Origin of the sequence: Streptomyces sp. NRRL S-31, from assembly GCF_000718775.1 — a bacterium.
Lineage (GTDB): Bacteria > Actinomycetota > Actinomycetes > Streptomycetales > Streptomycetaceae > Streptomyces.
The window spans coordinates 57,211-114,881 of record NZ_JOCB01000003.1; the positions used below are offsets into that span (position 1 = coordinate 57,211).

At 71.5% G+C, this 57,671-nt stretch carries 38 protein-coding genes and 7 pseudogenes (2 of these 45 only partly in view); 30 read left to right on the forward strand and 15 right to left on the reverse strand.

Features of this window, described 5'->3' with window-relative positions; all coding sequences use genetic code 11:
• The 4 genes from IF37_RS0102070 to IF37_RS0102085 all read left to right on the forward strand — a co-directional run.
• Positions 1-2,351, forward strand: the 3' portion of a protein-coding gene (locus IF37_RS0102070; protein ID WP_030735128.1) for a sensor histidine kinase KdpD. It extends 223 nt beyond the left edge of the window; only the last 2,351 of its 2,574 coding nucleotides appear in the window; its start codon lies beyond the left edge, outside the window; the stop codon is at positions 2,349-2,351.
• Entirely contained in the window at positions 2,348-3,037 is a 690-nt protein-coding gene (locus IF37_RS0102075; protein WP_030735130.1) for a response regulator, read from the forward strand. The genes IF37_RS0102070 and IF37_RS0102075 overlap by 4 nt, the downstream gene beginning before the upstream one ends.
• Positions 3,038-3,117: 80 nt before the next feature.
• Positions 3,118-3,516 carry an OB-fold nucleic acid binding domain-containing protein gene (locus IF37_RS0102080; protein WP_079165505.1) on the forward strand — a complete coding sequence of 133 codons (399 nt, stop codon included), beginning with the start codon at positions 3,118-3,120 and terminating at the stop codon, positions 3,514-3,516.
• A gap of 3 nt (positions 3,517-3,519) precedes the next feature.
• Positions 3,520-4,341 (forward strand): DUF3159 domain-containing protein, encoded by an 822-nt coding sequence (locus IF37_RS0102085; RefSeq protein ID WP_079165506.1) that lies wholly within the window; start codon positions 3,520-3,522, stop codon positions 4,339-4,341.
• 142 nt (positions 4,342-4,483) lie between these two features.
• Here IF37_RS0102085 and IF37_RS0102090 read toward each other — a convergent pair whose 3' ends face one another.
• Positions 4,484-5,155, reverse strand: a complete 672-nt coding sequence (locus IF37_RS0102090; RefSeq protein ID WP_030735135.1) for a TrkA family potassium uptake protein — start codon at positions 5,153-5,155, stop codon at positions 4,484-4,486.
• A complete protein-coding gene (locus IF37_RS0102095; protein WP_030735136.1) occupies positions 5,155-5,826 on the reverse strand; it encodes a TrkA family potassium uptake protein in 672 nt (223 codons plus the stop codon). Before IF37_RS0102095 ends, IF37_RS0102090 begins: the two co-directional genes overlap by 1 nt.
• 371 nt (positions 5,827-6,197) lie before the next feature.
• On the opposite strand from IF37_RS0102095, the gene IF37_RS0102105 reads away from it, so the two are divergent.
• From IF37_RS0102105 to IF37_RS0102125, 6 genes and pseudogenes are all read left to right on the forward strand, one after another.
• Positions 6,198-8,246 (forward strand): APC family permease, encoded by a 2,049-nt coding sequence (locus IF37_RS0102105; RefSeq protein WP_030735138.1) that lies wholly within the window; start codon positions 6,198-6,200, stop codon positions 8,244-8,246.
• 97 nt (positions 8,247-8,343) lie between these two features.
• Positions 8,344-9,672 carry a class I SAM-dependent RNA methyltransferase gene (locus IF37_RS0102110; protein ID WP_030735142.1) on the forward strand — a complete coding sequence of 443 codons (1,329 nt, stop codon included), beginning with the start codon at positions 8,344-8,346 and terminating at the stop codon, positions 9,670-9,672.
• A 331-nt stretch (positions 9,673-10,003) separates the two neighbouring features.
• Positions 10,004-10,348 carry a hypothetical protein gene (locus IF37_RS0102115; protein WP_253915606.1) on the forward strand — a complete coding sequence of 115 codons (345 nt, stop codon included), beginning with the start codon at positions 10,004-10,006 and terminating at the stop codon, positions 10,346-10,348.
• Between the two features lie 284 nt (positions 10,349-10,632).
• Positions 10,633-10,898, forward strand: a pseudogene (locus tag IF37_RS45445) (Tat pathway signal sequence domain protein); the annotation flags it as partial.
• A gap of 92 nt (positions 10,899-10,990) precedes the next feature.
• A pseudogene (locus tag IF37_RS0102120) lies at positions 10,991-11,637 on the forward strand (WD40/YVTN/BNR-like repeat-containing protein); the annotation flags it as partial.
• A 226-nt stretch (positions 11,638-11,863) separates the two neighbouring features.
• Complete coding sequence (locus tag IF37_RS0102125; RefSeq protein WP_030735145.1) at positions 11,864-12,970, forward strand: ricin-type beta-trefoil lectin domain protein; 1,107 nt, start codon at positions 11,864-11,866, stop codon at positions 12,968-12,970.
• Between the two features lie 418 nt (positions 12,971-13,388).
• On the opposite strand, the gene IF37_RS0102130 is transcribed toward IF37_RS0102125, so the two are convergent.
• The 5 genes from IF37_RS0102130 to IF37_RS43315 form a co-directional block, all read right to left on the reverse strand.
• Positions 13,389-15,035 carry a ricin-type beta-trefoil lectin domain protein gene (locus tag IF37_RS0102130; protein WP_030735146.1) on the reverse strand — a complete coding sequence of 549 codons (1,647 nt, stop codon included), beginning with the start codon at positions 15,033-15,035 and terminating at the stop codon, positions 13,389-13,391.
• A gap of 84 nt (positions 15,036-15,119) precedes the next feature.
• Positions 15,120-16,532 carry a non-reducing end alpha-L-arabinofuranosidase family hydrolase gene (locus IF37_RS0102135; RefSeq protein WP_030735149.1) on the reverse strand — a complete coding sequence of 471 codons (1,413 nt, stop codon included), beginning with the start codon at positions 16,530-16,532 and terminating at the stop codon, positions 15,120-15,122.
• A gap of 183 nt (positions 16,533-16,715) precedes the next feature.
• Positions 16,716-19,028, reverse strand: coding sequence for a beta-L-arabinofuranosidase domain-containing protein (locus IF37_RS0102140; protein WP_030735151.1), 2,313 nt, complete (start codon positions 19,026-19,028; stop codon positions 16,716-16,718).
• Between the two features lie 219 nt (positions 19,029-19,247).
• Positions 19,248-19,433, reverse strand: coding sequence for a hypothetical protein (locus tag IF37_RS41405; RefSeq protein WP_253915609.1), 186 nt, complete (start codon positions 19,431-19,433; stop codon positions 19,248-19,250).
• A gap of 611 nt (positions 19,434-20,044) precedes the next feature.
• Positions 20,045-20,841 (reverse strand): IS5 family transposase gene (locus tag IF37_RS43315; RefSeq protein ID WP_173456700.1). Its coding sequence is split into 2 segments (ribosomal slippage): positions 20,045-20,496 and positions 20,496-20,841, totalling 798 coding nucleotides; the frame shifts between segments, so codons are not numbered across the junction.
• 364 nt (positions 20,842-21,205) lie between these two features.
• On the opposite strand from IF37_RS43315, the pseudogene IF37_RS46535 reads away from it, so the two are divergent.
• Positions 21,206-23,156: pseudogene (locus tag IF37_RS46535) on the forward strand (UvrD-helicase domain-containing protein); the annotation flags it as partial.
• Between the two features lie 181 nt (positions 23,157-23,337).
• Here the strand turns inward: IF37_RS46535 and IF37_RS45450 are convergent.
• From IF37_RS45450 to IF37_RS38915, 3 genes and pseudogenes are all read right to left on the reverse strand, one after another.
• A pseudogene (locus IF37_RS45450) lies at positions 23,338-23,481 on the reverse strand (amidohydrolase); the annotation flags it as partial.
• A complete protein-coding gene (locus tag IF37_RS0102160; RefSeq protein WP_030735155.1) occupies positions 23,478-24,608 on the reverse strand; it encodes an FAD-dependent oxidoreductase in 1,131 nt (376 codons plus the stop codon). The gene IF37_RS0102160 and the pseudogene IF37_RS45450, both read right to left, overlap by 4 nt.
• Before the next feature lie 24 nt (positions 24,609-24,632).
• A pseudogene (locus tag IF37_RS38915) lies at positions 24,633-25,150 on the reverse strand (cyclase family protein); the annotation flags it as partial.
• Between the two features lie 9 nt (positions 25,151-25,159).
• Here IF37_RS38915 and IF37_RS0102170 point away from each other — a divergent pair.
• Positions 25,160-25,666 (forward strand): annotated as a pseudogene (locus IF37_RS0102170) (LysR substrate-binding domain-containing protein); the annotation flags it as partial.
• 35 nt (positions 25,667-25,701) lie between these two features.
• Here the strand turns inward: IF37_RS0102170 and IF37_RS44260 are convergent.
• Positions 25,702-26,385: a hypothetical protein gene (locus IF37_RS44260; protein WP_158727269.1), complete on the reverse strand. Its 684-nt coding sequence runs from the start codon at positions 26,383-26,385 to the stop codon at positions 25,702-25,704.
• 224 nt (positions 26,386-26,609) lie between these two features.
• Here IF37_RS44260 and IF37_RS0102180 point away from each other — a divergent pair.
• The 4 genes and pseudogenes from IF37_RS0102180 to IF37_RS0102195 all read left to right on the forward strand — a co-directional run.
• Positions 26,610-27,089, forward strand: a pseudogene (locus IF37_RS0102180) (hypothetical protein); the annotation flags it as partial.
• 167 nt (positions 27,090-27,256) lie between these two features.
• The gene (locus IF37_RS38920) at positions 27,257-27,808 is read left to right on the forward strand and encodes a hypothetical protein (protein ID WP_367647032.1); all 552 of its coding nucleotides are present in this window, start codon (positions 27,257-27,259) and stop codon (positions 27,806-27,808) included.
• 277 nt (positions 27,809-28,085) lie between these two features.
• Positions 28,086-32,762: a DUF6531 domain-containing protein gene (locus IF37_RS0102190; protein ID WP_052844924.1), complete on the forward strand. Its 4,677-nt coding sequence runs from the start codon at positions 28,086-28,088 to the stop codon at positions 32,760-32,762.
• Positions 32,759-33,349 carry a hypothetical protein gene (locus IF37_RS0102195; RefSeq protein ID WP_052844925.1) on the forward strand — a complete coding sequence of 197 codons (591 nt, stop codon included), beginning with the start codon at positions 32,759-32,761 and terminating at the stop codon, positions 33,347-33,349. Before IF37_RS0102190 ends, IF37_RS0102195 begins: the two co-directional genes overlap by 4 nt.
• An 85-nt stretch (positions 33,350-33,434) precedes the next feature.
• On the opposite strand, the gene dps is transcribed toward IF37_RS0102195, so the two are convergent.
• Together dps and IF37_RS45165 are read right to left on the reverse strand one after the other, a co-directional pair.
• Positions 33,435-33,998: a DNA starvation/stationary phase protection protein Dps gene (gene dps, locus IF37_RS0102200; protein ID WP_030735176.1), complete on the reverse strand. Its 564-nt coding sequence runs from the start codon at positions 33,996-33,998 to the stop codon at positions 33,435-33,437.
• A 94-nt stretch (positions 33,999-34,092) separates the two neighbouring features.
• A complete protein-coding gene (locus IF37_RS45165) occupies positions 34,093-34,458 on the reverse strand; it encodes an STAS domain-containing protein (RefSeq protein ID WP_030735179.1) in 366 nt (121 codons plus the stop codon).
• A gap of 632 nt (positions 34,459-35,090) precedes the next feature.
• Here IF37_RS45165 and IF37_RS0102210 point away from each other — a divergent pair.
• The 6 genes from IF37_RS0102210 to IF37_RS0102240 all read left to right on the forward strand — a co-directional run bounded on the left by IF37_RS0102210 (position 35,091) and on the right by IF37_RS0102240 (position 44,247).
• Positions 35,091-39,047 carry a SpoIIE family protein phosphatase gene (locus tag IF37_RS0102210; protein ID WP_253915622.1) on the forward strand — a complete coding sequence of 1,319 codons (3,957 nt, stop codon included), beginning with the start codon at positions 35,091-35,093 and terminating at the stop codon, positions 39,045-39,047.
• Positions 39,047-39,364, forward strand: coding sequence for an STAS domain-containing protein (locus tag IF37_RS0102215; protein ID WP_030735185.1), 318 nt, complete (start codon positions 39,047-39,049; stop codon positions 39,362-39,364). The genes IF37_RS0102210 and IF37_RS0102215 overlap by 1 nt, the downstream gene beginning before the upstream one ends.
• A gap of 103 nt (positions 39,365-39,467) precedes the next feature.
• Positions 39,468-39,860 carry an STAS domain-containing protein gene (locus IF37_RS0102225; RefSeq protein ID WP_052844926.1) on the forward strand — a complete coding sequence of 131 codons (393 nt, stop codon included), beginning with the start codon at positions 39,468-39,470 and terminating at the stop codon, positions 39,858-39,860.
• 131 nt (positions 39,861-39,991) lie between these two features.
• Entirely contained in the window at positions 39,992-40,867 is an 876-nt protein-coding gene (locus IF37_RS0102230; RefSeq protein ID WP_030735190.1) for an MEDS domain-containing protein, read from the forward strand.
• Entirely contained in the window at positions 40,864-41,820 is a 957-nt protein-coding gene (locus IF37_RS0102235) for a sensor histidine kinase (protein WP_030735193.1), read from the forward strand. The genes IF37_RS0102230 and IF37_RS0102235 overlap by 4 nt, the downstream gene beginning before the upstream one ends.
• 207 nt (positions 41,821-42,027) lie before the next feature.
• The gene (locus IF37_RS0102240; protein WP_030735196.1) at positions 42,028-44,247 is read left to right on the forward strand and encodes a SpoIIE family protein phosphatase; all 2,220 of its coding nucleotides are present in this window, start codon (positions 42,028-42,030) and stop codon (positions 44,245-44,247) included.
• 127 nt (positions 44,248-44,374) lie between these two features.
• Here the strand turns inward: IF37_RS0102240 and IF37_RS0102245 are convergent, their stop codons facing one another.
• Positions 44,375-45,568, reverse strand: coding sequence for a phosphatidylserine/phosphatidylglycerophosphate/cardiolipin synthase family protein (locus IF37_RS0102245; protein WP_052844946.1), 1,194 nt, complete (start codon positions 45,566-45,568; stop codon positions 44,375-44,377).
• A 220-nt stretch (positions 45,569-45,788) separates the two neighbouring features.
• Between IF37_RS0102245 and IF37_RS0102250 the strand changes: the two genes are divergently transcribed.
• The 3 genes from IF37_RS0102250 (at position 45,789) to IF37_RS0102260 (ending at position 50,114) form a co-directional block, all read left to right on the forward strand.
• Positions 45,789-47,372, forward strand: a complete 1,584-nt coding sequence (locus IF37_RS0102250) for an FMN-binding glutamate synthase family protein (protein WP_030735202.1) — start codon at positions 45,789-45,791, stop codon at positions 47,370-47,372.
• Between the two features lie 14 nt (positions 47,373-47,386).
• Entirely contained in the window at positions 47,387-49,150 is a 1,764-nt protein-coding gene (locus IF37_RS0102255; RefSeq protein WP_030735204.1) for a thiamine pyrophosphate-dependent enzyme, read from the forward strand.
• Between the two features lie 118 nt (positions 49,151-49,268).
• Complete coding sequence (locus tag IF37_RS0102260) at positions 49,269-50,114, forward strand: RNA polymerase sigma factor SigF (protein WP_037855419.1); 846 nt, start codon at positions 49,269-49,271, stop codon at positions 50,112-50,114.
• 277 nt (positions 50,115-50,391) lie between these two features.
• On the opposite strand, the gene IF37_RS0102265 is transcribed toward IF37_RS0102260, so the two are convergent.
• The gene (locus IF37_RS0102265; protein ID WP_030735210.1) at positions 50,392-51,081 is read right to left on the reverse strand and encodes a DUF4097 family beta strand repeat-containing protein; all 690 of its coding nucleotides are present in this window, start codon (positions 51,079-51,081) and stop codon (positions 50,392-50,394) included.
• Between the two features lie 220 nt (positions 51,082-51,301).
• Here IF37_RS0102265 and IF37_RS0102270 point away from each other — a divergent pair, with 220 nt between their 5' ends.
• The 5 genes from IF37_RS0102270 to asnB form a co-directional block, all read left to right on the forward strand.
• Positions 51,302-52,045, forward strand: a complete 744-nt coding sequence (locus tag IF37_RS0102270) for a helix-turn-helix domain-containing protein (RefSeq protein ID WP_030735213.1) — start codon at positions 51,302-51,304, stop codon at positions 52,043-52,045.
• A gap of 539 nt (positions 52,046-52,584) precedes the next feature.
• Entirely contained in the window at positions 52,585-53,598 is a 1,014-nt protein-coding gene (locus IF37_RS0102275; RefSeq protein WP_052844927.1) for a hypothetical protein, read from the forward strand.
• A 338-nt stretch (positions 53,599-53,936) separates the two neighbouring features.
• The gene (locus tag IF37_RS0102280) at positions 53,937-54,839 is read left to right on the forward strand and encodes a fumarylacetoacetate hydrolase family protein (RefSeq protein ID WP_052844928.1); all 903 of its coding nucleotides are present in this window, start codon (positions 53,937-53,939) and stop codon (positions 54,837-54,839) included.
• A gap of 1 nt (position 54,840) precedes the next feature.
• Positions 54,841-56,568 carry a non-ribosomal peptide synthetase gene (locus tag IF37_RS0102285; RefSeq protein ID WP_030735222.1) on the forward strand — a complete coding sequence of 576 codons (1,728 nt, stop codon included), beginning with the start codon at positions 54,841-54,843 and terminating at the stop codon, positions 56,566-56,568.
• Between the two features lie 4 nt (positions 56,569-56,572).
• Positions 56,573-57,671 carry the 5' portion of an asparagine synthase (glutamine-hydrolyzing) gene (asnB, locus tag IF37_RS0102290; RefSeq protein ID WP_030735225.1) on the forward strand. The gene runs 677 nt beyond the window's last position, so only the first 1,099 of its 1,776 coding nucleotides appear in the window; its start codon is at positions 56,573-56,575; its stop codon lies beyond the right edge, outside the window.

The window sequence follows — 57,671 nt, forward strand, 5'->3', positions numbered from 1 at the left end:
ACGTCGACGCCGTGCTGCGCCGGGCCCCCGCCGTCGCCCTCGTGGACGAGCTGGCCCACACCAACGTCCCGGGCTCCCGCAACGCCAAGCGCTGGCAGGACGTGGCCGAACTGCTCGCCGCCGGCATCGACGTCGTCTCCACCGTCAACATCCAGCACCTGGAGTCACTCGGTGACGTCGTGGAGTCGATCACCGGGGTGCGCCAGCGCGAGACCGTCCCGGACGAGGTGGTGCGCCGGGCCGACCAGATCGAGCTGGTCGACATGTCCCCGCAGGCCCTGCGCCGGCGGATGGCCCACGGCAACATCTACCAGCCGGACAAGGTCGACGCGGCCCTGTCCAACTACTTCCGGCCCGGCAACCTCACCGCCCTGCGCGAGCTGGCGCTGCTGTGGGTGGCCGACCGGGTCGACGAGTACCTGAACGAGTACCGCAGCGAACACCGGGTCTCGAAGATATGGGGCTCACGCGAGCGGATCGTGGTGGGCCTGACCGGCGGCCCCGAGGGCCGCACCCTCATCCGGCGGGCCGCCCGGCTAGCCGAGAAGGGCGCCGGCGGCGAGGTCATGGCCGTCTACATCGCCCGCAGCGACGGGCTGACCTCGGCCTCCCCCAAGGAGCTGGCCGTCCAGCGCACCCTGGTGGAGGACCTCGGCGGCACCTTCCACCACGTCGTCGGCGACGACATCCCGGCCGCCCTGCTGGACTTCGCGCGCGGGGTGAACGCCACCCAGATCGTCCTGGGCTCCTCGCGCCGCAAGGCCTGGCAGTACGTCTTCGGGCCCGGCGTCGGCGCCACGGTCGCCCGGGAGTCCGGCCCCGACCTGGACGTGCACATCGTCACCCACGAGGAGGTCGCCAAGGGCCGCGGACTGCCCGTGGCCCGCGGCGGCCGGCTCGGCCGGGCCAGGATCCTCTGGGGCTGGGCCGTCGGCCTGGCCGGCCCCGCGGTCCTCGCGCTGCTGCTGAACACCGTCGACCTCGGCCTCGCCAACGACATGCTGCTGTTCCTGGCCGTCACCGTCGCCGCCGCGCTGCTCGGCGGCCTGCCGCCCGCCCTCGCCTCGGCGGCCTTCGGCTCGCTGCTGCTGAACTACTTCTACACCCCGCCGCTGCACCGGCTGACCATCGCCGACCCCAAGAACATCGTCGCCATCGCCATCTTCTTCGGCGTCGGCATGTCCGTCGCCTCGGTGGTGGACCTCGCCGCCCGCCGCACCCACCAGGCGGCCCGGCTGCGCGCCGAGTCCGAGATCCTCTCCTTCCTCGCCGGGAACGTGCTGCGCGGCGAGACCAGCCTGGAGGAGCTGCTGGAACGGGTGCGCGAGACCTTCGCCATGGAGTCGGCCGCCCTGCTGGAGCGGGAGAGCGACGTGGCGCCCTGGACCTGCGCGGGCCGCGCCGGGTTCGGGCCGGCGCTGGAGCGCCCCGAGGACGCCGACGTCGACGTGCCCGCCGGCGACCACATGGCGCTCGCGCTCACCGGGCGCGTGCTGCCCGCCGCCGACCGCCGGGTGCTGGCCGCCTTCGCCGCCCAGGCCGCCGTCGTACTCGACCGCAGACGCCTCCAGGAGGAGGCCGACCGGGCCCGGACGCTAGCCGAGGGCAACCGCATCCGCACCGCCCTGCTGGCCGCCGTCAGCCACGACCTGCGCACCCCGCTGGCCGGCATCAAGGCCGCCGTGTCCTCCCTGCGCTCCGACGACGTCGCCTGGTCCGAGGAGGACCAGGCGGAGCTGCTGGAGGGCATCGAGGAGGGCGCCGACCGGCTCGACCACCTCGTGGGCAACCTGCTCGACATGTCCCGGCTCCAGACCGGTACGGTCACGCCGCTGATCCGCGAGATCGACGTCGACGAGGTCGTACCGATGGCCCTCGGCGGCGTACCCGAGGACAGCGTCGAGCTGGACGTGCCGGAGACGCTGCCGATGGTCGCCGTCGACCCCGGGCTGCTGGAGCGGTCGGTGGCCAACCTGGTGGAGAACGCCGTCAAGTACAGCCCGCGCGGACGTCGCGTCCTGGTCTCCGCGAGCGCCATCGCCGACCGGGTGGAGGTGCGCGTGGTCGACCGCGGCCCGGGCGTGCCGGACGAGGCCAAGGACCGCATCTTCGAGCCGTTCCAGCGGTACGGTGACGCTCCGCGCGGGGCCGGCGTCGGACTCGGCCTCGCGGTCGCCCGGGGCTTCGCCGAGGCGATGGGCGGCACCCTCGACGCGGAGGACACGCCGGGCGGCGGGCTCACCATGGTGCTGAGCCTGCGCGCGGCGCCGGCAGGTCCCGCACTCCCGGGCACGGACGCGGGCGTGGACGCGGGCACGGACATCGCAGAACCGGAAAGGCAGGTCCTATGACGACCCGGGTGCTGGTGGTCGACGACGAGCCGCAGATCGTGCGCGCCCTCGTGATCAACCTCAAGGCGCGCAAGTACGAGGTCGACGCGGCCGGCGACGGCAGCACCGCGCTCGAGCTGGCCGCCTCCCGCCACCCCGACGTGGTCGTCCTCGACCTGGGGCTGCCCGACATGGACGGCGTCGAGGTGATCAGGGGCCTGCGCGGCTGGACCCGCGTGCCGATCCTGGTGCTCTCCGCGCGCCACTCCTCCGACGAGAAGGTCCAGGCGCTGGACGCGGGCGCAGACGACTACGTCACCAAGCCGTTCGGCATGGACGAACTGCTGGCCCGGCTGCGGGCCGCGGTCCGCCGGGCCGAGCCGGTCGGGCCGGGCGAGGACGACCTGACGACCGTCGAGACGGCGGGCTTCACCGTCGACCTCGCCGCGAAGAAGGTCAACCGCGACGGCAAGGACGTCCGGCTCACCCCGACCGAGTGGCACCTGCTGGAGGTCCTGGTCCGCAACACCGGCCGCCTGGTCAGCCAGAAGCAGCTGCTCCAAGAGGTCTGGGGGCCGTCATACGGCACCGAGACCAACTATCTGCGGGTGTACATGGCGCAGCTGCGGCGGAAGCTGGAGTCGGACCCGTCGCGCCCGCGGCACTTCATCACCGAGCCGGGGATGGGCTACCGGTTCGAGAAGTGAGCGGTGCGGCCCGGCCGCGGTGCGGGTGCGAGGTGAGCGGCCTTACAGCGCTGACGGTGCTCCCCGGTACGCTTTCAGATATGACTGCTGTTCCTCGTTCCGAAAAGCCGGCGGGCCGGTTCCGGCGCATGCTCGACCGGCTCTCCTCGTCGCAGGAGGACCTGGAGTCCGAGGAGCTGCGCGAGGACGCCGAGACGGCGGGCTGCACCAGGATCGGCGACTGCCACGACCGGCAGATCGTCACGGTAACTGGTACCTTGCGCACGGTCACCCTGCGCCCGCGGGCCGGAGTCCCGGCCCTGGAGGCCGAGCTGTTCGACGGCTCCGCCGCGCTGGACGTGGTGTGGCTCGGCAGGCGTTCCATCGTGGGCATAGAACCGGGGCGCAAGCTGATCGCATCGGGCCGGATCTCGATGAGCCGGGGCCGCCGGGTGCTGTTCAACCCGAAATACGAACTGCGACCCCTCGGACGGGAGTAGCCGGTGACGTCCCTCGACAAGCCGACCGAAGACACCGAAGACACCGACCGGACCCATCCCGACGACGCCCGCGCGGTGACGGAGGCGGCGCTGTTCGAGGCCTTCGGCGGGGTCCGCGGCATGGTCGAGACGGTCGTGCCGGGCCTGCTCTTCGTCGCGATCTTCACGATCAACAAGGACCTGCATCTCTCCGCGATCGCCGCGCTGGTGGTGTCCCTGGTGCTGGTCGTGGTCCGGCTGGCGATGAAGGACACCGTCAAGCACGCCTTCAGCGGCGTCTTCGGCGTGGCCTTCGGCGTCGTCTTCGCGATGTTCACCGGCAACGCCAAGGACTTCTACCTCCCCGGCATGCTCTACACGCTGGGCCTGGCGCTGGCGTACATCGTCACGACCCTCGCCGGGGTGCCCCTGATCGGTCTCATCCTCGGCCCGGTCTTCAAGGAGAACCTCTCCTGGCGCACCCGCAACCCGGGCCGCAAGAAGGCGTACGCGAAGGCCAGCTGGGCCTGGGGGCTGATCCTGCTCGCCAAGTGCGCGATCCTCTTCCCGCTGTACTGGTGGGCCGACACCGCGCAGCTCGGCTGGGTCCTGGTCGCCCTGAAGATCCCGCCGTTCCTGCTCGCGGTCTGGCTGACCTGGGTCTTCCTGGCGAAGGCCCCGGCGCCGATCGACGTCTTCGCCGAGCTGGAGGCGGAGGAGAAGGCCGAGGAGGCGCGCAAGGCCGCGCAGGCCGGGGAGACCACCGGGGCCACCGGGACCGCCGGAGCCATCGGCACCGGTGACGACGGCGGCGCCCAGGGCGGCCGGCACCGCCGGGACGCGTAGCCGGCCAGACCGGTCACGCGGCGACGAGGCCACGGGACGACGAGCCCACGGGACGACGAGCCCACGGGACGACGAGGTCATGGAACGGTGAAGGGCGCCCTTGCCGGCAAGGGCGCCCTTCACCGTCGTACCGCCGGAAGCGTCAGACCTCTTCCCGGCGTACCGAGAGCAGCTCCTCCAGCTGTTCCTCCCGGGCCTGCGCGGCCACGAACAGCAGCTCGTCGCCGGGCTCCAGGGAGTCCTCCCTGGAGGGGGTCAGCACCCGGTTGCCGCGGATGATGGTGACCAGGGAGGTGTCCTGCGGCCACTCCACATCGCCGACCTGGGTGCCGGCCAGGGCCGATTCCTCGGGCAGGGTCAGCTCGACCAGGTTGGCGTCGCCGTGGCTGAAGCGGAGCAGGCGGACCAGGTCGCCGACGCTCACCGCCTCCTCGACCAGGGCGGACATCAGGCGCGGGGTGGAGACGGCCACGTCCACGCCCCAGGCCTCGTTGAACAGCCACTCGTTCTTGGGGTTGTTGACCCGGGCGACGACGCGCGGGACGCCGTACTCCGTCTTGGCCAGGAGGGAGACGACCAGGTTGACCTTGTCGTCGCCGGTCGCGGCGATCACGACGTTGCAGCGCTGGAGCGCCGCCTCGTCCAGGGAGGTGATCTCGCAGGCGTCGGCCAGCAGCCACTCCGCCTGGGGCACCCGCTCCACCGAGATGGCGGTCGGCGCCTTGTCGATCAGCAGTACCTCATGGCCGTTCTCCAGCAGCTCGCCCGCGATCGAGCGGCCCACCGCGCCGGCCCCGGCAATGGCGACCCTCATCAGTGACCGCCCTCCTCTTCCGGGCCCGCGGCGAACGCCGCCTCGACCTTCTCCACGTCGTCCGTCCGCATCATCACGTGCACGAGGTCGCCCTCCTGCAACACCGTCTGCGAGGTGGGCAGCACCGCCTCACCGAGCCGGGTCAGGAACGCCACCCGGACACCCGTCTCCTCCTGGAGCCGGCTGATCTTGTGGCCGACCCACTTGGGGGAGGCGTGCACCTCGGCGAGCTGCACCCCGCCGGTGGGGTCGCGCCACAGCGGCTCGGCGCCCGAGGGCAGCAGCCGCCGCAGCATCTGGTCGGCGGTCCAGCGGACCGTGGCCACGGTGGGGATGCCCAGGCGCTGGTAGACCTCGGCCCGGCGGGGGTCGTAGATGCGGGCGGCCACGTTCTCCACGCCGAACATCTCGCGGGCCACGCGCGCGGAGATGATGTTGGAGTTGTCACCGCTGGAGACGGCGGCGAAGGCGCCGGCCTCCTCGATCCCCGCCTCGCGCAGCGTGTCCTGGTCGAAGCCGACCCCGGTGACCCGGCGGCCGCCGAAGCCCGGGCCGAGCCGGCGGAAGGCGGTGGGGTCCTGGTCGATCACGGCGACCGTATGCCCCTGTTGCTCCAGGGTCTGGGCAAGAGCGGAACCCACTCTTCCGCAGCCCATGATGACGATGTGCACGACCGTCCTTCCGGTGTCCAAAAGTTACTGCTCAGCATCAGGGTCTCAGACCGACATCCAAAGCTACACACGGGCGCCGCGCGGGGCGCACCCCTGTGCCGGGGGCGGCGGCGGCCTCCGGCGAGTGATGCTGCGCACGCTGCACAGGGTCAGGATTCCGAGGCCGGCCAGGGTCAGGAACGCGCCGATCAGCACCGCGGTCGCGGGCATGGAACCTCCGGAGTGCGTCGACAGACGGGGTTTGCCATCTAGGCACGGAGGGCACACCAACCACGGATTCCGCAGTTCCGTGCGCCCCCGATTTCACTCGTGAGGCAGATCAAGCACGCCGGGTGGGCGGGTGCCTGTTCGAAGGCTTACGATCCTCTCTCGTGTCCAAACTGACCGACGTGCCCAAACGGATCCTGATCGGGCGCGCACTGCGCAGCGACCGGCTGGGCGAGACGCTCCTGCCGAAGCGCATCGCACTCCCCGTCTTCGCCTCCGACCCGCTGTCCTCCGTCGCGTACGCGCCGGGGGAGGTTCTGCTGGTCCTGTCCATCGCGGGCGTGTCGGCGTACCACTTCAGCCCCTGGATCGCCGTCGCGGTGGTCGTGCTGATGTTCACCGTGGTCGCCTCCTACCGGCAGAACGTGCACGCCTACCCGAGCGGCGGCGGCGACTACGAGGTCGCGACCACCAACCTCGGTCCCAAGGCCGGCCTCACCGTGGCCAGCGCGCTGCTCGTGGACTACGTCCTGACCGTCGCCGTCTCCATCGCCTCCGGCATCGAGAACCTGGGCTCCGCGGTCCCCTTCGTGGTCGAGCACAAGGTGTTCTGCGCGACCGCCGTGATCGTGCTGCTGACGCTGATGAACCTGCGCGGCGTGAAGGAGTCGGGCAAGCTCTTCGCGATCCCGACCTACGTCTTCGTCGGCGGCGTCTTCGTCATGATCGCCTGGGGCGCCTTCCGCGGTCTCGTCCTCGGCGACACCATGCGGGCCCCGACGGCCGACTACCACATCAAGGCCGAGCACCAGGGCCTCGCCGGCTTCGCCCTCGTCTTCCTGATGCTGCGCGCCTTCTCCTCCGGCTGTGCGGCCCTCACCGGCGTCGAGGCCATCTCCAACGGCGTCCCGGCCTTCCGCAAGCCCAAGTCGAAGAACGCGGCGACCACGCTCGCGATGATGGGCCTGCTCGCCGTCACCATGTTCTGCGGCATCATCGCCCTCGCCATGACGACGAAGGTCCGGATGGCCGAGCGCCCGGCCACCGACCTGCTGCACAACGGCGTCCCGCTCGGCTCCGGCTACGTCCAGAACCCGGTGATCTCCCAGGTCGCCGAGGCGGTCTTCGGCAAGGGCAGCCTCCTGTTCGTCGTCCTCGCCGCCGCCACCGCCCTGGTGCTGTTCCTGGCCGCGAACACGGCGTACAACGGCTTCCCGCTGCTCGGCTCCATCCTCGCCCAGGACCGCTACCTGCCGCGCCAGCTGCACACCCGCGGCGACCGCCTCGCCTTCTCCAACGGCATCGTGCTGCTCGCCGGCGCGGCCGTCCTGCTCGTGGTGATCTACGGCGCCGACTCCACCCGGCTGATCCAGCTGTACATCGTCGGCGTGTTCGTGTCCTTCACGCTCAGCCAGACCGGCATGGTCCGGCACTGGAACCGCCACCTCGCCGTCGAGAAGGACCCGGCCAAGCGCAGCCACATGGTCCGCTCCCGTGCGATCAACGCGTTCGGCGCCTTCTTCACCGGCCTGGTGCTCGTCGTCGTCCTGGTCACCAAGTTCACGCACGGTGCCTGGGTGGCCCTGCTCGGCATGTGCATCTTCTACGCGACGATGACCGCGATCCGGAAGCACTACGACCGGGTCGCCGAGGAGATCGCCGCGCCCGAGGGCCCCAGCGACGACATGGTCCGCCCCTCCCGCGTCCACTCGGTCGTGCTGATCTCCAAGATCCACCGCCCCACGCTGCGCGCCCTCGCCTACGCCAAGCTGATGCGCTCCGACACACTGGAGGCGCTGACCGTCAACGTCGACCCGGCCGAGACCAAGGGGCTGCGCGAGGAGTGGGAGCGGCGCGGCATCGACGTGCCGCTGAAGGTTCTGGACTCCCCGTACCGCGAGGTCACCCGCCCGGTGATCGAGTACGTCAAGAGCCTGCGCAAGGAGTCCCCGCGCGACGCGGTCTCCGTGATCATCCCCGAGTACGTGGTCGGCCACTGGTACGAGCACCTGCTCCACAACCAGAGCGCCCTGCGCCTGAAGGGCCGCCTGCTCTTCACCCCCGGCGTGATGGTCACCTCCGTCCCCTACCAGCTGGCGTCCTCCGAGGCGGCCAAGCTGCGGGCCCGCAAGCGGCAGGAGTGGAACGCGCCCGGCGCGGTCCGGCGCGGCCCGGCCGTGGAACGGCCCAGGGAGCCGTCGGCCAAGGACTGAGCCGGTGCGGGGAGGCCGTAGACTGGTGGGCTGTTGTCGGGCCCGCCGCCGCGGGCCTCCCCCCTTCGCCGATTTCCCGATCTGGAGTCACCCCACCATGCAGGCAGAACCGGCCCAGTCCCTGGTGGGCGAGGAGTACGAGGTCGAGATCGGCCCCGTCGCCCACGGCGGCCATTGCATCGCCCGTACCGCCGAGGGACAGGTGCTGTTCGTCCGGCACACGCTGCCCGGCGAGCGGGTGGTCGCGAGGGTCACCGAGGGGGAGGAAGGGGCCCGCTTCCTCCGCGCGGACGCCGTACGCGTCCTGGAGGCGTCCAAGGACCGCATCGAGGCGCCCTGCCCCTTCGCCGGCCCCGGCCGCTGCGGCGGCTGCGACTGGCAGCACGCCAAGCCGGGTGCCCAGCGCCGGCTCAAGGCCGACGTCATCGCCGAACAGCTCCAGCGGCTCGCCGGGCTCACCCCCGAGGAGGCCGGCTGGGACGGCACCGTGCTCCCGGCCGAGGGCGACAAGCTGCCCGCCGGCCAGGTCCCGCAGTGGCGCACCCGCGTCCAGTACGCCGTCGACGCCGACGGCCACGCCGGACTGCGCCGGCACCGCTCGCACGAGGTCGAGCGCATCGACCACTGCATGATCGCGGCGGCGGGCGTCAGCGAGCTGGGCATCGAGAAGCGGGACTGGACCGGCATGGAGTCGGTCGAGGCCATCGCGGCGACGGGCTCCCAGGACCGCCAGGTCATCCTCACCCCGCGCCCGGGCGAACGGCTGCCGATCGTGGAGCTGGACAGGCCCGTGTCGGTGCTGCGGGTCGGCGAGAAGGACGGCGGGGTGCACCGCGTCCACGGCCGCCCCTTCGTCCGCGAACGCGCCGACGGCCGTACCCACCGGGTGGGCAACGGCGGCTTCTGGCAGGTCCACCCGAAGGCGGCCGACACGCTCGTCACCGCGGTGATGCAGGGCCTGCTGCCGCGCAAGGGCGAGACGGCCCTCGACCTCTACTGCGGCGTCGGCCTCTTCGCCGGCGCGCTCGCCGACCGCCTCGGCGAGAACGGCGCGGTCCTCGGCATCGAGTCCGGCAAGCGGGCGGTGGAGGACGCGCGGCACAACCTGGCCGACTTCCCGCGCGTCCGCGTCGAACAGGGCAAGGTCGAGTCCGTCCTGCCGCGCACCGGCATCACGGAGGTCGACCTGATCGTCCTGGACCCGCCCCGGGCCGGCGCCGGCCGTACGACGGTGTCCCACCTGTCCTCCCTGGGCGCGCGCCGCATCGCCTACGTCGCCTGCGACCCCGCCGCACTCGCCCGGGACCTGGGCTACTTCCGCGAGGGCGGCTACCGGGTGCGGACGCTGCGGGCGTTCGATCTGTTTCCGATGACGCATCATGTGGAGTGCGTGGCGATTCTGGAGCCGGCTGCGAAGGGCCTGTGACCTGCGGCTTTCATAGGCACCTCAGGTGCGGCCGGGCGGACTCGACCTGTTTCCCCGAGCGCACGGTGTGGAGCCCCTTCTTGGCTCGCGAAGGCTGTCCGACCTGGCGTTCCCGTGGTGACTGTCGAAAGCGACGTGATCGTCTTTACGTATTTCGGCCCGGACGGCGACAGTCGTCCTGACGCTCAGATGACGCTCGTTCTGATGAGGCGTCACCGCAGGGGCGGCGTCCGTACGGGCTGTTCTGCCGATGTTGTCCCTGGCCCGTGCGACGAGCGCCACTCCGGCCCGGGTTCGGCGCCGTCCGAAGAGGGCCACCGTGCGGCCGAGCGTGCTCCGCATCATCGAGGGCCTGCACGACCAGCCGGCGTACGTGCGCAACCGCCGCATCGACATCCTGGCCGCCCATCCGCTCGCCCGCGCTCTGCTCGGCGAGGTCGAGCAGGAGCCGGCCAACACCTGCCGGTTCGTCCTCCTCGACCCCCGCGCCACCCGGATGTACCCCGAATGGGAACGCGTGGCCCGCGGCGGAGTCGGGGTGCTGCGGGTTGAGGTCGCCAAGAACCCCTACGACCGTGGGTTGTCGAACCTGCTCGGTGAGCAGGGGCTCTCCATCACCGTCCACAGCGCCGACCCCGGCTCTCCTGCCCTGCGATGGACCGGAGAAGGGCAGTGAAGCGCTTCGATGCTCGCCAGAGCTCCAGGGCAGTGCCAAGAAGTCAGCCTCGCTGGTTGAGCAGAGCGCGCTGACCGGTTTTGTTGGCTCCTGGAGTTGACTTGGAAGCGGCCCTTGTGCGCCCTCATGCCTTCACTTAACCTCGCAGCAACATCGAAGCGCTTCGACTGTGCATGACGTAGCAGTAATGGAATGCCTGCTTCCAGCTCAGCCAATTCCAGTCACGACACCGCAGCCGAGGGCCCTCCGCCGGGTGTCCTGGTGTGCCATGAAGGGGTGACGCGATGACACCGAATGCCGCCTCCGCCTGCTGCGGACCAAGCCGGAGAGGCTTCCTCGCCTCCACGGCGTTCGCCACCGCAGCGGTGACCGGTGGGATGCCGCTGCTCACCGCCCGGGGCAGGTCGGGCAGTGGGGCGCGGCGACGTGCCGGGGGCACCACCTAGGGCAAGGCCGCCGACAAGCTGCTCCCGACGCGCATCGCAGCGATGTGGCGCAGCCGGACCTTCCGTTGGAGAACGTCTCGGCGGCCGACTGCACCGGCAAGGTCCCCGCGCCCCTCAGGGGCGTCGCTCTTTCCGTCTCCTTGACGCAAGGAAGAGGTATGTCATGCACACGCTCTTCAAGACCCAGCGGGACCCCGCCAGGAGCGCACCCGGCCCGATCGCCACCAACGCCGACGCCAGCGTGCCGCTGTGGTCCTTCGGCACCGCCAGCCCCGCCCACCGCTCGATCGACAACGGCGCCACCTGGACCGAGATCCCCACCTTCCCCAAGGGAGCGGCACCCGTCGCCGACCTCCTCGACCCCACCCGCTGCTACGCCTTCGACACCACCACCGGCACACTCTTCGCCAGCGCCGACAGCGGCCAGACCTTCACCGCGCGGGCCACCGGCCTCAGCTCGGGCGACACCGAGTTCCAGCTGGTCGCGGCACCCGGCCGCAGCGGCGACCTGTGGCTCAGCCTCAAGGGCAACGGGTTCTACCGCTCGACCGACGGCGGCGCGACCTTCACCGAGGTCGGCAGCTGCCACGCCTCACACACCCTGGGCTTCGGCAAGGCCGCCAGGGGCGCTTCCTACCCGGCGCTCTACATGGCCGGCGCCACGGACACCATCACCGCCGTCCACCGCTCCGAACGACGAGGCGAAGACCTGGACACGGATCAACGACGACCGTCACCAGTGGGGCTGGACCGGAGCCGCCATCACCGGCGATCCCCGCGTCTACGGGCGGGTCTACATCGCCACCAACGAAACGCGGCGCGCAGTACGGGGAGCCCGCCTGACGCGCGACAGCGCAGCGGCGTCGTCCTCACCGTCCACGGCGCCTGACGGCCGCACCCGGCAACCCGGTGGGAAACCGCCTTCCTCGGCAGCAACGGCCGACAGGGCGTCCTTGTGCTCGGCGTTCCGCACGCCGAGCGGATCGCCGTGACGCACCGCACCCTGACGCCCGCCGGGCGGCGACAAGCCCCGCTGAACAGCAGTCACTCGCAGAAGAGAAGGAGCTCCATGAAAAAGTCTCGGATCCTACCCCTGGTCACGCTTGTCTCCGCCGTGCTCGGGCTGACAGCGGCAGGTGTGACCCCCGCCTCCGCCGCCTCCGACACGCCTTTGCGGGTCATGCCGTTGGGCGACTCGATAACTTGGGGTGTGGGAAGCAGCACGGGCAACGGCTACCGGGCGCCGTTGTGGGACAGACTCGCTTCGGACGGCCACCCGCTGGACTTCGTAGGCACCGGGCGGGCCGGTTCGATGTCCGATCCCGACAACGAGGGCCACTCGGGCTACCGCATCGACCAGATCGCCGCACTCGCCGACGCCTCGCTCACCCGCTACCGGCCCAATGTCGTCACGCTGCACATCGGCACCAACGACCTCCAAGGGGCCTCCGAGGTCAACACCGCCATTGCCCGGCTGAAGTCGCTGGTCAACCAGATCACCGCCGACGTCCCCGACGCAACCGTCCTCGTCGCCTCCCTGGTCGTGTCCACCAGCAGCTCGGAGGAGCGGTTCCGAGGCGAGTACAACGAGGCCACCCGCCACATCGTCAGCGAGGCACAAGCGGCGGGCAAACACGTCGCCCACGTCGACATGAGCGGCCTGACCACGGCCGACCTGGCCGACCCCCTGCACCCCAACGACTCGGGCTACCAGAAGATGGCCGACGCCTTCCACCGCGGCATCCGGGCCGCGGACAGCGCCGGATGGCTGAAGAACCCCGCCCCCGCCCCCGCACGCGTACAGTCCGGCATCGCCGGCAAGTGCATGGACGTCGCAGGCGCCGCCACAGCCGACGGGACCGCCGTCCAGACGTGGAGCTGTGGCAGCGGTGCCAACCAGTTGTGGTCCGCCTACACCGACGGCACGCTGCGCTCCATGGGCAAGTGCCTCGACGCGGCCGGCTGGGGCACCGCGAACGGAACCAAGGTGCAGCTCTGGTCCTGTCACGGCGGCGCCAACCAGGTCTGGCAGCCCTACAACGGCGGCTACCGCAACCCCGCTTCGGGCCGCTGCCTCGACGTTCCGGGCTCCTCCACGGCCGACGCCACGCAGCTCCACCTGTGGGACTGCAACGGCGCCTCCAACCAGAAGTGGACCACTCTGACCGCCGGATGACCCTCTCCGGGATCCGCACCCTCTCCGGGGGCGGATCCCGGAAGAACATCGGTAGCGGGCACCGCTGCGGAGCAGCGGTCATCCGGCCCCCAAGCGCCGTCGCCCCTCACATCCCGTCACTTCCCAGTCGTCGGCCAGACCTGCTACTCCCTGTCCAGCGGCACGCTCTACGCCAGCACCGACGGTGGCGCGACCTTCACCGCTCGCGCCACCGGCCTGCCCTCCGGCCGGCAAGGCCAAGTCGGGCAACGGGTACCAGGCGTCGGCACCAACGGACGCGGCCTGCGGTACAGCGGCCCGTCCTGACCTCGACACCCGAGCGGGGCCGCAGGCACGACCGCCTGCGGCCCCGCCACGGCCGGTGTACTTCGTGGGCCTGTCAAGCCGGCCTGCGCGGTGACGGGTTACGGGTCGCGTGTCACGGGAGCGTGGTCCACTTCTGGTCGTTCTGGCCGTTGCAGGTCCACAGGATGACCGGGGTCCCGTTGGCGGAGCCGGCCTCCTTGGCGTCGAGGCACAGCCCGGCGCGGACGTTGCGGACCGACCCGTCGGAGCCGACCGTCCACTTCTGGTTGTCCTGGCCGTTGCAAGGCCAGATGACGACCGGCGTGCCGTTGGTGGTGCCCCGGCCGGAGGCGTCCAGGCACTTGTCGCCGTAGACGCGGATCTCGCCTCCGGCCCAGCTGGTCCAGAGCTGGTTGGCAGCGGTGTGGCAGTCCCACAGCAGTGTCTTCGACCCGGCCGCGGTGGCGGCGCCGTCCACGTCCAGGCAGCGGCCGGACCCGCCACCGCGCAGGCGCCCGGTGGTAGAGGCCAGAGGGCTGCCGCCGGTCATCTTGTACACGGCGACACCATGTGCCGGGACGCTCGCGGAGATCTGCCCGGAGCCGCTCGACGTGCCACCGGACCACAGGTCGGTGAGGGTGAACGACTCACCGGTCAGGCCGACCTGGGCGGCCGTGGCCGTGATGGTCGCGGTGCTGCTCCCTCGGTTGAACAGGCCCACGGCGACCGAGCCGTCGGACAGGCGCTTGGCGAACACCTCGGTGTCGCCGTCGTCGCGCACCCGGCGACCGCCCGCGCCCAGCGAGTCCTGGTTCACCGCCAGCAGGCGCGGGTTGCGCAGGATCGCGCTCACGTCGGCGGACATGGTGCGGATGTCGTTACCGGCCATGAGGGGGGCCGAGAGCAGCGCCCACAGGGCGAAATGGGAGCGGGACTCGGTCAGTGACAGGCCGGGGCGGCCGACGACGAGCATGTCGGGGTCGTTCCAGTGTCCCGGGCCCGACTGCGCGGCCAGGGGCGCGGTGACGTCCAGGACGTTGCCGACGCCCATCGGATAACTGTTGGTGTTGTTGTTCTGCCAGATGTCGAGCAGGTCCTCGGTCGTCCTCCACAGGTCGGCGACCTGACCCCAGTTGTACTTGTCGCCGGCGGGGGAGTGGAAGCTGTTGGGGTTGATGCTGTAGATGATCGGACGGCCGGTGGCGCGCAGGGCGTCGCGCATGATGGTGAACTGTGCGATCTGCTCGCTGAGGGTGCCGCTGCCGGAGCACCAGTCGTACTTGAGGTAGTCCACGCCCCAGGAGGCGAACGTGGCGGCGTCCTGGGCCTCATGCCCCTTGCTGCCGGTGGAGCCGGGGTAGGTGCCCACCCCCTGGGCGCATGTCTTCTCGTTGGGCGCCTGGTAGATGCCGAACTTCAGTCCCTTGCCGTGGATGTAGTCGCCGAGCGCCTTCATGCCACTGGGGAACTTGGTCGGGTTGGCCCGCAGGTTGCCCGTCGCGTCGCGCTGGGGGTCGAACCAGCAGTCGTCGACGACGACGTACTGGTAGCCGGCGGCCTTCATGCCCGAGGACACCATCGCGTCGGCGGCCTGGCGGACCTGCGCCTCGGTGATCCCGCATCCGAAGCTGTTCCAGCTGTTCCAGCCGAGCGGCGGGGTCAACGCGGGGCTGCCCGGCGCGGCCTGGGCGGTCGTGCCGACGGAGGCCGTGGCGCAGGCGCTGAGCGTCAGCGCGGTGGCCGCGAGGAGCCGCAGCAGTCGTCTGTGCAGGGGAACCATGGGGGTTCCTTCCCGGCCCGCGCAGCGGTCGCCGCTTTGCGGGCCTGATCGGCGGTCAGGGGTGTGTGACCATGTGCGCGCGGGTCAGCGTCGCAGGGTGAGGAGACCCGGCCGGTACGGCAGTTTCAGGTAGTCGGTGCCGTCCGATGCGGGGCTCCTGCCCTGGTAGAGGAATTGCAGGTTGCAGGGGTCGACGGTCATGGTCTGGTCGGGGTTGTCGCGGACCAGGTCACCGTGGCTGATGTCGTTGGTCCAGGTGGCTCCGCTGTTGGCCTTGCCGGCGAAGGGGCTGCTTTCGCTGCCGGCCTGCACGGTCCACGAACCGCTGAGGCTGGAGGCGGTGAACGAGCGGAAGTAGCGTCCGTTCGCACCCATCGCCTCGACGATCAAGAGGTACTGGTTCTGGCCCTTGACCTTGTAGACCTCCGGCGCCTCGAACAGCCTTTCCTTCGTGTCGCTCAGGACCGTGGTGTACGACGAGCCGAAGCTGCCCGGGAAGTTCCCGATCGGCATGGTCGACTTGTAGACCTTGCCGTTGTCATCGCCGAAGAACATGTACATGTTCTCGCCGTCGGCGATCATGGTCGGGTCGATCGGACCGCTTTCGGGGAGGCTGCCGGTGAACAGCGGCTGCGGGGCGGACCAGCCGTTGGGGTTGGTGGGGTCGCTGGACGTGCGGTAGGTGAAGGGCCAGGCGGTACCCCACCCGTTGGATGTCAGCACCCAGATGTCCTTGGGCGCGAAGTAGAACAGTTTGGGCGCCACCGCCAAGCCCGGGCTCATCCCGGTCTGGGTGGCCGTTGCCATGTCCGACCAGTTCGTGAAGGGACGGAACGCCATCGTGCCCCACGACGACCCGTCAGAGGTGGTCGCGTAGACCAGCTGTTTGCCGTTGTACGGCACAGTGGTGAAGTCCTTCAGTGCGACCCAGCCGTTCGACGGCTGCGCCAACGGGCCGGTCGACGACCACCGGTACGCCGACGGGAGAGCGCACGTATCGCCCGGCGGCGCGGACGGTCCCGTCCACTTCTGGTTGCTGCCGCCGTTGCAGTTCCAGAGCTGCACCGCCGTGCCGTTGCCCGTGGCGCCGCCGCTGACGTCCAGGCAGAGTCCGGACTCCACTGCGACGATCGTGCCGTCGGAGTTCACCCGCCACTGTTGGTTCGCACCGCCGTGGCAGGCCCAGATCTGCACCCGCGTACCAGCCGTGGTGGCGTGGCCGGGTACATCCAGGCACTTGTTGCCGTACACGGTCAGCTGGTTGTTGTCCGTCAGCGTCCACTGCTGGTTGGTCCCGCCCGTGCAGTCCCAGATCTGCGGGTTCGTGCCGTCCGTCTGGCCGGCGTTCGGCACATCGAGACACCGGCCGGAACCGGCGCCGCGCAACGCGCCGCTGGTGGCCGCCTGAGCCGGGTTGGCGACGAGTGTCGCCGCCGAAGCGACCAGGGCCGCGAGCACCACGGACAGATGCCTGGGGCTGAAACCACGTCTGCGCATGGGGGTCTCATTCCTTGAGTGAGCGGTTCCGGTCGGCCCCGTCAGGGGCTGTCCGGCCTGTTGATGCGCTACGACCCGACCTTGGTGCTCGCCATCGCACGGCAATGTTCGTGATTTCGAACAATGGTCGAAGTGTCGCGCAAGGGAGTGGGGAGAGTGATCACAATTCGCCTCCGGGGGGTGTCAGTTCCGCACTAGGCGCCAGCGGTTGTCGGCGGTGCCGTCATCCGAGTCCTGCACCGCGAACGCGCCGACAGCGGTGGAGCTGTTCGCGATGGCGAGCAACTTGCCGCTGTGCGCGTTGCGGATCTTGCAGGTCCCGTCTCCCTGGTCGAGCAGCGTCCAGCGATGGTCGGCGGTGCCATTGTCCGCCCACTGCAGGACGGTCGCACCATCTGTCGTGGACATGCCCTGGACGCCGAGCACCTTGCCGCTGTGAGCGTTGCGGAAGCGGAACCCGTCTCCGTCGGGGATCATGCGCCAGTCGTGGTCGGCGGTGCCCGAGTCGTTCCACTGAAGAGCGAGGCCGCCGTCAGCCGTGGACATGTTCTGGATGCCCAGCACGAGTCCGCTGCCCACGTTGGCGAGACGGACGGTGCCGGTATCGCTGGTGTTCCAGTAGACGGTGTAGTTGTGGCCGTGCGCGTCGTGGAACGGGCCCAGGTCGACGGTGGATCCGTTGGCGGTGGCGGTGAAGGCGAGCGACGTGTCGCCGGTCCGTCTGATCGAGGAAGTGTCCAGCGCCGGCGGGGCGTTGAGCACGGAGCCGCCGTAGTCGCCGGACAGGACCACGGGGCCGTAGGTGATCGCGGCGACGTTCGCGTCGTCGTTGGCCGCCCGCATGACGACCCGCATGGGCAGGCGGACGGTGACCGTGTCGCCGGAGGTCCAGGAGCGGGTCAAGGTGGCGTAGCTGTCGGGCGGGGTGGTGATGTTCTGCGCCGCGCCGTTGACACTGACGGTGGCCTCGGAGGTCCAACTCGGGATGCGTATGCGCATCGCCCAGGTTCCGCCGACGTTACCGGTGACCCGTAGGGTCGTGGTGTCGCTCACGGGATAGGTCGTCGTCTGGGTGACGGTGATTCCGCGCTCCGACCAGTCGAGCACCGAGGGCACGAACATGTTCACGATCAGCGTGGTGTCACTGCGGTAGTAGAGGGAGTCCATCAGCCTGGTGTGCATCTCCAGGCCGGTGCCCTGGCAGCACCAGAAGGTGCCGTAATCGGTGCTCCACGTGCCGCCGCCCCACGCCGGGCCCACGCCGCGTCGGCCTCCGGGATTGAGCGGGGTGAAGTAGGTGACATGGCCGTGGTCGTCTGCCGGGTTCTGCTGGCCGATCATCTGGTTCAGCCACGCCTGCTCGTAGTAGTCGAACAAGTCGGCCCGATTCGGGTCCAGCGCGAACAGTTCCCGGGTGAGGGTGAGCATGTTGAAGGTGTTGCAGCTTTCGCACGTGTCCTTGTTCAGGTAGCCGGCGATGGCGTTAGGGGCGCGGAAGTGCTCCGCCTGGCTGTTGCCGCCGATGGCATAAGTGTGGTTGTTGACACAGAAGTTCCAGGCATGGTTGGCGATGTCCCGGTACCGGGTCGTGCCGGTGGCCTTGAACTCCCGTGCGGCCCCGATCCACTTGGGTACCTGTGTGTTGGCGTGCAGTCCGCTGAGCTGGTCCTGGTCGGCCGCCAGAGGGTCGAACACCGCGGCGTGATCGAACCGTTGGGCGGCGGTGAGCCACCGCACGTCGCCTGTCTGCTGGTAGAGATCGGTCAGCACGGTGTTCATGCCGCCGAACTCCGTCTGCAGCATGGCCTGCATCTGCTGGCCGCTCAGCCGGCCGGTGCGCCGGTCGACCCACCCTGCCAAGGAGAGCAGGACGTCACGGGCTTGTGTGCTGCCGATGTGACGCCACACGTCCAGCAGGCCGGCCAAGGTCTTGTGGATGGTGTAGTACGGCACGTTGCCGTTGCTCAAGGTCCGCTGCTCGAGAGCGGTGAAGTCGGACTCGGGGTAGCCGGAGAGATACCCGGCGCCGAAACCGGCGGCACTGTTGTTGGCCTGGCATTTGGCCAACTCCGCAACCATGTAGGCTGCCTTGTCCCGGCAGACGGTGTCCCCGGTGACCGCGTAGAGCTGTGCCCACGCCGTGAGGAAGTGCCCTTGGACGTGGGTGCGGAAGGGGAACGTCGGCGCGTCCCAACCACCGTTCGTCGTTGCACCGTTGGTGGCCAGGCGGTGGTTGGCGCGGAAGTTGTACAGCAGCCGGTCGACATCGACGAACCGCAGGTAGTTCCGCGTACGGTCCTGGTTGTCCAGCCAGCGGCTCGCGGTGAGCCGGACCTGGCCGAGCGCGAAGGGATGCGCGGACACCCCGATGTCGGCCCTTGCGGGAGGGACGGCCGCTCGGGCAGGCGATGCGCCGATGAGGGAACCGGTGGCAGAGGCGGCGGCCGTGGCCCCGGCTACTTGCAGGAGACGCCGTCTGCTGACGGAGGAAGACATCTCGCACCCTTCGGTGGGGGGAAGGTGACTGCTTGGTCTTCGGTGCGTTCGTTCACGGGTCGGGCGGTCGGGCGGTCGGGCGGTCGGACGGTCGGGGGCGACGCGTCACGCGCTCATCCGTTGGGATCTCGGTCCGATCAACCCTCTCGAGTGATACATGGGATGGATTAACGGATACGGACGTTGCTCCTGTCTAGTCTCGCGACACGGAAGGCTTGGCTACTTGCGGGTTTCGTCTGGCTGCCGCCCTTGACGTTGCCTCGAATATGGGAGTATCGGGCCGACCAGGGCGAGCCGCACCGGCCAGCACTGGAGGAGCAGGTCCAGGTAGCGGGGCAGGTCGTTGCGCAGTCCCTCGTGCAGGACGGTGCGGTACAGGCCGATGCGCCGGCAAGGCTTGCTCATGTCATACGAATGATGAGCCGGCTGGCCTCCGCAGTGAGCGGGACGGAGCCTGACGTGGCAATTGGTCGTGGCGGCTCGGTCTGGCCCCGAGTGGACGGGACGGGCTGGCGACCGTGACGCTCGTTTGACGCTCTGGGAACGCACCCACGCTGCGCGGCAAGCCGAGAAAGCTGCTGATGGGCAGGTTCGGGGAATGTTTTGACGCCCGTTCGACGCTGTTTCTGATGGAGCGTGAGGTGGGTCGTCCTGGATCAGTTGGCGCGGGTCAGTCGACTTGTGGGCGTAACCCGTCGAGCAGCGCGTTGGGGTTGATCTTTGCGGCTCAGGTCATACGGCGACAGGTCTCCGGTTGACGTGTGCTCATTGCGCTGCCTCGTTGCCCTGTGTTGTGGGGAGAGCCAAGGTGTGCCGGGGGCAGGAGTGCGCATCGCGATTCGGGGGCCGACACCGCCCATAGGGGGCATTCGCTGTCGTCCGAGTCGGGCCAGATGCTCCCAGAAAGGTGGGTGCATCGAACGCGTGCACGCTTCCCGCGTCGGCACCCCACTCGACTCGCACCTCTAGCCCATCGGCGCCCCGCAGGCGGGCGGGCCGCTGGGTAAGACGTCGTCTCATTTGGACAGTCTGCGGTAGCAGATGAGGCTGCAGGCGATGGCGGTGAAGGCCAGAAAGTGTTCGGCCTTGCGCTCGTAGCGGCGGTGCAGGCGACGGCAGCCGGCCAGCCAGGACATCGTGCGCTCGATCGTCCAGCGATGTCGGCCCAGCCGGGTGGAGGACTCGATGCCCTTGCGGGCGATGCGGTGCCGGATGCCTCGCTGGCGGAGCCATCGGCGCAGGTGGTTGTAGTCGTAGCCCTTGTCCGCGTGCAGCTTGGCGGGCCGTCGTCTGCGCGGGCCGCGGCGGGAGCGGATCGGTGGGATGCTCCGCACGAGCGGCTCGAGTGCCTGGCTGTCGTGCAGGTTCGCGCCGGAGATTCCGATGGAGAGGGGTAAACCGGTCCGCTCGGTGATCAAGTGGATCTTCGAGCCTTTCTTGCCCCGGTCTACAGGATTCGGGCCTGTCAGGTCCCCCCTTTCAGGGCCCGCATGTTCACCGAGTCGATCGCGCAGCGCGACCAGTCCAGATCTCCGCGCGAGCCCAGTTCGTCAAGGATGACGCGGTGCAGCTTCGCCCAGACCCGGGCGGCGGTCCACTCGGTGAAGCGCCGGTGCGCGGTCGGCCCCGACGGGCCGAAGACCGGCGGCAACTGTCGCCAGGTGCAGCCCGTCGTGGCCACGAAGATGATCGCCGCGAGGACCTCGCGGTCCCCGTACCGACGCCGGCCACCGCCCTGCGGCCGTGTTGGAGCAGGTGGGACCACCCGCTGGAACAGCTCCCACAACTCGTCCGGCACCATTCGCTCGACCATCACCACACGGTGAAGATTACCCAGCACTCCAAATGAGACGAAGTCTAAGGACGGCTCCGGCAGCGAGGTGGCGAACGCATCCGTGCCCGAGGCGCTGGGGCCAAGGACAAGCTGACCACCGCCGACAGAGTCCTGGCCACCGTGCTCTACCTGCGCAAACTCGGCACCCGAGCTCGACGCGGCGGGCTGGCAGGCCGAACTCGCCTGGCCGGCCGTGCGGGTGGACGTCGTCCTGGCCGCGAGGCCGCCGACCGCGACCATGCCTTCGCGGACGCGGGCTGGGACGCCCGTACCGCCGCTCAGTGGGACCCCACCGATTGCGCACGACGTTCACCGGCACGGACCGCACGGAAGCAGACGAACGATGACCACGACCCCCTCCGCCGCCCCGACCAAGGTCACCCTGCGTCTGCTGGAGAAGACCGACCGGGAGATCGTGAAGCTGGACCGCGCGATCGTCGGCGTCGTCTGCAAGTTCCAGCACGACTTCCGGGCCAACCCCCGCCACCCCGGCCTGCGGCTGAAGCAGCTCGAAGGCCACGGCCGCCTGTACTCCGCGCGCGTCAACGCCGACTACCGGGCGCTCCTTCTGCACCTGAGCGAGTCCGAGTGGCCGCTGGTCGCCGTCAAGCACCGGGGGCACGCGTACGAGAACCTCGACCGTCTCTCGTACGGCATCAACCAGGTCACCGGCGGCATCGACTGCGTCGACCTGGAGATCGTCGAGTGGGGCATGCTGCGCAGGGGGCGGCCGCAGGCGGCACCGGCCGCGTCGTCGGCGGCATCGGAGCCCACGCGCCAGCGACCGCTGTTCGCGGACGTGACACCACAGCAACTGGTCGATCTCGGTGTGGCGGAACCCCTCGTCCCAGGCGTCGCACGGCTCACCAGCGACGAGGAACTGCTCGGACTCGTAGAGTACGCGCCCCGGCACACCGGGGAGGTGCTGCTGCGGCTGCGTGACGTCCCGTACCAGCAGGTCCTTGAAGAGGTCACCCGACCCGTCGAGGTCGAGGACATCGACCCCGAGGACTACCAGACGGCGGTCGAGCGCACCGACACCACGGTCATCACGACCGACAAAAGCCTCGAAAGCATCATCGAGGAGCGGGACTTCGGACGCTGGAAGGTCTTCCTCCACCCCGCCCAGAAGCGGCTCGCGACCCGCCGGTACTCCGGCCCGGCCCGCGTCGGCGGTGGCCCGGGCACCGGCAAGACGATCATCGCGCTGCACCGCGTGAAGCACCTCGTGGACCGGCTGGGCCCCGGCAACTGCAAGCCGGTCCTGCTCACCACCTTCAACAAGAACCTGGCCGCGGACCTGCGCAAGCGGCTGCTGGCCCTCGGGGGCCCGAGACCCTGGCCCGGGTGGAGATCGTCCACGTCGACCAGTTGGCGACCCGCGTGGTGCGAGAGGCCGATCCGGGCAGCACCAAGAGCCGGATCGACGACACCCGCGCCCTGAACGAGTGGCGGCAGATACTGCTGGAGACAGGCGAGACGAAATGGGACGCCGAATTCCTGATGGACGAGTGGACGCAGGTCATCCTCGGCCAGGCGGTCAACTCCCGGGCCGGCTACTTCAAGGCCCGCCGGGCCGGACGGGGCAGGAGCATCACCCGGGCGGACCGGGCCGAGATCTGGCAGCTGACCGAGCGATTCACCCAGCGGCTCGACGAGAAGAACCTGGAGACCCACCGCCAGGTCGCCGAGCGTGCTGCCCGCCTGGAGATCGAACGCACGGCGCGGATCGAGGCGGCGGCACGGGCCAAGGAGGAGAACGGCGGACTCGGCAACGTGCACGCCGAGTCCGCGACCGGCGCCTGGCAGCGCCACCGCTACCGACACATCGTCGTCGACGAGGCCCAGGACCTGGCCGCCGCTCACTGGAAGATGCTGCGTGTCATGGTCGCGCCGGGACCGGACGACATCTTCCTGGTGGGCGACACCCACCAGCGCATCTGCGACAACCGTGTCACCCTGGCAGCCTCGGTGTCCACATCCGTGGCCGCTCCGCCAGGCTCACCCTGAGCTACCGGACCACGCGCGAGATCCTCAAGTCGGCCCTCCGCGTGCTCGGGGACGAGCACTTCGACGACCTGGACGGTGACGAGGAGACACTGGCCGGTTACCGCTCGGTGCTGTACGGAAGCGCACCGGTAGTGCGGCGCACCGACTCCTTCGAGGACGAACTGGACGCGATCACCGAAAAGATCAAGGCCTGGCACGGCATCCGTCGCGAGGACATCGCCGTCTGCGTGCCGACGAACGACATGGTCACACAGGTCGGGAACCGTCTGGCGAGGAGCGGCATCGTGTCGACGACGTCGCCGCGACCCGGGCCCGGGACGCGCTGACCATCGTCTGCACGGCGAGCCGAGCCCACTGCTGGGAAACCTCGCCCTGGCTGTCGGCCCCCGCTGAGCGGACGCGGGTGGACGGAGGGCTGACGCCTCCGTCTCCGCGGCACCCTGGCCCGGGTGGCGCCGGTGACGCCCCGCTGACGGCCAGGGCCGCCGGGCCGTTGCGCCGGGCGACCAGGGCCTTCGCCTCCGTGTGTCCCGGGAGGCCGGCCACCGGTGCTTCGACCTCCGGCAGCAACACGTGGTCGTGGACCTCCACGGTGGGGGCCGTGCTCACGGCAGCTCCCGCAGTATCGTCATGGTGCGCCCCATCAGGCCGGGGAGGTCCGCGTCACGGACGCCGTCGAGCTGCCACTGCCCGATCTGCACGGACGCCTCCACGACCGGACGGACGCGGGCCATGCGCCGCTCGTAGTACGCCTGGAAGAGAGCGTTGTCCCAGGTCTCCGTGGCGGTCAGCAGCCGGGCGAGCACCCACGCGTCCTCCAGGGACAGGGCCGCGCCCTGCGCGAGCGTGGGCGGGCAGCAGTGCGCGGCGTCGCCGATCAGCACCACCCGGCCGCGGTGCCAGGACCCCTCGACCAGCAGCCGGTCGAACCAGGTGTAGTTGACCTTCGCCGGGTCGGTGATGTGCGCGGTGATCTCCGGCCAGAAGCCCCCGTAGGCGGAGGCCAGGCGCCGCATCTCCTCGGCGTACGTCTCCGGCGGGATCGAGGCGCGGTCACGGTTGGCCTCGACGACGTACGCGTAGAGCGTGGTGTCGCTGGTGGGGCAGTACCCGGCGATGTAGGCCGGGCCGCCGTAGGCGAGGTCGGTGCGGGTCACGCCGGCCGGGCGCGGGGCGGCGACGCGCCAGATGGCCATGCCGGTCGGTTCCGGCTTGTCCGTGATGCCGATCGCCGCGCGGGTCGAGGACCCGAGGCCGTCGGCGGCGATGACCAGGTCGTACCGGCCCTCGCTGCCGTCGGAGAATCGTATCGAGACCCCCTCCGCGTCCTGGCCGAGGATCTCGGCGGTCGTGCCGAGCCGCACAGTGGCGCCACTGGCCCGTACGGCGTCCATCAGGATCCGCTGGAGGCGCGGGCGCTGCATGCCGACGGTGGCGGGCAGGTCGTCGCCGCCGGTGCGCAGGTCCCGGGCGAGATGCAGGACGGTGCCGTCGGGGGCGGTGATGCCGACGGAGCCGAAACCGAAGCCGGACGCCTTCACCTGCTCCCAGACGCCGAGTTCGCGCAGGACGCGCAGGGCGTTCCCCTGGAGGGTGATGCCGGAGCCGGCGGTGGCGTTCCAGTCGCCCTTGGCCTCGATCAGATCCACCGCGATGCCGGCGCGGCGCAGGAAGACCGTCGCGGCGTTGCCCGCCGCGCCGCCGCCGATGACCAGGACCGTGCGGGTTGTGCTCATAAGGAAACTCCCTTGTTCTGTAGGTTATTTGACGGCGACCGGATTGACGGGGGAGCCGACCGCCCCGCTGATGGGCAGGGGTGCGGCCGTGAGCTGGAACTCGTACACGCCGTCGGCCGCGCAGTCCTCGGCGAGCGCGTCCGGGTCCCACATCTCGCCGATCAGCAGCCCGATGTTCGGGATGGCGACCTGGTGCAGCGGCTGGAAGGCGTGCTCGAACTCGTTCGGACGGACCTCGAAACCCCAGGTGTCGGTGGCGATCGCGGCGATCTCCGCGCGGTGTAGCCAGCCCGTCGTGCGGAACGACAGCCCGGGCGCCGGGCCGCCGGCGTAGTCGCCCAGCCGTCGCGGCGGGCCCGGGTTAGCCGTCCGGTCCGCACGACGACGACGTACCCGCGGTCCACGGTCACGCCGTGCGCCTTCGCCGTCAGGTGCTCCTCGGTGATCGCGAAACCGTCGGGCAGCTCACCGTCCTCGCCGATGACCCGGCCGACGTCCGGCAGCACCCCGCGTCCGGCGACGTACGGTGCCATGTGCTCGAGGCTCAGCCGACCGTCGTCGACGACACCGCCACCCTGCTCAGCGCCACCGACGGCCTGCTGATGCCACACGGCGTGATCAGTGGCTTCCCCGCCACCGACCTCTACGACGACCGCTGGGTGTTCCTCCTCGCCGAGGACCATCCGGACGTCGGTGAACGGTTCACCCGCGAGGACCTGGCCCGGCTGCCGTGGGTGACCTACCAGCGCACCTACGACGCGCCCGCCGTACGCCAGCTCGGCATGCTCGGCGTCGAACCGCGCGTGGAAGTGTCCTTCGACAGCTTCCAGCTCCTGCCCCCGCTGGTCACCGGTACCCGGCGCATCGCCCTGACCCAGGCACGGCTGGCGCGGATGCTGACGCCGATCGCCGCCGTGCGGGTGGTGGAGCCGCCCTACGAGGCAGCGACGTTGCGCGAGGCGCTGTGGTGGCACCCCGCCCACACCCATGACGCGGCCCACATCCGGCTGCGCGAGACGGCCGCGCGGGTCGGCGGCCGGCCGGCCGGCGTCTTGTAGGCGGGACCCGTACGCCGCGGCATCCCGGAAGTCCGTCAAGAGGATCGCGGCGAGCGGCCGTTGCCGAAGACGACCCCGTGCTCGCCCACGCTCACCGGGACATCGGCCCACCGGGCCTCGCCGTCGACGGCCGAGGCGTACTGGCCGCGGTGACCGGTGTCCTTGCCGTGTGGAACGAGTTCGAGGTCCGGCATCCTTCCGCAGCGCAGATGCTTGCTGACCCGGTTGTACTCCCTCCAGAACCTGCCGTAGACAGACTTCGCCGTCAGCACGGCCTGGCCCGCGTCGGTGATCTCGTACGGCTTCAAGTCACCGGTCGGCTCGTCGAAACGGATGGACCAGGGGACCTTCAGGCCGTTGTAGGTGACAGTGCACCGTGTGGCCACGCCAGGCTTCTCGCTCACTTTGCCGCCCCCGCACGCGGCGCTGGTCTTCCCCGGTACCCCGGCCATGGCCACGGTCTGTTTGCGCATCGTCCACAGCACCCGTTCGGTGAACGCTGCGTCGTCAGCAGGCTTTGGCGGCAGAGCGCGGAGCAGCGTCTTCACCGTCAGGAGTCCAGGCTCGGCCGAAGTGATCGCGACCGGGAGTTCCTTGCCGCTCTTCGGCGGCGCGGTGTCCGCAGGGCGGGAGGCGTTGTCATCCGATCCCGATCCGCCGCAGCCCGCGGTGACGAGAGCGACCAGGGCTATACCCAGGAAGGTTCTACCGATGCCCATGCAGCCTAACTCTAGCCAGACGCGTCACCGGTTGAAACGGTCGCAGTGAACAACTTCGGCAAGCTCCGCCGCTACGCCGACTACTTCGCGCTTGGTTGATCAGGGAGACGTAAGAGGCTGACGGCGGCTGTGCCTGTTGTTCCACAGGGCCGGGCACCATCCGACAGATCACGAAGGGGTTCTGATGAATCCCCGAGTGGTCTTTCTGACGTCGCATCTGCCCCACCCGGGCCGACCAGGTGGAGGCGACGAACCTCAAGACCCACGAGGACTACGAGAAGGCGGTCGCCAAGCGGGCGGGCTGGGTGGAGTTCGGGGCCACGGCGGGTATCGCGGCAGGCGTCGCCTTCTTGCCTGCGACCGCGGCCGTGGGCGCGGGCGCGGCCGCGGTGCTCATCCCGCTGGCGACCGACACCGCCAGTGGTGCTGCCGAACAGGTCATCGGCCAGATGGTCGGCGACATCTCCGATAACTCGGTGGATGAGCACAAGGAGAAGGTGGAGGAGCTCAACAGGGAGGAGAAGACCAAGATCTATTCCGCCGGTGAGAGCATGGTCGAGGCCCCGATGGAGGAGTTTCTGCGGCACAACGGCGTGGACGCCAACAGCGAGTTCGGACAGGACCTACGCGAATCGATGCTGATCGGCTACGGGGTCGGCAACGACCGGGAGAACCAGCAGGGCAACGACCCGGAGACCGGCTGAGGCCGGTGGACGGCCGAGGACACGTAAGGATGCGGAGAGTGTGCAGTCGTAGGTCGGCACGCGGGGGGCTCCTCTCCGCGGCCGTGGCCGGTTCGTTGTTTCTCGGGGCCACCGGTTGTGGAGGGGGCGGGGATGAGGGCGGCACTCCGAAGGACTACAAGGTCGTCGTGGGGACACAACTCTGCGGTGGCGACGCCGTGTCCGCCAGGGCGTCCCGGGCGCTGGAGGTGATTACCGGGTCGTCGCGGTTCGAGGCGTCGGCAGGGAAGTACACCGTCGCGCGGGCCGCGGCGGACCTTGCCGAGGCGTTCTGGGACCCCGAGGTGGATCGCGGGGACGCCTGCCGTGTCTACACGCCCATCGGCACGCCCAAGGTCGAACTCAGAGTCACCTGGAGGCGGGCTGACGGCGCCCCGACGGGCACCCCCGCCCCGAAGTTCACCGTTCTGAAGATGGGGGAGCGGACCCTGGCGGCGGCGGACAGTGCGAACGTTCAGTTCGCTTGCACGAGCGACAACTTGGCCGGCTCGTCGGGAGTGGCCCACATCGTGATCGGCGTGGAGCGCTGGGGCGTGCCCAAGGAGCCCGAGGGCGACATCGAGGTGTTGAGGGACGCCTACGCGACCGTGGCCCACTCCTTCTCGCTGGCCATGGCCGAGGAACTGCGCTGCGAGAAGAGCGGCGGGCTCCCCGCGAGGCCCGTGCTGGAACCCGCGTAGCCGCTGACGTACGCGGGCACGGCCCCGCCGAGACTTTCGCACCGGTTGCCCACCCCCTCGCCGGCGGGCGTGCCGGCCCGCCAGGACCTGACCGCCGGGGTGAGGGGCCGGCACAGCGGGCAACGGGTGTGATCAAGCCGGCGTATAGGGGTGGGCAGGGCCTCGCCGGCTCCGGGCAGTACTCTCACCAGTTCAGGAACTGGTGTTCGCACACTCGCGTCATTGTTCGTGTCGGCGTACTGGGCGAACTGCCGCGCTTGTTGGGGGTTGGACGAGGGTGGGTTACACGATCCCGGGCTGGCTGGACGAGGTCCTGGACTTCATAGGGATCAACTTCCCGAACGTCGACGAGGACGACTACCGCGACATGGCCGACGCCATGCGGGACTTCGCCGACCAGTTCGAGGGGCACGGCGCCGAAGCGCATCTGGCGTTCTCCCGTCTTCTGTCCTCTTCGGAGGGCTGGGCCGTGGAGGCGATGGAGAAGCACTGGGCCAAGGTCAAGGCGAGCCATCTGGAGAAACTGCCGGAGCTTGCACGGTTGTTCGCGGACGCGTGTGATGCCCTCGCCGAGATCATCTTCTGGATGAAGACCAAGGCCGAGGCGGAACTGGCCATGATGGCGGGGTCGGTTGGCCTGTCGATCGGTCTCGCGTGGGTGACCGGCGGCCTGTCCGCGGTACTGGGCGCGGCCGAGATCACGGCGATGCGACAGGCCGTCAAGCGGATCCTCGACGAGGCAGTGGACCGGATCGTGGACGAGGTGATCGCCAAGGTCACCGAGCCGGTCAACGCCAAACTGGAGGCGATGGTCGAGGACATGGTCCTCGATCTGGCCGAGGGCGCGTTCTCCATGCCGGCCGACGGCGCTTCCGGCGGCGGCGGTGGCGGCGGTGGCGGTGGCGGTGGCGAAGGCGGCAAGGGCAGGCACGACGGCATGCACCTCGCCTCGGCAGGCGGCTCCGGCTCCTCCGGCGAAGGCAAAACCCTCCGCATCGACCATGCCGAGTTCGAGCACGGCGCGAACCGGGTCTCCCGGCGTGGCGGTGACATGCACACCGCCGCCTCCTCCCCGCTGGGCCGGGTCAAGGGGGCGTTCGGCCGCAGCAAGGGTCGCGACCCGTTCACCAAGGTCTTCGACAGCGTGCTGCACGGCGCGATAAAGGGCTCGGAGCAGGCCCTGAAGCGCATCACCACGCACATCACGGAGACCGTGCCGGACCGGGTCAAGGCCACCTCGCGGCTGCACAAACACAACGACCTGGGTGTCCGCGACAAGGTCGCCGCCATCAAGACCGGCAAATACGGCGGCGACGGCGGCCATGGGCTGCCCGGCTCCGGCGGCAGGCCCGGTGCGGGGGACAGCCTGAGGCAGTCCAGGGAGCAACTGTCCCAGCGGGCACGTGCCCTGGTGAACAAGTTCACCTGCGGCGATCCGATCGACATGGCCACCGGCCAGATGATCCTTGCCCAGACCGACGCCGACCTGCCGGGCGTCCTCCCGCTGGTGCTGCACCGCACTCACCTGTCCGGATACACCCACGGCATCGGCTTCGGCCCGTCCTGGGCCTCCAGCCTGGACGAACGCCTGGAGCGGGACCCGCAGGCGGACGGCGTGTGGTGGCGCCGCGAGGACGGCTCCAGCCTCTACTACCCCCGCACCCCGGACATCGTCGGAGACCGCGTCGAACCGGTCGCGGGCGAGCGGCTGCCCTTGACGTATGTGTCCCAGGGCACCTCCTACGCGCTGGTGGTGCAGGACCCGTACACGGGCCTGACCCGCCACTTCGAACCCGCCAAGGCACGCGCGGGCGTGTGGTGGCTGGCGAAGGTGGAGGACCGCAACCACAACCACGTCAGTCTCGAGCGGGGGGCCGAGGACGACGGACCGCTGGAAGTCACCCACTCCGGCGGCTACCGCCTCACGATCACCACCGACCCGGACAGCGGTCGCGTCACCGGCCTGCACGCCGTCACCGAGGACGGACCGCTCCGGCTGCGCGGGTACCGGTACGACGAGAGCGGCAACCTCACCGAGGTGGTCAACGCCGTCGGCGCGCTCACCCGCCTCACCTACGACAACGCGCACCGCGTCACCGGCTGGCACGACTCCAACGGCACGACCTTCACGTACGTCTACGACGAGTCGGGCCGGGTCGTCGAGACCCACGGCACCGACGGCATCCTCAACTCCCGCATCACTTACGGCGGCCGGGAAGACGACGGCACCACTTCCGCCACCTACACCGACTCCCTCGGCCATGCCACCACCTACCGCGCCAACCACCACGGCCAGATCGTCTCGATCACCGACCCGCTCGGACACACCACTCACCACCAGTGGGATCCGCGCGACCATCCGCTCAGCCGTACGGACCCCTCGGGGCACACCACCCGGTGGGAGTGGAACGACGAGGGCGACCTCACCGCGGTGGTCGCCGCCGACGGTGCCACCACCCGCTTCTCCTACGACGCCCTGCACCTTCCCGTGGAGGTGTCCGGCCCGGACGGCACCGTCAACCGCCAGGACTTCGACCCGTGCGGCAACCGCCTCGCCGTCCACACCCCCGACGGCACGACCACCGTCTTCACCCACCACGCCACCGGCGCCCTCGCCGGCATCACCGATCCCCTCGGCACCACCCTGTCCGTCGACGCGGACGCGGCCGGCCTCCCGGTCTCGGTCACCGACGCACGCGGCGCGACCACCTCCTGCACCCGCGACACCCTGGGCCGCCCGCTCACCGTCACCGACTCGCTCGGCGGCGTCACCGCCATGGCCTGGGACGCGGAGGGCCGCCTGGTCTCGCTCACCGCCCCCGACGGCAGCCGGGAGGCTTGGGCGTACGACGGCGAGGGCAACTGCATCAGGCACACCGACCCCATCGGGGGCGTGACCACCCTCGCCTACGGCCCCTTCGACCTTCTCGGCTCCCGTACCACCCCGGACGGAGCGACCTACACTTTCACTTACGACACCGAGCGCCGCCTGACGGGCGTGACCGACCCGCGGGGTTTGACCTGGGCGTACACCCTCAACGCGCGCGGCGAGGTGGTGGCCGAGACCGACTTCGACGGACGCCGCACCACCTTCGCCCACTCCCCGTCCGGCTTCCTCGTCTCCACCACCACGGCGGCCGGTGACGTGTTCACGTTCGTCCGGGACGAGGTCGGTCGTCTCGTGGCGAGGGAGGTCTCGGGCCTCCGCACCGGCTACACGTACGACGCCGCGGGCCGACTGACCGGCGTGCGCTCCCCGGACTCGGCCCTGACCCGCTCCTACGACACGCTCGGCCGGCTGCTCGCCGAGACCGTCGACGGGCAGACCACGCGCTACCGCTACGACGACGCGGGGATGCGCATCGGCCGTACCACCCCGACCGGCGCGCGAACCACCACCGACTGGGACGCGTTCGGCAACCGCACCCATCTCTCACTGGACACCCGGCACAGCCTCGCCTTCGCCCACGACCTCCTCGGCCAGGAGACCGAACGCACCATCGGGCAACGGGTGCTGCTCTCCTCGGTCCGGGACGGCCTCGGCCGGCTCACCCGGCAGACACTGAGCGCCCAGAGCGGCGCCGACCGGCGGTTCCTGCGTGATCGCCGCTACACCTACCGGCCGGACGGCCACCTGACCGAACTCGCCGAGCAGGTCACCGGCCGCGCCCTCGCCTACACCCTCGACCCGGTCGGCCGTCCACTCACCACCACCGCCAACCACGGCGGCTGGCACGAGCAGTACACGTACGACAGCGCCGGCAACCAGACCGGCGCCCACTGGCCCGACCACCCGGCCGACCCCGACGCACGCGGGCAGCGCACCTATTCCGGCACTCGCCTGGTGCGCGCGGGCAACACCACGTACTGCTACGACGAGGCGGGGCGCATGGTCTCCCGCACCAAGAAGCGGCTGTCCCGCAAAGCCGATACCTGGCAGTACACGTGGGACGCGGAGAACCGGCTGACGTCCTGCACCACCCCGGACGGCCGGACCTGGCACTACCGCTACGACCCGCTCGGTCGCCGCACCGCCAAGTACCGTCTGGCCGACGACGGTGTCACACGGCTCGACGAGATCCGCTTCGCCTGGGACGGCACCCGCCTCGCCGAGGAAACCCACGCCACGACGGGCGTCACCGTCACCTGGGAGTACGACGGACACCGACCCCTCGCGCAGTACGAGCGCAAGCCGCTGTCGGACACCGAGGTCGACTCACGTTTCTTCGCCATCGTCACCGACCTGATCGGCACCCCCACCGAACTCGTCACCGAGGACGGCGAGATCGCCTGGCACACCCGCACGACCACCTGGGGCACCACCGCCCCGAACACCGACGCCCTCGCCGACACCCCGCTGCGCTTCCCCGGCCAGTACGTCGACGCCGAGACCGGCGGCCTGCACTACAACTACTTCCGCCATTATGACCCCGAGACCGCCCGCTACGTCTCCCCCGACCCCCTCGGCCTGGAACCGGGCCCCAACCCCTGTGCGTACGTTCTCAACCCGGCGACCTGGCTCGACCTGCTCGGCCTTGCCACCTGCAAGGAGAACGCGAAGATCCTGCGCGGCAACATGGAGGCGAACGGGGTCACCCTCCAGCCCGGGCAGGCTGCCGCCCACATCGTCCCGTCCGGTGGTGCGCAAGGCCACTGGGCGCCGGGCGCCCGCGCCCGCCAACTGCTCCAGCAGTACGGGGTGGACATCAACGACGCCTCCAACGGCATCCCGCTCGACCACCCGACGCCGCACAACTACACGCACCGCAAGGCGTTCCTCAACCGTATCGAGGACCACCTCCAGACCGAGGCACAGTTGCTGAGCGCTCGTGGCGCCAGCAGCACTACCATCGGCAATCACCTCAGGTCGGAGCTGGCACGCATCGGTTCCGAGATCAAGCACGAGCTCCGCAACGGTGCTCCCGATTCGACGGCATATTGGACGGCACCATGACTGACTCGATGACCACCCCCATCGAGGTGTACCGCCTCGTGCCGCGCTTTCACGACGACTTCCAGGGCGCGCTGCTGGAGAGCGACGAGATCATGCGCTGGGAGCTGGACGAGGAAGCCGCACCGCTGCCCGAGGAACTCCCGGGTTCCTTGCACGGGGATCCTTCGGGGACGCTGCACGAGTTCCCTACTGCGAACCCGGCGGCCCCGGTCCTGGGCGCCACTCTCTCGGAGGCCGTGCGCGACCGGTTCGCAGGTACCGGGCACTTCATTCCGGTGAACGTTCCCGGGCTGCCCGCCGGTACGTACACGGCCTATGTCCCCACGACCGTCGCCGACTGCCTGGACGAGGCCCGATCCTCCGCGCCCTCGCTGACGGGGAAGATCTGGCAGGCGGTGTTTCGCGGGGATCGGGTGCCGGTGGATGTCCCTGCGTTCCGGCTGCCCGAGAACAGGACGTACGTGTACTGGAACGCTTGGGCGGCGCGGCTGATCGAGGAGGCGGCCCCGCCGGGGTCCGTGGAGCTGCGCCTGGTGTGGTCGAGCGATCCGACGGCAACGCCCCACCGGGATCCGATGGGGTTCTAGTCGTGGACGGGACGTCGACACCGGCCGATGCTCCCGCGGTCCGACCGGTGTCCCCGCGTCTGCCCGTCCCCGCGCCGGCCGGCCCTCAGCCCAGTTCCGCCCCCTCCGCGGCGGCCTCCCGCTCCGTGTGGGCCTTGCCGGTGGCGAGGGTGCCGCCGGAGCTTTCCAGGTGGGCCCGTACGAACCACTGGAACTGCTCCAGGTCGCGGAGCTGCTCGATGAGCAGGTCCTCGGTGGCGGTGTCGATGTCGCCGGCCTCCTTGATCGCGGCGCGGACGTCCTCGATCACGCCGGTGTAGACGAGGTCGAGCGCGGCGAGGTGGGCGATCGCGTCGGCGCGGCCGATGGAGTAGTCGTCCCAGCCGCGCTCGGCGACGAGCACGCCCGGTGTGCCCTGGGCGATGCCGCCGAGCGCGGCGATGCGCTCCGCCACGTCGTCGGCCATGTCCCGGACCCGGTCGACCTGTGGGTCGATCATCTCGTGGACGGCGATGAAGTGCGGCCCGACCACGTTCCAGTGCACGTGCTTCAGGGTCAGGTGCAGATCGTTCAGGGCGTGCAGGCGGAGCCGCAGCAGACCGATCAGCCGGCCGGCCGCCTCGCGCTCGATGCCGGGGACCGTGTACTTGGGGGTCAGATCCTGCGTCATGGCTCACCTCGGTTCTCAACGAAAGATGCGTGGCTGCACAGCACGGTTGCCCCGATTCGCCCATGTCAGACATGGGGGCGGGGGACGGTCCGGCTCAGTCTCCGGACAGGGCGTCGACGGCGTCCTGGACGCTGGGGTACAGCGTGAGGATCTGGTCGAGTCCCGCCACGCGGAAGAGCTGGGCCATGACGGGGCTGAGCCCGCCCACCGAGAACGAGGAGCCCACCGCCAGTGCGCGGTGGTAGGCCGTGATGATCACGGTCATCCCCGTGGAGTCGCAGTAGTCCAGTGCCGACAGGTCGGCGACGAGTCCCGTGCCGGGGCCGCGCAGCGCGTCCTCGACGGCCTGCCGGAGGCGGGGGCCCGTGTCATGGTCGAGTTCGCCGGCCAGGCGCAGGACCACGGGGCCCGCCGGGCTGGGTCGCGTGCTGATGGCCAGAGCGCCCTCTGTCCCGTTCACCAGGTCTCCTGTGCGGTGAGTCGACTGCGGCGGGGTGGCGGATCCCGTTCGGCGGCCGTCGCGTGCGGGGTGCACGCCCGTTGCGTCCCCCGCGCGTCCCCCGCGTGTCCGTCGCCGTGCGCCGACCACACAGGTTTCCCCGCCCGCCCGGATTATCCCCCGGGGTTTCGATCGCCCGTCCCGGCCGGCGCGGACCTCCCCGGCCGGATCCCCGGCCGGATCGCGTGTCGGCGGTGTCTGGGACAATGCCGCCGAATCGCCGGAGACGTCACCCCTGGGCGGGCCGGCGGGGCGCTCGTCGGCGTCGGCCGGCGGTTTCGGGGCAGACAGGCAGCAGACAGGTGGCAGACAGGCAGGGGCACGCGGTCCGGGAACGAGCGCGTGCGCGTTCGGCATGGTACGGCCACGGGAGCGGGCCGGCACGAGGGGACGGGTGTCGCGTGGAGCGTGCGGGCGGGACCGGACACGAGCCGGGGCCGACGGCGGCCGACGGTGAGGTGTTCGCCGCCGACCGCCAGGTGGGCGCGGACCTCGCCGCGGTGGACTGGGCGGCCACGCCCCTCGGTCCGCCGCGGGGCTGGCCGCAGAGCCTGCGCACCACCGTCAGCATCCTGCTGTCCTCCCGGTTCCCCATGTGGATGGCCTGGGGCGAGGAGCTGACCTTCTTCTGCAACGCCGCCTACCGGCGCGACACACTCGGCCGCAAGTACCCGCGGGCGCTCGGCCGGCCCGCGAACGAGGTGTGGGCGGAGATCTGGGACGACATCGGCCCCCGTATCGACGGCGTGCTCAGCACCGGCCAGGCCACCTGGGACGAGGGGCTGCTGCTGTTCCTGGAGCGGTCCGGCTACACGGAGGAGACGTACCACACCTTCTCCTACAGCCCGCTGCGGGACGACGCCGGTGACGTGGTGGGCATGCTCTGCGTGGTCAGCGAGGACACCGACCGGGTTATCGGCGAGCGGCGCATGGCCACGCTGCGGGACCTGGGCTCGGACCCCAGCGTGATCCGCACCGAGCGGGAGGTGCTGGCCTTCACCGACCGGCAGCTGGCGGGCAACCGGGCGGACCTGCCGTTCACCCTCACCTATCTCTTCGACGGCGACACCGCCCGGCTGGCCGGGGCGACCGGCATCGCCGCGGGGCACCCGGTCGCGCCGGCCGTCCTCCCGGTCGACGGCTCCGACGGCGTGTGGCCGGCCGCGGCCCTGGCCGCGGGGGAGACGGTCCTGGTGCCGCTGACCGGGGACGCCTTCGCCGGCCTGCCCCGCGGGGACTGGCCCGAACCGCCCGAGCGGGCACTCGTGGTCCCGCTCCTGCAACAGGGCAGCGCCCCCTACGGCTTCTTCGTGGCGGCCCTCAACCGGTACCGCGTGCCGGACGACGGCTACCGCGGCTTCGTCGAGCTGACCGCCGGACACATCGCCTCCGGCATCGGCAGCGCCCGCGGCTACCAGGCGCAGCAGCGGCGGGCCGAGGAACTGGCCGAACTGGACCGCGCCAAGACCGCCTTCTTCTCCAACGTCAGCCACGAGTTCCGCACCCCGCTCAGCCTGATCATGGGCCCCGTCGAGGACCTGCGCGCCCGGCTCACCGACGCCGACGAGCCCGTACGGCGGGAACTCGACGTCATCCACCGCAACGGGCTGCGGCTGGGCAAGCTGGTCAACACGCTGCTGGACTTCTCCCGCATCGAGGCCGGCCGCATGCAGGCCCGTTACGAGCCGGTCGACCTGGCCGTGGTGACCGCGGAGCTGGCCAGCGTCTTCCGCTCGGCCGTGGAGAAGGCCGGACTCGCCTTCGACGTGGACTGCCCGCCCCTGGACGAACGGGTGTACGTCGACCGCGGCATGTGGGAGAAGGTGATCCTGAACCTGCTCAGCAACGCGCTGAAGTTCACCTTCGACGGCGCGGTCCGCGTCGGCGTGCGCCGGGCCGGCCCGGATGCCGTCGTCACCGTCGCCGACACCGGGATCGGTGTGCCGCGGGCGGAGATGCCCCGGCTGTTCGAGCGCTTCCACCGCATAGAGAACGCCCGCTCCCGCTCCCACGAGGGCAGTGGCATCGGACTCGCCCTGGTGCGGGAACTCGTCGGTCTGCACGGCGGTGAGATCACGGCCGAGAGCACCGAGGGCGAGGGCACCGTCTTCACCGTCCGGCTGCCGTTCGGGACCGCCCACCTGCCCGCCGAGTCCGTGGTCCCGGCGGCGGGCGGCGGCACGGCCGCCGCCACGGCCGCCCCCTACGTCCAGGAGGCCCTGCGCTGGCTGCCGGGCGGTGACACCGGCGCGGACGACGACACGGTGGTGCGCTCCGGCCCGGGAGCCGCCGTCAGCTCCCGGGTGCTGGTGGCCGACGACAACGCCGACATGCGCGAGTACCTCACCCGCGTCCTGACCGGCGCCGGATACCGGGTCGACACCGTCACCGACGGCGTCGAGGCCCTGCGGTCCATCCGCCGTGACACCCCGGACCTCGTCGTCAGCGACGTGATGATGCCCCGGCTGGACGGGCTCGAGCTGGTGACCCGGCTGCGCGCCGACACCCGTACGGCCTCGGTGCCCGTGCTGCTGCTGTCGGCCAGGGCGGGGCAGGAGGCCTCGATCGAGGGGCTGCGGGCGGGCGCCGACGACTACCTGGTCAAGCCCTTCGCCGCCGCCGAGCTGCTGGCCCGCGTCCGCGCGAACGTCGAACTGGCCCGGCTGCGCGGCCACCACGTCCGGTGGCGGACGGCACTCATCGACTCCCTCCAGGAGGCCTTCTTCGTCTGCGACGAGTCCGGGGCCGTCGTGGAGATCAACGCCGCCTTCACCGACATGCTCGGCTACGGCCCCGAGGACCTGCCGTACGCCGCGGTCCATCCGTGGTGGCCGGACGGCGCCACCGACCCCGACGCCCACCGCCTGGTCGGCGACGCCTTCGCCGGCCTGCTGGAGCGCTCGAAGGGCTCGTACACCGTCCCCGTCACCCACCGGGACGGCCATCGTCTGTGGGTGGCCGTCACCTTCAACAAGGCGCGGGACCCCGACACCGGACGCCGGGTCACCGTCGGCACCTTCCGGGACGTCACCGCCGAGCACTACGCCGTCCAGCGCGAGACGGCGCTGGCCGCGCTGAGCACGTCCCTGTCCACGGCCGCGAGCCTGCCCGAGGCGCTGGCCGGCGCCCTCGACGGGCTGAGGACCCTCTGGCGCGCGCGGAGCGTGCTGGCCGCCGTCTTCGGGCGCGGCGACGTACCGGCCCTCACCGCCACCGACGCGAACCTCCGGTGGGAGGAGCTGCCCGCGGAGCGCCGGGACGCGCTCGCCGCCCTGAGCCGCCGGCCGCCGCTCACCCCGGTGACCGAGGACGGCGGCGCCGGCGTCCTGCTGGAACACCCCGACGGGCCGCTGGCCCTCTGGATCGACCCGGGCGAACACCGGCCCTTCACCTCTCAGGACCAGCTCCTGCTGTCGCTGCTCGCCGGGCACCTCGCGCAGGGCCTGGTGCGCGCGCACCAGATCGACCAGCAGCGGGAGACCGCGATAGCGCTGCAACGCGCCATCCTGGGCCCGGCCCGGCTGCCCGACGGCTTCGCCGTGCGGTACGAGCCCGCCACCCGCCCGCTGGAGGTGGGGGGCGACTGGTACGACACCGTCGCCCTGCCGGACGGGCGGATCGGCATCGTCGTCGGCGACTGCGTCGGACGGGGCCTGGAGGCGGCCAGCGTCATGGGGCAGCTGCGCAGCGCCTGCCGCGCGCTGATGCTCCGGGACCCCAGCCCGTCGCGGACGCTGATGGCACTCGACCAGTTCGCCGCGAGCGTCCCCGGCGCGCTGTGCACGACCGTCTTCTGCGGCGTCCTCGACCCCGGCACGGGCGAGCTGACGTACTCCAGCGCCGGGCATCCGCCGGGCATCCTCGCCCACCCCGACGGATCGACCCGGCTGCTGGAGGAAGGACGCTCGCTGCCGCTGGCCGTACGGCCGGGCCGGACGCGCCCGGAGGCCGCCTGCACCCTGCCCGCGCGGGCCACGTTGCTGCTCTACACCGACGGGCTGGTGGAACGCCGCCGGCGCCCGCTCAGCGCCGGGATCGACCAGGCCGGCGTCGCCGTGCAGGAGGGCCGCGACGTGCCCGTCGACGACCTCGCCACCGAGGTCATGGCGCGGCTCGCGCCGGCCGGTGGCTACGACGACGACGTGGCGCTGCTGCTCTACCGCCATCCGGCGCCGCTGGAGGTGTCCTTCCCGGCCGAGTCGTCCCAGCTCGCGCCGGTCCGCAAGGCGCTGCGCAGCTGGCTCGACCAGTGCGACCTGCCTGCGAACACCGTGCAGAACGTCCTCGTCGCCGCCGGGGAGGCGTGCGCCAACGCGATCGAGCACGGTCACCGGCACACCCCGGGGGAAGCCGTGCGGCTGCGCGCCGAGGCCCTCGTCGACAACCTGCGCCTGACGGTCGCCGACAGCGGCCGGTGGAAGGACCCGCAGCCCGGGCTGAACCCTCACCGGGGCCGGGGCGTGGCCCTGATGCGGGCCATGATGCAGCAGGTCACCATCGTTCCCGGCCCGTCCGGGACCACCGTCGACATGCAGATGAGGATCGCCTGATGACCACCCCGCTCACGCTCACCCCCGACCGGCGCCCGGACGGTACATCCCGTCTCACGGTCAGCGGTGAGATCGACATGAGCAACGTCGGTTCGCTGGCCGACGCCCTCGACGGCGGTTCGGGCCCCCTCGTCCTGGACCTGACCGCCGTGGAGTACCTGGACAGCGCCGGGCTCAACGTGCTCTTCGCCCACGTCGACCGGCTGGAACTCGTCGTCACGCCGCTGCTGGAACCCGTGCTCACTGTCTCGGGCCTCGCCGACCTGGTCCCGGTCCACGGGCCCGGCGCCGGCGCCGACGGCAGACCGTGGCCGTGACCGCTGTGACGGGGCGCGACCTGACCGCCCCCGCCCCGGCCGCCGCCGACGGCCCCGTGACCGTGCCCACCGCCGCCATGCCCGAGCCCCGCGGCCAGGAGTGATGACCGACGTGACCGATCCCCTCGATGTGCCCGACCCCCTCGACGTGACCGTCCGCCACCCGGGCGCCGGCACCGCCGTCGTCACCGTCGCCGGAGACGTGGACCTGCACACGGCGCCGACGCTGCGCGCGCACGCCCTGGCCGTGGTGGAGCGGGGCGCCCGGCACCTCGTCCTGGACCTGGCGCGGGTGGACTTCGTCGACTCGACCGGCCTCAGCACCCTCATCGTCCTCGCGCACGCGACCCGGGAGGCGGGGGGTTCGCTGCGCCTCGCCGACGTCCCCGGCCGTCTGCTGCGGATGGTGACCATGACCGGCGTCTCCGAGCTGCTGCCCGTCCACCCCTCGGTCGACCACGCGCTCGCCGGCCGGACCGCCGGCCCGTCCGACTGAGGCCCCGGGCGCCGCCGCCGGACGGTCCGCACGCCGGGCACCGCCCCCGGGGGACACGGGTTCCCTGCGGTAAGGTGACACCTCCGCATGGCTGACGGGACACGGTCGCTCAGGGTGGAAAGGGTGGTCCGATGCACGGCGCACCCGCGTCCGCGAGCGGCTCGGCCGCGGCGGACCGTCATGTCGCCGTGGAGTACTCCAGCGACGACGAATGGGCCGGTCGGCTCGTGGCCTTCGTCCGGACGGGACTCGACGGGGGCGAGCAGGTGCGCTACTTCGCCGACGTCACCGACCCCGGCCTGGTGGTCCGCACGCTCACCGAGCGGGGCGTCGACGCCGGTGCCGCCGTGCGGCGCGGACAGCTCGTGGTGACCACCGCCGACGAGACGTACCCGGCCGGAGCCCGGTTCGACCCGGACGCGATGATCGGACTGTGGCGAAGGGCGGCCGAAGCCGCCGCCGCGCGGGGCCACCGGAGCCTGCGGGTGATCGGTGAGATGTCCCGGGGCGCCCGGCACAGGGCGGGCGCCGAGCGCCTGCTGGAGTACGAGCTGCGCATCCACCAGGAGGTCTTCGAGCGCCTGCCCCTGACGGCCTGGTGCTTCTACGACCGGCGCCTGGTGCCCGGCGACGCCCTGGAGCTGCTGGCGGGGGCGCACCTGACGCGGTCGGGCACCGCCGCCCGCCCCGGCGGCGGGCCGGTGCTGTCGGTCGCCCCCCTGGCCGGCCCGCCCGGCTTCCGGCTGTCCGGGTCGGCCGGCTACGAGAGCCGCCGCGTCACCGCCTCGGCGGCGGCCGCCGTCGCCGCGTCCCCGGCGCCGGACCTCACCCTCGACCTGTCCCGCCTCGACCACCTCGACGTCGCCGCGTTCGCCGATCTGGCCCGCGCCGCGCACCGGCGGACCTCTCGGACACCCGTGCGGCTGCTCGGGTCGCCACCCGCCCTGACCCGCATGCTGGAACTCTTCCCCGAGCTGGGGGCCGGCCTGGAGGAGTCCGGTCAGTGACGACGTACCCACGGCCGTCGGCGGCATCGAGCCCGGGCGACGCGCTCTTCCACCACCCCGCCCTCCTCTACACCACGGAGCAGGACTACCTCGCGGGCGTCGGCGGTTTCGTCCGGGCGGAAGCGGCCGCCGGCCGCCCCGTGCTGGTCGCCGTGCCCGGACCGCGCCTGAGCCTGCTGCGGGACGCCCTCGGCACCGCGTACGACGACGTCACCTGGGTCGACATGCGGCAGGCCGGACGCAACCCGGGCCGCACCCTGTCGCTGCTCCAGGACTTCGCCGACCGGCACGCGGCCCGGCGCCCGTCCCTCGTGGGCGAACTGATCTGGGTCGGGCGCACGCCCGCCGAGGCACGGGAGGCCACCCGCCACGAGGCACTGATCAACCTCGCGTTCGCCGGCCGGGAGGCCACGGTCCTGTGCCCCTACGACACCGCCCTGCCCGAGCGGATACTGGCGCAGGCTCCCCGGACGCACCCCTTCGTCGGCGACGCCGCCGGCTACCGGCACAGCCCGGGCTACGCCGACCCGCACACGGTGTGCCGCGACTGCGACGAGGCGCTGCCCGAACCGGACGACCCGGTGGTCCTGCGCTTCGCGGAACGGGACCTCGCCGACGTCCGCGACGCCGCCGGGCGCTGGGCCGAGGCGGCGGGCCTGTCACCGCGCCGGCGCACCGACTGGCTGCTGGCCGTCAACGAGGCCACCGGCAACTCGGTGCGGCACGGCGGGGGACACGGGGTGCTGCGACTGTGGCGGACGGCCGACACCGTGATCGCCGAGGCGCGGGACGACGGCCGGCTCACCGATCCGCTGGTCGGCCGGCGCCGCCCCGATCCGCTCTCCCCGGCCGGCGGCCGGGGCGTGTGGATGATGCACCAGCTCTGCGACCTGGTCGAGATCCGCGCACTGCCGACGGGACTGACCGTGCGCCTGCACCTGGCGCTGGACTGAGGGCACGGCGAGCCGTGGCGCCGGCCCGAGGGGCCGACGAGCCGCGGCGGACGGCGCGGTGCGGGCCGCCCGGCAGATCCGGTGCCGGTCCGCCAGGCGTGGACCGGCCGTCGCGGTGCATACGACCCTGGACGGGGCGCACCGTGATGCCGTGGGAGATGATGGCCTGCCCGGCCTCCGGGCCGGGTGGGCCGCGAGGGGGGCGAGATGACTGCCGAGCGTGAGCGGCGGCCGGCGGACGAAGCCCGCCGGGCGCCTGCGGTCCCGGACACCGACGAGGACCTGTCGCTGCTGTTCGGGACGTCTACCGCGCTGTTCGCGTCCATGGCGGGACCCGCGCACGTGCTGGAGGCGGCGAACCCGGCCTTCTTCGCGGCGATCGGGGGCGGGCGGCGGGAACGCACCGGTGTGCCGCTGGCCGATCTCCTGCCCGAGCTGAAGGCCCAGGGCTTCCTCGGTCTGCTGGACCAGGTGTACCGGTCGGGGGAGCGGCACGTCGGCCGGGAGACCCGCGTCGTGCTGGGGGTCGGCGGGGCGGCCCGCGAGGCGTTCTTCGACTTCACCTACGAGGCCCGCCGCGACGCCGGCGGCAACGTCGTCGGCGTCCGGATGATCGGAGTGGAGACCACCCAGGTCAAGCACGCCCGGCGGCTGGCCGCCGAGCAGCGCGCCCTGCTGGAGCAGATAGCCCGCCAGGCGCCGCTGCCCGAGGTGCTGGACGGCATGTGCCGGGCGATCGAGGAACTCGTCCCCGAGGTGATCGTCTCGGTCCTGCTGGCCGACGAGGACGGCCGGCACCTGCGCCACGGCGCGGCTCCCAGCCTGCCCGGCTTCTACAACCAGGCCATCGACGGTATCGCCGCCGGCGAAGGCGTGGGCTCCTGCGGCACCGCGGCCCACCGGCGCCGGGCCGTGATCGTCACCGACATCGCCGCCGACCCCCTGTGGGACGACTTCCGCGACCTCGCCGGCCGGGCCCGGCTCGCCGCCTGCTGGTCGACGCCGATCCTCGCCCGCGACGGCCGGCTGCTGGGCACCTTCGCGATGTACCACCGTGTTCCGCGCGCCCCCCAGGACACCGACCTGGCGCTGGCCCGGGTCTTCGCCGACACCGCCGCCCTCGCCATCGAACGCCATCTCGCCGAGCAGGCCCGGCAGGCGGCCGACGCGCGCGAGAAGGCGGCCCGCGAGGACCTCGCCTTCCTGCTCAACGCCAGTACGGCCCTGGCCGGCCGGCTGGACGAGAAGCAGACGCTCCAGCGCCTGGCCGCCCTGTCCAGCCCGGCCCTGGCGCCCCTGGCCGCGGTCGACATCGTGGAGACCGGGCGCGTGCGACGGGTGGCCGCCGCCGCCCTGAGCGAGGCGACGCGCGCCCTCCTCGCCGCCCACACACCGGCCCGCGACCCCGAGCACGACCCCGTCGCACGCGTCCTGGCTTCCGGCCTGACCGAGGTGGCCCGCCGCACCCCGGCCGGGCCCGGCCCCTGGCGGGAACTGGGCGTCACCGGCTACGTCTGCGTGCCCCTCGTGGACCGGGGGCGGCCTTTCGGCGCGCTGACCCTGCTGTCCACGGACGGACACTGCTTCGACGGACACCGGATCGCACTGGCCGAGGAACTGGCCCGCCGCGCCGCCACGGCCGCCCGCAACGCGCGCCAGTACGCGCAGCGTGCGGCCCTCGCCCGCGACCTCCAGACCGGCCTGCTGCTGCCGGACCTGCCCGACATCCCCGGCGCCGAGCTGGCCGCCTTCTACCACCCGGCCGGTGAAGGGCTGGAGATCGGCGGCGACTTCTACGACGTCTTCGCCCGGGGCGACGGCAGCTGGGCGTTCATCCTCGGCGACGTCTGCGGACGCGGTGCCACGGCCGCCACCACCACCGCGCTGGTCCGGCACACCGCCCGCGCCGTCGCCTCCCTGCTCGACGACCCGGTCGACGTCGTCAAGGCCGTCGACAAGGCGCTGAACGACCGGTACGCCCACGAGAACCACGGCTTCGTCACCCTCGTCTACGGCCACCTCGCGCAGGCGGCCGACGGACTCGGCATCCACCTCGTCCGGGCCGGCCACACGCTGCCCCTGCTGCTGGACACCGACCACCGGGTGGACACCGTGGAGACGGCCGGCGGGCTGCTCGGCATCGGCATCCCGCCCCGGTTCGCCGCGCGCCGCCTCACCCTGCGCCCCGGCGAGAGCCTGCTCCTCTACACCGACGGCATCACCGAGTGCCGGACCGCCGGCACCGAGCAGTACGGCGACGTCCGGCTGGCCGAGGCCCTGGCCTCCGCGCCCCGCCGGCCGTCCGCGCGCGACATCGTGCGGACCGTGGCGGAGGACGTCCGCGACTTCATGGAGGGCCAGGGCGTGGAGGACGACCAGGCCGCCCTGGTCGTCACCGCCACCGGCCCGGCACCGCGCCCGGCCTGACCACGGGCGCCGCCGCCCGGCCGGTGTCCTACGGTGACCGATCACGGACGCGCACCCTTCGAGGGGCCGGCCGGAACGCCGGTCCGGACGCGCACCCCCGACGGCCCCGGCCAGGACGCCGGTCCGCTCAGAGGAAGCGCCGGATCGGGGTGACCGCGGCCTCCTTGACGCGCTGGAGCACCGCCCGCCGCCGCCACCGGGCCAGGTCGATGTCCACGCTCCGTGCCAGGTCCGCGTCGTAGTCCCGGTCGAGTTCGGCGGTGAACGCCTCGTCCAGGACGGCGAGCATGACCTCCTCGTCGTGGTCCATGGACCGGCGGTTGAAGTTGGTGGAACCGATCAGGGCGGCGACCGAGTCCACGGTGATGATCTTGGCGTGCATCATCGTCGGCTGGTACTGACGGATGTGCACCCCCGCCGCCAGCAGCCGGGTGTAGTGGTGCTGGCCGGCGAGCTGGCAGGCGCGCTGATCGGTGTGCGGGCCGGGCAGCAGGATCTCCACCCGCACGCCACGCCGGGCGGTTCGGCACAGCAGGTCGACGAAGTAGGTGTCGGGGGCGAAGTAGGCGGTGGCCAGCCGGAACCGCTCCTCGGCACAGGTGAGCATGACCCGGATCAGGGTCTGCATGTCCTGCCAGCCGAGGCTCGCGGAGCCGCGCACCACCTGGACGACCGACGAGCCGGCCTGGCGGTGCCCGGTGAAGCGGTCGTGCTCGTCGAAGAGTTCGTCGTGGCACTCGGCCCAGTTCTGCGCGAACGCGGCGGCGATGCCGTCAACGGCCGGACCGCGCACCCGCACGTGGGTGTCGCGCCACTCACCGGGGTCGCGGGCGTCGCCGCACCACTCCTCGGCGATACCGACCCCGCCGGTGAACGCGGTGTGCTCGTCGACGATCAGGGCCTTGCGGTGGCAGCGGTGGTTCTGTTTGAACGGCGACAGCCAGACGGGCTTGCGGAACCAGGCCACCTGCACCCCGGCACCGTCCATGAGGTCCAGCAGGTCCCGTTCGATCTCCTTGGCACCGAACCCGTCGAGCAGCAGCCGCACCCGCACCCCGGCACGGGCGCGGTCGGCGAGCGCGGCGGCGAAGTCACGGGCGATCTGACCGCGCCAGTAGACGAACGTCATCATGTCGATCGTGTGCTCGGCCGAGCGGATCGCGCCGAGCATCGCCGGGAAGATCTCGTCGCCGTTGCGCAGCGGGACCAGTTCGTTGCCCTCGGTGGCGGCCACGCCGATCAGCCGCTCGAGGCGACGGCGCAGGCGCTGCCCGCGGTCCCGCGCACGAGGGTCGGTAGCACCGGCGGCGGGCGCCGGTATGCCGTCGAGGATCACGCGATTCTCCCGTGGGGCCGAGGGGACGGAGCGGTGCGGGCCGGACGAACCCAGGGAGCGGATGCCCGGTACCCGACGCCTCACTCCCGGGCGCCGGCCCGGACGGGCAGCGGTCGGTGCGCGCCGGTGGCCGCACCCGGTGGAGCCGACCGGCCGTCGGACGGCCGGCGGGACTGGAAGGCCGATCCAGGGCAATGAGCGAGGGGTGATGCGTACGGCAATCGTTGCTCTGATCCTGGCCGCCGGCACGGCGGCGGCCGTCGCCGCGGCCGTGTCCTCCCCCTGGTGGTGGCCGGCCGCCGCGCTCCTCGTCCCGCTCGGCCTGCTCGGCGCGGCGGACCTGCTGCAACGCCGGCACTCGGTGCTGCGCAACTATCCCGTCCTGGGACACGCCCGCTTCCTGCTGGAGCGGATCCGCCCGGAGGTGCAGCAGTACTTCGTCGAGCGGAACTACGACGGACGCCCCTTCGACCGGGACGTCCGCACCATCGTCTACGAGCGGGCGAAGGGCACGGACGCCGAACAGCCCTACGGCACCGAGCGGGACGTCTACCGGACCGGCTACGAGTACCTCGTGCCGTCGATGGCCCCGCGCCCGGTGCCCGAGACCCCGCCGCGGGTGCGGGTCGGCGGCCCCGACTGCGACCGCCCCTACGACATGGCGCTGCTGAACGTCTCGGCGATGAGCTTCGGCTCGCTGTCGGCCAACGCCGTCCTCGCCCTCAACGGCGGTGCCGCCGCCGGGGGTTTCGCCCACGACACCGGCGAGGGCGGACTGTCCGAGTACCACCTGAGGCCGGGCGGGGACCTGATCTGGGAGATCGGCACCGGATACTTCGGCTGCCGCACCCGCGACGGTGACTTCGACCCCGGCGAGTTCGCCGCCAAGGCCGCCCACGACCACGTCAAGTGCGTGTCCCTGAAGCTCTCCCAGGGCGCCAAACCGGGCATCGGCGGGGTCCTGCCGGGGCCGAAGGTCAACGCCGAGATAGCGAAGGTACGGGACGTGCCCGAGGGCCGGACGGTGATCTCACCGCCGTACCACCGGGCGTTCTCCACCCCGCGCGAACTCGTCCGCTTCCTCGCCCGGATGCGGGAGCTGTCCGGCGGCAAACCGACCGGGTTCAAACTCTGCGTCGGCTCGCGCCGGCAGTTCCTCGCGGTCTGCAAGGCCATGCTGGAGGAGGGCACCACCCCCGACTTCATCGTCGTGGACGGCGGCGAGGGCGGCACCGGCGCCGCGCCCATGGAGTTCGCCGACCACGTGGGGGCCCCGCTGACCGAGGGGCTGCTCACCGTGCACAACGCCCTCGTCGGCACGGGCCTGCGCGACCGCGTCCGGATCGGGGCCAGCGGCAAGATCGCCACCGGTACCGACCTGGTCAAGCGCCTGGTGCAGGGAGCCGACTACGGCAACGCCGCGCGGGCGATGATGTTCGCCGTCGGCTGCATCCAGGCCCAGCGGTGCCACACGAACACCTGCCCCACCGGCGTGACCACCCAGGACCCCCGGCGGGCCCGCGCCCTCGACGTCCGGGACAAGACCCCGCGCGTGAGGCGCTTCCAGGAGGCGACCGTGGCCAGCGCGTTGCAGATCATGGCGGCCATGGGCGTCACCGACCCCGCCGAACTGCGCCCGCACATGCTCCGGCGGCGCATCGACCCCTACACCGAACGCTCCTACGAGGAGCTGTACGAGTGGCTCGGGCCCGGGCAGTTGCTCGCCGAGCCGCCGCGAGACTGGGCGGCCGACTGGAAGGCCGCCGACCCCGACCGTTTCACCGTCTGACCTGGAGGATCCAAGTGGCCCGTACCGTTGCCCGCTCGATCGTGGAGGCGCTGAGCGAGCTCGGCGTGCGCCAGGTGTTCGGCGTCGTGGGAGACGCCCTCAACCCCCTGACCGACGCCATCCGCACCACCGACGGCCTCGAATGGGTGGGGTGCCGGCACGAGGAGGCGGCGGCGTTCGCCGCCGGCGCCCAGTCGCAGCTGACCGGCACCCTCGGAGTCTGCATGGGCACCGTCGGACCCGGCTCGGTCCACCTGCTCAACGGGCTGTACGACGCGGCCAAGAGCCACGCCCCCGTCCTGGCGATCGCCGGTCAGGTCCCGCTCGCCGAACTCGGCACCGACTACTTCCAGGAGGTCGACAACGACGCCCTCTTCAGCGACGTGGCCGTCTTCCGCGCGACCGTCACCTCGCCCGGCCAACTGCCGCAGATGCTGGAGACGGCGGTGCGCCACGCCCTGGGCCGCAAGGGCGTCGCCGTCCTGACCGTCCCCGGCGACCTGGGGACACGCGAGCTGGAGACGGACCGCCCGGCCCGCCTCTCGCTGACCGCCCCGCTCAGCCGGCCGGAGGAGTCCGCGGTCCGGCGGGCGGCCGAGCTTCTCGACCGGGCCGAGCGGGTCACGCTGCTGGTCGGGCGGGGCGCCCACGGAGCCCGCGAGGACGTGCTGGCCCTGGCCGACCGGCTGGCCGCGCCGATGGTCCTCACCCTGAAGGCCAAGGAGGGGTTCGAGGGCGACACCAACCCGTTCCAGGTCGGCCAGACCGGGCTGATCGGCAACCCGGCCGCCGCGTCGGCCCTTCAGGACGCGGACACCTTGCTGCTCCTGGGGACCGACTTCCCTTACCGGGACTGGTATCCGGAGGGCAGGACCGTGATCCAGGTGGACACCGAGGCCGCCCACATCGGGCGCCGGGTGCCCGTCGAGGTCGGCCTCGTCGGCGACACCGGCGTCACCGTCCGCGACCTGCTCACCCACCTCGCCGCACCCGGGCCGCGGGAGGAGGGCGCCCGGGACCGGGCGCACCTGGAGAAGGCCCGCGAGCGCTTCGACCGGTGGCGCGAGGGCCAGGCACGGCTCGCCGACCCGGCACACGACCGGGGCCTGATCGGCCGCATCCGGTCCTCGCTCGACAACCGCACCGGCGACATCCGGCCCGAGGCACTGGCGGCCGTGGTGGACCGGCTGGCCGCCGACGACGCCGTCTTCACCTCCGACACGGGCATGGCGACGGTCTGGCTCTCGCGCTTCGTGGAGATGCGCGGCGAGCGGCGCCTGATCGGTTCCTACAACCTCGGTTCGATGGCCAACGCGATGCCGCAGGCGCTGGGCGCCCAGTGCCTGGACCGCGAACGCCAGGTGGTGGCCTTCTGCGGGGACGGCGGGCTGAGCATGCTCCTGGGCGACCTGATGACGCTGAAGACGCACCGGCTCCCGGTGAAGCTCGTCGTCTTCGACAACCGCCGTCTGGGGATGGTGAAGCTGGAACAGGAACAGGCCGGGCTCCCGGAGTTCGGCACCGTCCTGGACAATCCGGACTTCGCCGCCGTCGCCACGGCCATGGGCATCACCGGAATCCGCGTGACCGACCCGGCCGACCTGGAGCAGGCCGTGCGCCGCGCCTTCGACAGCCCGGGACCGGTCCTGCTCGACGTGCTCACCAACCCCGACGAGATCGCGGTGCCGGCCAAGCCGACCGTCGAACAGGGCTGGGGCTTCGCACTGGCCAAGGTGAAGGAGGTCGTACGCAGCCACGGGGACGACGGTACGGCGTGACGCGTCACGGCGGTTCCGGCGGGAAAGCGGGGCATGCGCGGCGCGGGCCGGGGTAGGCGGCCACCATCGGGCAAGGCGAACCGACCGGGACGAGACCGATCGACAGGAAGAGGCGCTCATGATGGCGACGACGACCGTGCGGACCGTCGAACGGACGGCGGACGTTCCGGAGATAGCGGACCCGTCCCGGGTCGCGCCGAAGGACGCGCGGGAGTTGTCGAGGGTGTTCTTCGACCAGCTTGCGGTGGTGGAGGAGGGCACGCCCGAGCACCAGTACGCGCGCAACACGCTGATCGAGATGAACATGTCCCTGGTCCGCTACGCGGCCGGCCGGTTCCGCAGCCGCGGTCCGGAGGAGATGGAGGACATCGTCCAGGTCGGCATGATCGGCCTGATCAAGGCGATCGACCGGTTCGAACTGACCCGTGAGGTGGAGTTCACCTCCTTCGCCGTCCCCTACATCGTCGGCGAGATCAAGCGGTTCTTCCGGGACACCTCCTGGGCCGTGCACGTGCCCCGCCGGCTCCAGGAGGCGCGCGTGCAACTGGCCCGTGCCAACGAGGAACTGCGCACCCGGCTGGGCCGCGCCCCGTCGGTCAAGGAGCTGGCGGAGCTGATGAGCCTGCCGGAGGACGAGGTGGTCGAGGCGCAGCTCGCCTCCAACGGCTACAAGTCGGCCTCCCTGGACGCGGCGATCAGCGGCAGCGAGGACGGCGAGGCCGCGCTGGCGGACTTCATCGGCGACGAGGACGCCGCCCTCGGCCTGGTCGAGGACTTCCACGCGCTCGCCCCGATGATCGCCGAACTCGACGAACGCGACCGCAGGATAATCCACTGGCGGTTCGTCGAGGAACTCACCCAGGCCCAGATCGGCGAGCGTCTCGGGGTGTCGCAGATGCACGTCTCCCGGTTGATCTCCCGGCTCCTGGCCCGCCTGCGCGAGGGCATGCTCAGCACCACCTGACGGCCGGCCGCACCCGACCCGGGTCCGCATCGGAAAGGGGCCCGCGCTCTCGGCGCGGGTCCCTTTCCGGCTCTCCGACGGGAGCCTGCGGAGGGAGCCGGCTCGCTGCCCGAAGGCGCCCCCGCCCCGTACCCCGGCCTTCCGCGCCCGGCCGTTCCGTGCCCCGGCGTTCGGCTCGGTCCCGGTCGACTTCCACCGGGACGCCCGCGCATCGCCGCCCCGCGCGAGCCGGCGCCACCCGTCGCCGCGGTCGGCCACCCGGCCGCCGCCGGGGCCCTCACTGGCTGCGGGCGGTGATGTCGCCGTACGAGGTGGTCGCGTGGATCTCCAGGGCGGTGCCGCCGTCGGTGCTGTGGAGCGCGTTGTGGATGCGGCCGTAGGCGGTTCCGGCGTCCAGGGAGGCGGAGACTCCGCGGGCGGCGCCGACGATGATGTCACCGGATTCGGTGCGCAGGGTGACCGTGCCGCGTACCGCTTCGGTGATGCGGATGTCGCCCTTTCGGGTGCTGATCCGCGCGGAGCCGCCCAGGCGGCCGAGGGTGATGTCGCCGGCCTGGAGGGTGAGGTGGGCCTCGGCGGTCTCGTCGAGTTTGACCGTGGCCCGGGCGGCTTCGAGGGTGACGTCGCCGAGCCGGCCGACCCCGCGCAGTTCGGCGTCGGCCGTCTTGGCCAGGAGGTGGGAGCCGGTGGGCAGTTGGACGGTCACCTCGATGGCACCGCCGGTGCCGAGGACGCGGTTCCCGGCTTCGGGGACCTCGACGCGCAGGACGCCGTCGTCGTAGGCCACGCGGGTCTGCCCGGCCGCCTTGACGTCGCGGCTCCTGGAGGCGTCGGCGGGCAGGACCTCGACCGTGGTGTCGCTCCGGTCGGCGGCGATGAACCGGATGCGTCCGGCGGGGATGTCGCAGTGGACCGAGACGGGGGCGTGGGTGGCGAACCGCTGCGTCGTGCTCTGCTGCTCCTGCATGGTGAACTCCTCCGTGCGTTGTTTCCGACAACAGAAAAGCTACGTTGCGTTCATAGGTATGGCAACGAGCTTGTTGCGTTGAGTGAGCAAACACGCAGTCCAGAGGCGTTGAATCGTTGCAACGGTGCTACATATAACGCAACGCACTGGCACGGCTCCGTTGCAATGGCTCAAGGGTGAAGGCTATGGTGGAGGCTCCCCGGAGCCCAAGGAGACCGTGATGCCGGGAGGCAGACTCACCCAGCAGGAACGCCGGCAGATCGCGCTGGGACTGGCCGACGGCCTCGCCTACGCGGAGATCGCCAGACGCCTCGACCGCCCGACCTCGACCGTCACCCGCGAGGTCATGCGCAACGGAGGCCCCACCGCCTACCGCGCCGATCTCGCCCACCGCGCCACCGAACACCGCGCCCGCCGCCGGGGGAAGGCCGTGCCCCGGGACCCGAACGCGGTCCCGCACGCCCACGGACGCGATCCCGACGCCGTGCGCGCGTACGAGGAGACCTTCACCACCGTCTTCATGCAGTCGGGTCTGCCCAGGATGACGGCCCGGGTGCTGGCCTGCCTCTACACCACCGACGCGGGCAGCCTCACCGCCTCCGAACTCGCCGGGCGGCTCCAGGTCAGCCCCGCGTCCGTGTCCAAGGCGGTCGCGTTCCTCGAGAGCCAGGGCCTCATCCGCCGGGAACGCGACGAACGCCGCCGCGAACGCTACGTCGTCGACGACGACGTCCTGTACCAGTCCACGATGGCCGGTGCCCGGTCCACCGCGCACCTGGGCGAAGTCGCCCGGCAGGGCGTGGACATCCTCGGCTCCGGCACCCCGGCCGCCGCCCGCCTGGAGAACATCGCCCGCTTCCTCGACTTCGTCTCCGAGAGCATCACCCGCGCCGCGAACCAGGCCCGCGAAGTCCTGCACACGAAGTCCGGGACGGTCCCGGACGGCACCGCCGAGCGGCCGTAGCCCGCACCGTCACCGGCCGGGCCCCGCAGGGCGGCCAAGCCCCGACGCGGTCCCGGGCCTCGACACGGTCCCGGGCCTCGACACGGTCCCGGGCCCCGACGCGGTCCCGGGGCGGCCCGCGCCGCGACGCGCGGAGTGCCGGCCGTCAAGGGGGTGGCGGGGGGTTCGGGCCATCTCGACCGGAATTCGGCGCCCCAGCCGCCCCGATCGGGGCACCGGGCCCCGTGGACGGCCCGCCCGGCGGCCCGGCGGTCGGGGCCCCGCGGTCCGGCTCCCATCAGTCAGGACGACCGGCGCCGCCGCGCACCCGCCCCGGCGGACGGATGATCGGCCGGAGGCACTCCATCACGGAAATGGGCATGTTATTCGGTCAAAGCCTGTATGAGTGTCTACGACACCCGGGGTTGGGAACGCGTAACGCGTACGGCACACCACAAGGGAATACCGCTTCCCCCCACATCGCGGTCATCGCTGATTCCCCGTTTCTTCCGCCCTTTCGGAGGGCGTCATCCGTGCTGTCGAAAACAAGGAGTAACGCCATGTCGTTAGCGGACGGCCGGCCCGATGAAGCGCCGGCCATCGAACTGCTCGACTGCACCCTGCGCGACGGTTCCTACGCCGTCGACTTCCAGCTCGACGAGGAGTTCGTGACGCACCTGCTCACCCGGCTGGACGACATACCGGTCGCCAAGGTTGAGGTGGGCCATGGGATCGGGCTGGAGGCCGAACGCAACGGCATCAAGCCGTGCAACATCGGCCACTACCGCTGGGCCGAGATCGCCCGCTCCGCCCTGGCCCGCAAGCCCTGGGGCATGTTCGCCCAGCCGGAGTTCACCCGCCTCGACACCATCGCGGAGATGAGCGACCGCGGGATGTCCTTCGTCCGGGTCGGCATGGAGCCCGACCGGGTCCCGGACCACCTCGACTACCTGCGGCGCGCCACCGAACTGTGCGGTCAGGTCTATCTGAACCTCATGAAGTCCAGTGCCACGCCGGTGCGGCAGCTCGTCCGGCTGCTCGACGGGGTGACCCCGGAGATCGCGGGCGTCTACGTGGTGGACTCCTACGGCGCGATGCTCCCCGCCGACGTGCAGACCTATGTGAGCGCGGTCCGCGAGTACTTCCCGGTCGTCGGCTTCCACGGACACGACAACCTCGGCATGGCCAACATCAACAGCATCACCGCCATGCAGGCGGGTGCCACCATCGTCGACGCCACCCTCGACGGCATCGGCCGCGGCTCCGGAAACGCCGCCATCGAATCACTGGCCGGCGTCATCAAGATCCTCGGGACCGATCTTTTCGACTACCAGGAACTCGCCAAACTCGCCGAGTACTGCCGGGAAAACATGGTCCCCATTCCCGAGGACCGCACCATGCAGGTGCTCGGCGCGGTGATCGGCATTCATTCGGGCTATTTCCCGCTGGTGGAGGAATTGGCCGAGGAGTACCACACCGACCCGGCGCGGCTGATGGAGACGGCCGTGCAGATCGCCGACCACAGTCCACGCAAGGATGATTTCCGTACCGCCGCCAGCAGGATCACCGCCTGACCGCCCCCCGGACCCGGACCGGACCCGGACCCGGACCGGACCCGGACCCGGACCGAACCCGGACCCGGACCGAACCCGGACCCGGACCCACCCCGGATCAGGATCCGCCCCCGGAGTCCGGGGCGGCGCACGTCGCGCTCCGGCCCCTCACCCCCGGGCCGCCCTGCCCGGAGGGCACGCGCCCGCTCCCCGCACCCGGGGCGCCCGGGGACACGCTCCGGCTCTCCGCGCCCGGCACGGCCGGAGGGAGCACCCGCACACGAGCGGCCAGGTCCGGAAAGCAAGGCCCCAGCCGACCGGCGGACCGCATCCCGGTCCGCCCGCCCACGGGAGACCACATGAGAATCACCAGGACCGGCACGTCCGCCGGCGGCCACGGCATCGCCGTGCACCACCGCGACCAGTGGTTCGACCTGTCCGACGTCCCCGGCTACGCCGGCGTGACCCGGATCGGCGACCTCCTCGGCGAGACGGAGTCCCGGGAGCTGACCGGCTCCCTCGAACGGCACGCGGGGGCCCGCACCCCCGGACCGCCCGACCTCGGCCTCGCCCCCACCATCGTCGACCCCGGAGCCGACATCTGGGGCGCCGGCCTCAACTACCGCCGACACTCACAGGACTTGGAGTCCGAGCAGCCCCGCTCCGGCCCCGGCTCCTATCTGCGCCCCGCCAACTGCCTGATCGGCAACGGCGACCACATCGAGCTGCCCCGGCAGTCCCGGCGGGTCACCGCGGAGGCCGAGCTGGGCCTGGTCATCAAGACCACCTGCAAGAACGTCGACCGCGCCGACTGGCGCTCCGTCGTCGGGGGCGTCACCGCCGTGCTCGACATGACGGCCGAGGACGTCATCCGGGAGAACCCCCGCCACATCCCCTGGGCCAAGGGGTTCGACACCTTCTGCAGTGTCGGCCCGGTCCTGGTCACCCTGGACGAGTTCGGCGACGACGACCTCACCGCGCTGCGCATCGCCACCGTCCGCAACGGGGAGACGATCGCCGAAGCCACCCCCGCCGCCATGAAGTTCGGCCTGGACCGGCTGGTGGAGTACTTCAGCGCGGGACGCACCCTCGAAGCCGGCACCGTCATCTGCACCGGCACCCCCGGGGCGGCGGTCATCGAGGCCGGGGACACCGTCGAGGCGGTCGTACAGGACGTCGGCACGCTCACCCATCCCGTCCGGCAGCAAGGGGCGGGCCGCCACGAGGCACGGTTCCCGGCAGTCCACAGCGAAGGAGGGTGACATGGCAGCCACAGCGCGATCCCTGCTCGACGGATTCGACCGCGCCGTCCGGGACACCCCGGACAACGAGGCACTGCGCACCGTGCGCTCCGCCCTGACCTACCGCGAACTGGGGGAGCGTGTCGACGAGTTCGCGGACCGGTTACGGCGGCTGACCCGCCCGGACGAATGCGTCGCGCTGCTCGGCACCCGCGGCACCGCGGCGATCACCGCCATGATCGGCGCGCTGAAGGCGCGGCGGCCGTTCGTCTTCGTCGACGAGCGGGACAGCGACGCGTCCAACACCGCCAAGACCGGCCTGCTGGGCGTCCGGCTGCTGGCCCGGGGCTCGGGCGGCGACGGCGACGGCGACCTGGAACTGACCGAGCCGCCGGCCCGCTGGCGCACCGCCGCCGGCCCGCCCGAGCCGCGCCGGCTGCCCTTCGCGGACGGCGAGATCGGTTACGCGATCCACACCTCGGGCTCCACCGGCACCCCCAAGTGCGTCCTCGTCCGGACCGCCCCGCTCGCCCCGGTCATCCGCGACCACGTCACCCGGCTGTCCGTCGGACCGGGCAGCCGCACCCTCCAGTTCGCCCGGCTCACCTTCGACGGCTGTCTCACCGAGATCCTGTGGACGCTCACCGCCGGCGCCTGCCTGGTCGTCGTGGACGAGGGGCGCCTCGCGCCCGGCGCCGTCCTCGCCGACACCCTCGAACGGTTCGGGATCACCCACCTCAAGACGACACCGTTCGCCCTGACGGTCACCGAACCCACCGACGGGATGCGCCTGGAGCACGTCGTCAACGGCGGCGGCCCGTGCCGCCCGGCCGTGGTCCGCACCTGGTCGAAGGCGGCGAGCTTCCACAACGCCTACGGCCTCACGGAGACCACGGTCTGCAACCTGCTCAGCGACGCCCTCGACCCGGACGACTGCCGGGACGGCGTGCCGCTGGGTGAACTCGTCGGCGACTGCGCGTACGAGCTGCGCGACGCCGGCACGGGAGCCACCGGGCCCGGGATCCGGCGGGGCGAACTCGTCGTCACCGGCGCCTCCGTGGCGGCCGGATACCTCACCGAGCAGGGGGTCACCCCGCTCGACGGCCCCGCCGGGACGGGCGGCTACGCCACCGGCGACGTCGTCGAACTCCGCGACGGACGGCTCTACTTCGTGGAGCGGCTGGACCGCCAGATGAAGGTGCGCGGCTACCGGCTCGACCCGGGCGAGATCGAGGTCGCGGTGTGCCGCCACCCGGACGTGCGGGAGGCCGTGGTGGTGGCCGAGGCCCAGAGCACCACCGACCCCGCAGACTCCGCGGACCCCGCCGCCGACACCCTGGTCTGCTACTACCAGGGCACCGCCGACCCGCGCGCCCTGCGGGGGCACCTCGACGGCCTCCTCGATCCGTACAAGATCCCGTCCGTGCTGGAACGCGTCGACGTCTTCCCCAGCACCCCCAACGGCAAGATCGACCGGGACGCCCTGCGCACGCGGCGGCACGCCCGCACCCCCGCGGACGCCCCCGACGGCCCGGACGAGCGGCTGCTGCACCTGGTGCGCACGCTCACCGGGGTCCAGGACGCGCGGCTGGACGACAACTTCTTCGAACTGGGCGGCGACTCCGCCTCGGCCGTCGTACTGGTGTTCGGCATGAAGAAGCTCGGCTGGACCGACGCCGGCGTCCGTGACGTGCTCCGGGCGGAGAACCTGCGGGTCCTCGCCGACCGGCTGCGGGAACGGAGCGTGTGACACGATGTGCGGCCTGTGCGGGACCTACACCCCGGACAAGACCCTGGACCGGTCCGTCGCCGCCGCGATGCACACCCGGCTGGTGCACCGCGGACCGGACGAGACCTACTCCCTCGACATCCCCACCCTCTCCGCCAAGCTCGGCCGGCTCGGGATGACCGCGCTGAAGGACGGCTGGCAGCCCGCCCAGGACCCGAGCGGCCGGTACACGGCCCTGACGAACGGCGAGATCTACAACACCGCCGAACTGCGCGCCCTGCTCGGCGGCGCCCCGCCCGACAACCGGGTCGACGTCGCCGTGCTGCCGGAGCTGTTCGCCCGCCACGGGCCCGCCGGCCTGGCCCGCGTCGACGGACAGTTCGCCACCGTCATCCACGACCGCGCCGACGACACCCTCTACCTGGGCCGGGACCGCTTCGGCATCTGCCCCCTGTTCTACGCCGTGCTCGGCACCCACGTGCACTTCTGCTCCGAACTGAAACCGCTCGTACGGAGCGTGCCGCACACCTGGCGGCTCGACCTCGGCGCCGTCGACCAGTACCTGGCGCTCGGCAACATCGTCGCGCCGCGGACCCTGGTCGAGGACGTGCGCGCCGTACCGCCCGGCTGCGTGGTCCGCTTCGGCGACGGAGCGCCCGAGACCGTGCGCTACTGGCGGTACGGGGACTTCCGGCCGGCCGACCGCCCCGCCACCGGGGAGGAGATCCGCGCGGCCGTGGCGCACTCGGTGACGGACCGGCTGCGCGCCGACGTCGAGATCGGCGCCTACCTCAGCGGGGGCTTCGACTCCAGCACCCTCGTGCTGGAGGCGGCCCGCGCCCGGGAGAAGCCCACCCGGACGTTCTCCGTGCTCTTCGACGACGTCACCCTCGACGAGGGACGCTTCCAGCGCGAGGTCGCCGACGCCGTCGGCAGCGAACACCACCAGATCCGCTGCGCCCCGGCCCATGTCGCCGCCGAGTTCGAGGACATGGTGCGCCACTGCTGCCATCCGCAGCGGGAGACGTACAACGTCGCGGCCCTGATGCTCGCCCGGCAGGTCCGGCTCACCGGACTCAAGGGCGTGATCTCCGGCGAAGGCGCCGACGAACTGTTCTTCGGCT

Excerpts from the sequence above, each read along its gene's own strand:
- IF37_RS0102075 (WP_030735130.1), top strand. The coding sequence starts at position 2,348 with ATGACGACCCGGGTGCTGGTGGTCGACGACGAGCCGCAGATCGTGCGC.
- IF37_RS0102080 (WP_079165505.1), top strand. The coding sequence starts at position 3,118 with ATGACTGCTGTTCCTCGTTCCGAAAAGCCGGCGGGCCGGTTCCGGCGC.
- IF37_RS0102090 (WP_030735135.1), bottom strand. The coding sequence starts at position 5,155 with ATGAGGGTCGCCATTGCCGGGGCCGGCGCGGTGGGCCGCTCGATCGCG.
- IF37_RS0102110 (WP_030735142.1), top strand. The coding sequence starts at position 8,344 with ATGCAGGCAGAACCGGCCCAGTCCCTGGTGGGCGAGGAGTACGAGGTC.
- IF37_RS0102125 (WP_030735145.1), top strand. The coding sequence starts at position 11,864 with ATGAAAAAGTCTCGGATCCTACCCCTGGTCACGCTTGTCTCCGCCGTG.
- IF37_RS0102130 (WP_030735146.1), bottom strand. The coding sequence starts at position 15,035 with ATGGTTCCCCTGCACAGACGACTGCTGCGGCTCCTCGCGGCCACCGCG.
- IF37_RS0102135 (WP_030735149.1), bottom strand. The coding sequence starts at position 16,532 with ATGCGCAGACGTGGTTTCAGCCCCAGGCATCTGTCCGTGGTGCTCGCG.
- IF37_RS0102140 (WP_030735151.1), bottom strand. The coding sequence starts at position 19,028 with ATGTCTTCCTCCGTCAGCAGACGGCGTCTCCTGCAAGTAGCCGGGGCC.
- IF37_RS41405 (WP_253915609.1), bottom strand. The coding sequence starts at position 19,433 with ATGAGCAAGCCTTGCCGGCGCATCGGCCTGTACCGCACCGTCCTGCAC.
- IF37_RS0102160 (WP_030735155.1), bottom strand. The coding sequence starts at position 24,608 with ATGAGCACAACCCGCACGGTCCTGGTCATCGGCGGCGGCGCGGCGGGC.
- IF37_RS44260 (WP_158727269.1), bottom strand. The coding sequence starts at position 26,385 with ATGGGCATCGGTAGAACCTTCCTGGGTATAGCCCTGGTCGCTCTCGTC.
- IF37_RS0102195 (WP_052844925.1), top strand. The coding sequence starts at position 32,759 with ATGACTGACTCGATGACCACCCCCATCGAGGTGTACCGCCTCGTGCCG.
- dps (WP_030735176.1), bottom strand. The coding sequence starts at position 33,998 with ATGACGCAGGATCTGACCCCCAAGTACACGGTCCCCGGCATCGAGCGC.
- IF37_RS0102210 (WP_253915622.1), top strand. The coding sequence starts at position 35,091 with ATGTGGATGGCCTGGGGCGAGGAGCTGACCTTCTTCTGCAACGCCGCC.
- IF37_RS0102215 (WP_030735185.1), top strand. The coding sequence starts at position 39,047 with ATGACCACCCCGCTCACGCTCACCCCCGACCGGCGCCCGGACGGTACA.
- IF37_RS0102225 (WP_052844926.1), top strand. The coding sequence starts at position 39,468 with ATGACCGACGTGACCGATCCCCTCGATGTGCCCGACCCCCTCGACGTG.
- IF37_RS0102230 (WP_030735190.1), top strand. The coding sequence starts at position 39,992 with ATGCACGGCGCACCCGCGTCCGCGAGCGGCTCGGCCGCGGCGGACCGT.
- IF37_RS0102240 (WP_030735196.1), top strand. The coding sequence starts at position 42,028 with ATGACTGCCGAGCGTGAGCGGCGGCCGGCGGACGAAGCCCGCCGGGCG.
- IF37_RS0102260 (WP_037855419.1), top strand. The coding sequence starts at position 49,269 with ATGATGGCGACGACGACCGTGCGGACCGTCGAACGGACGGCGGACGTT.
- IF37_RS0102265 (WP_030735210.1), bottom strand. The coding sequence starts at position 51,081 with ATGCAGGAGCAGCAGAGCACGACGCAGCGGTTCGCCACCCACGCCCCC.
- IF37_RS0102270 (WP_030735213.1), top strand. The coding sequence starts at position 51,302 with ATGCCGGGAGGCAGACTCACCCAGCAGGAACGCCGGCAGATCGCGCTG.
- IF37_RS0102275 (WP_052844927.1), top strand. The coding sequence starts at position 52,585 with ATGTCGTTAGCGGACGGCCGGCCCGATGAAGCGCCGGCCATCGAACTG.
- IF37_RS0102280 (WP_052844928.1), top strand. The coding sequence starts at position 53,937 with ATGAGAATCACCAGGACCGGCACGTCCGCCGGCGGCCACGGCATCGCC.
- IF37_RS0102285 (WP_030735222.1), top strand. The coding sequence starts at position 54,841 with ATGGCAGCCACAGCGCGATCCCTGCTCGACGGATTCGACCGCGCCGTC.